Source organism: Azospirillum sp. P4_B5, assembly GCF_056402275.1.
This window is the reverse complement of record NZ_JBFUHT010000054.1, coordinates 1-44,983: the sequence shown is the minus strand read 5'-3', so window position 1 is coordinate 44,983 and position 44,983 is coordinate 1. Positions and strand designations below refer to the sequence as shown.

The following is a 44,983-nucleotide window of genomic DNA, read 5'->3' as shown; positions in this document are numbered from 1 at the left end:
GGCATCCCCGGCGCGGCCCTTTTCATGCCGGCTTCCGGCGGATCAGCCGGCTTCGGCGTTCGACGAGTTCTGCCACAGGTTCAGCCCGCCATCGACGGCGTGCCGGTCGATCTCGGCGAGTTCCTCCGGCGTGAAAGCGGTGTTCTTCAGCGCGTCGAGCGAGTTGTCGAGCTGCTCCACGTTGCGCGCGCCGACCAGGGCGGAGGTCACCCGCGGGTCGCGCAGCACCCAGGCGATGGCCATCTGGGCCAGCGTCTGGCCACGCCGTTGGGCGATGGCGTCCAGGGCGCGCACGCGCTCCAGATTCTCCGGCGACAGGAAATGCGCCTTCAGCGTGCCGCCCTTGGCGGCGCGGGCGTCGGTGGGCTGGCCGTTCAGGTACTTGGTGGTCAGCATGCCCTGGGCCAGCGGCGAGAAGGCGATGCAGCCAATCCCGGTCTCCTCCAGCGCGTCGAGCAGCCCGCCCTCGATCCAGCGGTTCAGCATCGAGTAAGAGGGCTGGTGGATCAGGCAGGGGGTGCCGAGGTCCTTGAGGATCGCCGCCGCCCGCCGGGTCATTTCGGGCGAGTAGGAGGAGATGCCGACATAGAGCGCCTTGCCCTGCCGCACAGCGTGGTCGAGCGCCCCCATCGTCTCCTCCAGCGGGGTGCGCGGATCGACGCGGTGCGAGTAGAAGATGTCCACATAGTCGAGCCCCATGCGCTTGAGGCTCTGGTCCAGGCTGGCCGTCAGATACTTGCGCGAGCCCCAGCTGCCGTAGGGGCCGGGCCACATGTCGTAGCCGGCCTTGGTGGAGACGATCAGCTCGTCGCGGTGGGCCTTGAAGTCGGTCGCCAGGACACGCCCAAAATTCTCCTCCGCCGAGCCCGGCGGCGGGCCGTAGTTGTTGGCGAGGTCGAAATGGGTGACGCCGCGGTCGAAGGCCCGGCGCAGCACGGCGCGCCCGGTCTCGAACACGTCGGTGCCGCCGAAATTCTGCCACAGCCCCAGCGAAATGGCCGGCAGGTCGAGCCCGCTCCGCCCGCTGCGGCGGTAGGTCATGGCGGTGTAGCGGGCCGGATCGGCGCGGTAGAGCGATTGCATCGCGGTCTCCTGGCTGTCTTGCGCGGTGTTGGGAGGAACGTGACTGATATATTAGAAATCAGCCACGGTCCAAAGCCAAGTGCGCAAAACAACCTTCAGACCGGCTCGGCCTCGTCTTCCGAGGGGGCGGTGAAGTAGAGCGGGTTGGCCTTCTGCGCGTCGGCGATCGTGACCTGCAGATAGTCCAGATGCAGGTCGATGGCCTTCGCCGCCGCCTCCGGATCGTTGTTGGCGATGGCCTCGATGATGACCGAATGCTCGGCGATCACGTCCGGCACGCGGCCCAGCACCGGCAGGGTCAGCAGGCGGTAACGGTCCACCTGCACCTTCACCTGCTGCGTCAGGTTCCAGAAGCCGGGATAGCCGGCGGTCTCCGCCAGCAGCGCGTGAAAGGTCTCGTCGGCTTGGTGGAAGCCTTCGAAATTCTGGGCGGCCTCCATCTCGCGCTGGAGTTCCAGGTTGGCGCGCAGCTTGGCGATCTGGCTGCGGGTGGCGCGCTTGGCGGCGTAGCGGACGGTCGCCTCCTCCAGCGCCTTGCGGATGGCGATGGCTTCCGGCAGGGCGCCCAGCGGGATGCGGGAGACGAAGGTGCCCGATTGCGGGAAGATCTCGATCAGCCCCTCGTCGGCCAGACGCAGCACGGCCTCGCGCACCGGGGTGCGGCTGACGCCGTAATCCTGGGCGATCACCTTCTCGGCGACCGGCTCGCCCGGCTTGCGGCGGAGCGAGACGATCTCGTTGCGCAGGTCGCGGTAGATCGTCGCGGCCACGGTGGTGCCGCGCTGGGCCGGACGGGCGACCGCCGCCGCCGTGCGGCGCCGGGTCCGTGTCTTGACGCCCTCCGCCTGTTCGGAATCCACCGCCGATGTCTGCGCCGCCTTTTTCAACACCCGCTCCTGCCAGGAAAAGTCAGGGCGCCGGATCTCCGGACATCAGCGTCGAACCCATTGTTTCACGCCGCGGACGGTCCGCCCTTCATCGCAATATACTAATACCCGGCGGGGTGGGTCAAACGCCTTGGCCCCGCGCGGCACCCCGACTCCGCGCCAGTTTGTCCCACCGGGAAGCGCGTTGCGTCGCTCGTCAGTATACTAGTATATTCGAGAAAGCTCCACCGCGGAGCGCACAGCCTCAAGGACCGTCACCGTGGACCGCAAACGCATCGCCCTCGTCGCCCACGACGCCCGCAAGCCCGACCTGATCGGCTGGCTCGGCGCCAACATCCGCGCGCTGGAGGGCAATGTCTTCTGGTCCACCGGCACCACCGGCCGATTGGTCCGGGAAGCCCATCCCCAGCTGGACATCACCTCGCTGAAGAGCGGACCGCTGGGCGGCGACCAGCAGATCGGCGCGATGATCGCGGAGGGCCGGATCGACCTTCTCGTCTTCTTCGTCGACCCGATGACCGCCCAGCCCCATGACGTGGACGTGAAGGCGCTGACCCGCCTCGCCACGCTCTACAACATCCCGATGGCCTGCAACGAGGCGACCGCCGACATGGTGATCTCCTCCCCCCTCTTCACCAGCGGCTACCGCCCGCGGGCCGTCGACTTCGCCGCCCACGATTCGCGCCGCCTCTGACGAGCCTCCTCTTGAATTGGGCCCTCTTGAATTGGGCGTCGCGCAGACAGAATTGTGGGCGGGACGCACAAAGCCCTTGCATCGGGAACTGATATATTAATATATTCCGACATGCGGGGGCACGACCGGCGCCGCGCCGCACCCGAACCACCCACCGAATTGGGCACCGGACCCTCGTCCGGCCTCCTTTTTTCCGGAGATGAACGATGCTCCACCCCGACCGCCTCTTCCCCAGCGATCCCACGCAGCGCGACATCGCGCGCCGGCTGTACGCGGAGGTGGGCCACCTGCCGATCATCAGCCCGCACGGCCACACGGACCCGTCCTGGTTCGCGAAGAACGAGGCGTTCCCGAACCCGGCGTCGCTGTTCGTGGTGCCCGACCATTACGCCTTCCGCATGCTCTACAGCCAGGGCGTGACGCTGGAGAGCCTGGGCGTGCCGCGCAGGGACGGCGGGGCGGTGGAGAGCGACCCGCGCAAGATCTGGCGCCAACTGGCGCAGAACTGGCACCTGTTCCGCGGCACCCCGACGCGCATGTGGCTGGACCATGCCTTCGAGACGGTGTTCGGCGTGACGGAGCGGCTGAGCGGGGCCAGCGCCGACCGCATCTTCGACCAGATCGACGCCTGCCTGCAGAAGCCGGACTTCCTGCCGCGCGCCTTGTTCGAGCGCTTCAACATTGAGCTGCTGGCGACCACCGAGTCCCCGCTCGACACGCTGGAGCATCACCGCGCCATCCGCGAGAGCGGCTGGAAGGGCCGCGTCATCACCGCCTTCCGCCCCGACCCGGTCGTCGATCCGGAGTTCGAGGGCTTCCAGGCCAATGTGGAGACGCTGGGCGCGCTGTCCGGTGAGAACACCGGGACCTGGGCCGGCTACCTCGCCGCCCTGCGCAACCGCCGCCAGTATTTCAAAGAGGTCGGCGGCGCCACCTCGACCGACCACGGCCACGCCACGGCGACCACCGCCGACCTGTCCGACACCGACGCCGAGCGGCTGTTCGAGAAGGCGCTGCGCGGCACCATCACGGCGGCCGAGGCGGAGATCTTCCGCGGCCAGATGCTGACCGAGATGGCCAAGATGAGCCTGGACGACGGGCTGGTCATGCAGATCCACCCCGGCAGCTTCCGCAACCACAACCCGGGCCTCTTCGAGCGCTTCGGCCGCGACAAGGGCGCCGACATCCCCACCGGCACCGAGTATGTGCGGGCGCTGAAGCCGCTGCTCGACCGCGTCGGCAACGAGCGCGACCTGACCATCATCCTGTTCACGCTGGACGAGACCAGCTACGCCCGCGAGCTGGCGCCGCTGGCCGGCCATTACCCGGCGCTGCGCGTCGGCCCGGCCTGGTGGTTCCACGACAGCCCCGAGGGCATGCGCCGCTACCGCGAGATGATCACCGAGACGGCCGGCTTCTACAACACGGTCGGCTTCAACGACGACACGCGCGCCTTCTGCTCCATCCCGGCCCGCCACGACGTGGCCCGCCGCGTCGACTGCGCCTTCCTGGCCCGGCTCGTCGCGGAGCACCGGCTGGAGGAGGACGAGGCCGCAGAGGTGGCGGTGGATCTCGCCTACACCCTCGCCAAGAAGGCCTACAAGCTCTGACGTGAAAGCCCTCTCCCGCCCCGGGAGAGGGTGCCCGCGAAGCGGGCTCTCGCGCTGGCTGAAAGCCAGCGCTGACGCGGCAGGCGGACCTTCGGTCCGCCGAGAGCGGGTGAGGGTCGTCCAAGGATCATGGCTTCCATCCTTGCCGGCACCCTCACCCTCCCACCGCTTTTGCGGCGGGTCCCTCCCTCTCCCGGGGCGGGAGAGGGAACTTCAGGAAAAGGACCACCACCATGGCATCGCTGACCATCCGCCTGCATCCCGCGGACAACGTCGTCGTTGCCGGCGCCGACCTGCCGGAGGGCACCCCCCTGCCCGACACCGGCGTCGTCGCCCGGACCGCGATCCCCTCCGGCCACAAGGTCGCGGTGCAGGCGATCGCGGTCGGCGGGCCGGTGCGCAAGTACAACCAAGTCATCGGCTTCGCGACCGCCCCCATCGCGCCGGGCGACCATGTCCATGTCCACAACATCGGCGTGGGCGACAGCTTCGAGCGCGATTACGCCTTCGGCGCCGACGTTCACCCCACCGACCTCGTTCCGGAGGCCGAACGCGCCACCTTCCAGGGCATCGTCCGTCCGGACGGACGCGTGGCGACCCGCAATTACATCGGCATCCTGACCACGGTGAACTGCTCGGCCACCGCCGCGCGGATGATCGCCGACCAGTTCCGCGGCGACGCGCTGGCCTCCTACCCCAACATCGACGGGGTGGTCGCGCTGACCCACGCCTACGGCTGCGGCATGGGCTCCCAGGGCGACGCCATCGACGCGCTGCGCCGGACCATCGCCGGCTACGCCCGCCACCCGAACTTCGCCGCCGTGCTCGTGCTCGGCCTCGGCTGCGAGGTGAACCAGATCGACAAGCTGGTCGAGGTCGAGGGGTTGACCGTCGGCGACACCCTGCAGACGCTGGCGATCCAGGACAGCGGCGGCACCGCCGCCACCGTGCGGGCGAGCGTGGAGCGCATCCGCGCGCTGCTGCCCCGCGTCAACGACGTGAAGCGCGAGACGGTGCCGGCCAGCCACCTGATCCTGGCGCTGCAATGCGGCGGGTCGGACGGCTATTCGGGCATCACCGCCAACCCGGCGCTGGGCCACGCCGTCGATCTGCTGATCCGCAACGGCGGCTCCGCGGTGCTGAGCGAGACGCCGGAGGTTTACGGCGCCGAGCATCTGCTGACCCGCCGCGCCGTCAGCCCGGCGGTCGGCGGGACGCTGGTCGAGCGCATCCGCTGGTGGGAGGACTACACCAGCCGCACCGGCGGCGAGATGAACAACAACCCGTCCCCCGGCAACAAGAAGGGCGGCCTGACCACCATCCTGGAAAAGTCGCTGGGCGCGGTCGCCAAGGCCGGCACGACCAACCTCGTCGAGGTGGTGCGCTACGCCGAGCCGATCACCGGGCCGGGCCTCGTCTTCATGGACACGCCGGGCTACGACCCGGTGTCGGCCACCGGGCAGGTGGCGGGCGGCGCCAACGTGCTGTGCTTCACCACGGGCCGCGGTTCCGTCTTCGGCTGCAAGCCGACGCCCTCGCTGAAGCTCGCCACCAACACGGCGCTTTTCCGGAAAATGCCCGACGACATGGACATCGACTGCGGCCCCATCGCCACCGGCGACGCCACCATCGAGGAAGTCGGGCGGGCGATCTTCCAGCTCATCCTCGACACCGCGTCGGGCAGGAAGACCAAGAGCGAGGAGCTGGGCTTCGGCTCCGACGAGTTCACACCCTGGCAGATGGGCGCCGTCATGTGAGCGAAAGCGCTTGCGCTTTGAGTAATATACTAGTATAAGTGTTTTCGTTCGGTTATCCTTTGAAACCCAATCGGCAGGCCGCGCCGCGCGCGTGGTCCCGCCGAGTGACGTTTCTCCAAAGTGCGACTTCAGACCGCCGGGGCACGCTCCGGCGGTCTTTTCTTTTCGGGGTGCGGCGATCCGACGGCGGCGCGCAGCCAGTCCCGGAAAACGGTGAAGCCCGGCTCCCGGTGCCGCGCCGGCCGCGAGACCAGGTACCAAGCCCGCCCCATCGGCACCGCCAGCGTGAAGGGCGTGACCAGCCGGCCCGCCGCCAAATCGTCGGCGATGTAGAGCTGCGCCCCCAGCGCCACCCCCACCCCGTCCGCCGCCGCCTGCAAGGCCATGGCGTAGCTGCCGAAGGACAGCCCCTTCACGGCCGGCGGCGCCAGCCCGGCCGAGGCGAACCAGTGCGGCCAGTCGTCCGCCCAGTGCGACACCGAGAGCAGCGTCGCCGACAGCAGATCCTCCGGACGGCGCAGGGTCCGCGCCAGGGCGGGCGCGCAGACCGGCAGCATGTCGGCGGTGAACAGCTCCTCCACCTCGTAGCCCGGCCAATGCCCGTCGCCCAGCAGCAGGGCGCAGGTCCAGTCCTCGCGGATCGGCGCGCCGGCGCCGCCGGTGGCGATGCGCACCTCCACGTCCGGGTGACTCTCGTGGAAGGCCGACAGGCGCGGGATCAGCCAGCGCACCGCGAAGGTGGCGCCCACCCCCAGGGTCAGCACCGGGCCGTCACGCATGGCGGCGACCCGCTCGACGCTGTCCGCGATCGCGTCGAAGGCACCGGTCAGGCCGGGTTGCAGCGCCCGCCCGCGGTCGGTCAGCTCCAGCGCGTTGGCCCGCCGCTCGAACAGCGGGAAGCCCATCCGCTCCTCCAGCAGGCGCACCATGCGGCTCACCGCGGCCTGCGAGACGTTCAGCTCGCCCGCCGCCCCGGTGAAGCTGCCGTGCCGGGCCGCGGCCTCGAACGCCCGTAAGGCGTTCAGCGATGGCAGGCGCCGCATCCGATCCCCTCCCCATGCACCCCAACATTTCCTGGGGGTAAGCATCAGACAATCCCGTTTGCGGCGCAAGCGCGCCAGGGGCATGATGCCGTCCACAGCCAAAGAAAACTTTCGGATGAGCGGGATGCTGACGGTTCCCCTGACACTCGGACTCGGCCTTGCGGCGCTGGTGACCTCGTTCCTGTCGGGTCTGTTCGGCATGGCCGGCGGCATGGTGCTGATGGGGCTGCTGCTGGTGCTGCTGCCGGTGTCCTCCGCCATGCTGTTGCACGGGATCACGCAGATGACCGCCAACGGCTGGCGGGCGTGGCTGTGGCGGCGGCACGTGCAATGGGGCATCGTCGCCCGGTTCCTGTTGGGCGGGGCGGTGGCGGTCGCCGTCTTTACCCTGATCCGCTATGTGCCCGGCAAGGCGGAGGCGCTGATCGTGCTGGGGCTGTCGCCCTTCATGGCGATGGCGGTTCCGTCGCACTGGTCGCCGAACGTGTCGCGGCGCGGCCACAGCACATTGGCCGGCGTCCTGTGCATGGGCGTGCAGTTGATCGCCGGCATCTCGGGGCCGCTGCTCGACGTGTTCTTCGTGAAGTCCAGCCTGTCGCGGCAGAGCGTCGTCGCGACCAAGGCGACGATGCAGGTCTTCGGCCACCTGTTCAAGACGGTCTATTTCGGTTCCCTCGTCGCGGCGTCGGAGACGGAGGCGCTGGACATCACGGTGACGCTCGTCTGCATCGGCATGGCCGTTCTGGGGACGAACCTCTCGCGCCGCGTGCTGGACGCCATGAGCGACGCCCAGTTCCGCAGCTGGAGCCAGCGTCTGGTCGCCCTGACCGGCACCGTCTATCTCGGCCAGGGGTTGTTCCTGCTGGTGGTGGGGTAGGTTCGGGGGGTTATTGCCCCCACCCCGGCCCTCCCCCGCTTTGCAGGGGAGGGAGATTTTGTCCCCTCCCCTGCGATAGCGGGGGAGGGTTAGGGAGGGGGCAAAGTGCTCCTCCCCATCACCCCGGCGGGGGGAAAACCGCCACGAACCGGTCTCCGCCTCTTCCGGGTGGAGCGCCGAAATTTTGCATGGCCGGCTGGTGGCTGACAGGTTCATGACAGGTTCGCCTGCTAAACAGTTGGAACAACCAACCACCGTTCCCGGAACCTCCACCATGGCGACCGAATCCGCAGCCCGAAAGCCGGCGGAACCCACGGCGAAGACCGCATCGGCGGACCAGCGCACCCCGCTCTTCTACGGCGCCGCCTGCGGCGCGGGGGCCGGCGGCTCCGTCCTCCTCTACGAGGCGCGCCCGCAGAGTTCCACCGCCAAGGCACCGTAAGGCGCGCCAAGCGCCATCCAAAAAGCAAAAAGTTCACTCGGAGGAAACACCATGAGCCTCGGCAACCCCGCCAAGGGGATGCTGGCGGCGGCCGTGCTGGTCGCTGCCGCCCTGTTCGCCGCTCCCGCGTCGGCGGAGATCAAGAACTTGGAGATCATCGCCCCCGCCAACGCCGGCGGCGGCTATGACCAGCATGCGCGCGCCATGCAGCAGGTCCTGCAGGACCACAAGCTGGCCTCCAGCGTCCAGGTCGTCAACATTCCGGGAGCCGGCGGCACCATCGGCCTCAGCCAGTTCGTCACCGCCAAGAAGCGCAACCCCGGCCTGATGATCTCCGGCCTCGGCATGATCGGGGCGATCCTGATCAACAAGTCGCCGGTGTCGCTCGATCAGGTGACCCCGCTGGCCCGCCTGACCGGCGAGTACCAGCCCATCGTCGTGGCCGCGGATTCGCCGCTGAAGACGCTCGACGACCTCGTCAGGAAGTTCAAGGCCGATCCCGGCTCCGTCTCCTGGGGCGGCTTCGCCGTCGGCAGCCCCGACCACATTCTCTACGGCCTGCTGGTCAAGGCGATCGGCGGCGACGTGTCCAAGATGAACTACATCGCCGCTGGAGCGGGCGGCGAGATGATGGCCTCGGTGCTCGGCGGCCACATCACCGTGGCGACCGGCGGCTACAACGAGATGGCCTCGCAACTCCAGGCCGGAAAGCTGCGCGCGCTGGCGATCTCCGCCCCGCAGCGCATCCCCGGCATCGACGTCCCGACCTTCAAGGAGCAGGGCGTGGATGTCGAGCTGGTGAACTGGCGCGCTGTGATGGCGCCGGGCAACCTGAAGGCGTCGGAGAAGCAGGTCCTGGACGACGCGGTCGGCGCCATGGTCCGCACCGACGACTGGAAGCGCATCGCCGAAGAGCGCGGCTGGATCGACCTTTACCTGCCGCCCGACCAGTTCGCCGCCTTCGTGAAGGACGAGCGGACCCGGATCGAAGGCGTGCTGACGGAACTCGGCCTCGTCAAGTGACCGGACCCCGGCGGCGGGCCGCCGGGTTTCAAGACAAAACACCCCCCAAAACAAAACACAGCCATGGAGCGAAGCGTCATGACCATCCGCATGCCGGGCGCCGTGAAGGGCGTCCTGACCGCCGCCGTTCTCGCCACGGCCTCCCTCGCCGCCACCCCGTCGCTAGCCGAGATCAAGGGGCTGGAGATCATCGCCCCGGCGAGCCCCGGCGGCGGCTGGGACCAGCACGCCCGCACCCTCCAGCAGGTTCTCCAGGACCAGAAGCTGGCGTCGAACATTCAGGTCGTGAACATCCCCGGCGCCGGCGGCACGGTCGGCCTCGCCCAGTTCGTCACCGCCAAGAAGCGCACGCCGGCGGTGCTGGTCGGCGGCCAGATCATGCTGGGCGCCATCGTCACCAACAAGTCGGCGGTGACGCTCGATCAGGTGACTCCGCTGGCCCGGCTGACCGGTGAATACACCGCCATCGTCGTTCCCCCGGATTCGCCCATCAAGACCTTCGACGACCTGATCAAGACGTTCAAGGCGAACCCCGGATCGGTGTCCTGGGGCGGCGGCTCGGCGGGCGGCAGCGACCAGATCCTGGCCGGGCTGATCGCCAAGGCGGTCGGCGTCGATCCCAACAAGGTCAACTACGTCGCCACCGCGGGCGGCGGCGAGCTGCTGGCCTCGGCGCTCGGCGGCCACGTCACGCTCGGCATGGGCGGCTACAGCGAGTTCGCCCCGCAGTTCCAGGCGGGCAAGCTGCGCGCCATCGCCGTCTCCGCTCCGCAGCGCCTGCCGGGCTCCGACACGCCGACGCTCAAGGAGCAGGGCGTCGATCTGGAGTTCGTGAACTGGCGCGGCGTCTTCGCCCAGTCCTCCGCCAAGCCGGCCGAGCTGAAGGAACTCCAGGAGGCCGTCGCCAAGGCCGTCGCCAGCGACGAGTGGAAGCAGGCCGTGAAGCAGCGCGGCTGGATCGACCTCTACCAGCCCTCCGCCGAATTCGCCTCCTTCCTGAAGCAGGAGCGCGCGCAGATCGAAGGCACGCTGAAGGACATCGGCCTCGTGAAGTGAGGGCCGAACCTGGTGGGCGCGGTCGCCGCGCCCACCGGTCCGCAACGACAAAAATCTGGGAGGATGAACCGATGACCACCGGTCGGAGCATGCGCGCCGGAGAGGCGGTGCTGGGCGGCGGGCTGATCGCCCTTGGGGGCTTGATCGCGGTCGAAACCATGCTGACCCCGAGCGTCGGCCGGGCGGTGGTCGGCCCCGCCCTGTTCCCCTACCTGATCTCGGGCGGCCTCGTTCTGGTCGGCCTGTCCCTGCTGCGCGAAGCCTTCGCCGGGGCCATCGCCCACGCCGAGGGGCTGGAGCTGGACCTCTGGGCCGTGGCGCTGGTCGCGGCGGGGCTGGCCGTCCAGTTCCTGCTGCTGGACACGCTGGGCTGGATACCCTCCACCACCATCCTGTTCGCCGCGGTCGCCCGCGCCTTCGGTGGCCGGCGGCTGATGGTCAATCTCGCCATCGGGCTGGCGCTCGCCGCCTTCACCTTCGTGGCCTTCAATTACGGGCTCGGCCTGAACCTGCCCGAGGGCAGCATCGTCGAACGGCTCACCTCCCCCGACGCCGAATAAGGACGCCGGACAAGCCCCGCTTCGGGCCCCCGCTTCGGGCCCCCGCTTCGGGAAGGAAACTGCACAATGGAAACCCTTGCCGCCCTGGGCCACGGCTTTCTCGTGGCGCTGACGCCGTACAACCTGCTGTGGTCGGCGATCGGCGTGACGGTGGGCACCGCGGTCGGCGTGCTGCCCGGCATCGGCCCGGCGCTGACCGTGGCCCTGCTGCTGCCGGTCACCTACGGGCTGGAGCCGACCTCCGCCTTCATCATGTTCGCCGGCATCTATTACGGCGCGATGTACGGCGGCTCGACGACCTCGATCCTCCTGAACGCGCCGGGCGAGTCCGGCAGCATCGTCACCGCCATCGACGGCCACGCCATGGCCCGCCAGGGCCGTGGCGCCCAGGCGCTGGCCACCGCCGCCATCGGCTCCTTCATCGCCGGCACCATCGCCACCGCGGCGCTGACCTTCGTCGCCCCGCTGATGGTCAAGCTGGCCCTGCTGTTCGGCCCGGCGGAGTATTTCGCGCTGATGGTCCTGGCGCTGACCACCGTCACCGCGGTGCTGGGAAACTCGCTGGCCCGCGGTCTGGCCAGCCTGTTCCTCGGTCTGGCGCTGGGGCTGGTCGGCATCGACATGCAGACCGGTCAGGCGCGGCTGGCCTTCGGCGTGCCGGAGCTGCTCGACGGCATCGACACGGTGGTCGTCGCGGTCGGCCTGTTTGCGGTTGGCGAGACGCTCTACGTCGCCTCCCGCCACCGCTTCGAGACGGAGGAGATCTACGCGCTCAAGGGCTCCAAATGGATGAGCCGCGAGGACTGGAGCCGCTCGTGGAAGCCGTGGCTGCGCGGCACGCTGCTGGGCTTCCCCATCGGCACCCTGCCGGCGGGCGGCAGCGAGATCCCGACCTTCCTGTCCTATCTGGTCGAGAAGCGTCTGGCGAAGAAGCCGGAGGAGTTCGGCAAGGGCGCGATCGAGGCCGTCGCCGGTCCGGAGGCCGCCAACAACGCGTCGGCCGCCGGCGTGCTGGCGCCGCTGCTGTCGCTCGGCCTGCCGACCTCGGCGACCGCCGCCATCATGCTGGCCGCCTTCCAGCAGTACGGCCTGCAACCCGGCCCGACGCTGTTCGACAACAACCCGGAGCTGGTCTGGGGCATGATCGCCAGCCTCTACATCGGCAACGTGCTTCTGCTGGTGCTGAACCTGCCGCTGGTCGGCTTCTGGGTGAAGCTGCTGCTGATCCCGCGGCCCTGGCTGTACGCCGGCATCCTCGTCTTCTCGTCGCTGGGCGCCTACACGCTGAACAACAACGTCATCGATCTGGTCATCCTGTGGGTGATCGGGCTGGTCGGCTTCGGCATGCGCGTGCTGAACGTGCCGGTGGCGCCCTGCGTGGTCGGGCTGATCCTGGGGCCGCTGGCCGAACAGCAGTTCCGCCGGGCGCTGGCGATCAGCCAGGGCGACCCGTCGGTCTTCCTGACCCACCCGATCTCGGCGGCCCTGCTGATCGTCGCGGCCCTGCTGGTGATCGGCCCGATGGTCCTGCGCTACCGGAGCAACGGGGCGGAAAAGGGCGCGGGCAAGGGCGACAGCGCCTCCCGGTCCGACACCCATCCCGCGACGTAAGACCGCCATTCCTCGAAGGACTTCTCCATGGAAAGCGTCGATCTCTGGTCCCAGCTCGCCGCCTTGGGACAGGTCATCGCCATCGACCTCGTTCTGGCCGGCGACAACGCCATCGTGGTCGGCATGGCCGCCGCCGCGGTGCCGCTGGCGCAGCGCCGCAAGGTGATCGTCTGGGGCATCGGCGCCGCCATTCTGCTGCGCATCTTCTTCGCCCTCATCACCACCCAGCTTCTCGCCATCATCGGCCTGACCCTGGCCGGCGGCATCCTGCTTCTGTGGGTCTGCTGGAAGATGTTCCGCGAGCTGCGCTCCCACGGGGCGGACGAGGTGGCGCCCGACGAGGCGATGGACGCCCCCGACACGCCGGTGGGCGTGTCCGGAAGCGCCGCCGCCGGTGCCGCGGTCGGCGGCGTCACGGTGGGCGCGGCGATCTGGCAGATCGTGGTGGCCGACGTGTCGATGTCGCTCGACAACGTGCTGGCCGTGGCCGGCGCCGCCAAGGATCACCCCACCATCCTGGTCATCGGCCTGCTGCTGTCCGTCATCCTGATGGGGGCGGCGGCCAACATGATCGCGCATGTCCTGCACAAGCATCGCTGGGTCGGCTGGGTCGGTCTCGTCATCATCACCTATGTGGCGCTCGACATGATCTGGCGCGGCAGCAACGAAGTCCTCATGCACACCTCCCGGCTATCGTGACGGAGCGCTTCCGATGATCAAGAAGGTACTGGTTCCCCTGACCGGGCGGCCGTTGGACCGCCGCGCCATCGCCACGGCCTTTCTGCTCGCCACCCGCTTCCGCGCCCATGTGGAAGGGTTGAGCGTCATGCCGCAGGTCGAAATCCGCACCTCCGTGGAAAGCGCCGCGATTCCCAAGGCGCTGGTCGAGCAACTCATCCGCATCGGGCAGGAGGATCAGGCGCGGGTGATCGACTCCGCCCACGACCTGTTCGAGGAATTCCGCAGCCGCTTCGGCGCCGCGGAGGCGGACAGCCTGACCGGCGGCGGCGAGGGCGCGGACGGCCTGTCCGCCTCCTGGCAGCAGGCGACCGGCCCGCTGGCCGAGACCCTGGCGGAGGAGGCGCGGCTCGCCGATCTGGTGGTGATCGCCCAGACCTCCGACAGGACCAACGCCATGGGGCCGGCCATCGAGGCCACCCTGTTCGGCTCGGGCCGCCCCCTGCTGCTGGCCCCGGCGGCCGAACCGGCCTCGGTCGGGTCCGCGGTCGCCGTGGCCTGGGACGGCGGGGCCGCGGCCTCGCGGGCGGTCGCGGCGGCGCTGCCGCTTCTGCAACGGGCCGGCAAGGCGGTCATCCTGTCGGCCGACGTCGCCGATCCCGGACGCACCGCCGACCCCGACCGCCTGTCCGCCTATCTCGCCCTGCATGGTGTCGCGGCGACCATCCGCAAGGTCACGGCGTCGGGTCGCGCGGTCGGGCGGGCCTTGCAGGAGACGGCGGCGGAGGCCGGCTGCGACCTGCTGGTGATGGGCGCCTACGGCCACAGCCGTGTGCGCGAGCGGGTATGGGGCGGCGTGACGCTCGACGTGCTGCGCGAGCCGCCGGCCATTCCCATCTTCATGGCGCACTGATTTGTGCATTACGGTGCCACGGCACCGGGAGACGGACCATGCGCATACTCGTCGTCGAGGACACCGAGGATCTGGCCGACGCCATCGTCCACCGGCTGCGCAAGCTGGGCTACGCCGTCGACTGGGCGCCGACCGGGGACGAGGCGGAGGAGCTGCTGCGCCAGGAGGCGTACCAGCTCGTCCTGCTCGACATCATGCTGCCGGGGGTGGACGGACAGACTCTGCTGAACCGCCTGCGCCAGCGCCGCGACGCCACGCCGGTGCTGGTGATGACCGCCCGCTCCCAGGTGAACGTGCGGGTCGACCTGCTCGACCTGGGCGCCGACGACTTCATCGTGAAGCCCTTCGACCTGCGGGAGCTGGAGGCCCGCTGCCGCGCCCTGCTGCGCCGCTCGCACGGCCTCGCCTCCTCGCGGACGCAGTTCGGCAATCTGGTCTTCGACGCCGCCGCCAAGAAGGTGCTGGTCGACGGCCGGCCCGTCGATCTCGGCGGCCGCGAATTCCGCCTTTTGGAGCTGTTCCTCAGCAACCTGAACACCGTCCTGTCCAAGGAGGACCTGATGGACCGGCTGTTCAGCCTGGACCAGCCCACCGCGCTGAACGCCATCGAGTTGTATGTCTCCCGCCTCCGGCGCAAGCTGGAGGGCGCGTCGGTGGAGATCCGGACGGTTCGGGGGCTGGGGTATGTGGCGGAAGTGTGTGCCGAAGGCTGAAGGATTCTCGCTGCGGCGGCGGCTGTTCATCCGGCTGCTCGGCGTGCTGGCCGTCCTGACCGCCGGCCTGTTCCTGTTCGTCAGCGCCTACGCCCAGCGCGCCGCCGACGCCGCCTTCGACCGGCTGCTGATGGCGTCCGCCCTGTCGATCTCCGACACGGTGCGGGTGGAGGACGGGCGCTTTTCCGTCGACCTGCCCTACTCCTCGCTGGGCATCCTGGCCCAGGCGCGGCGCGACCGGGTGTTCTACCGGATCACCGCCCCGGACGGCGAGCTGGTCACCGGCTACCACGACCTGCCCATGGCGCCCGCCAAGGCCGGAGTCGCCGGCGCGGCCGGCAGCGATTCCGCCACTCGGTTCGAGAACGCCACCTTCCGCGGCATGCCGGTGCGCGTCGCCGTCCTGAAGCGCTTCGCCGCGCAGCCGGAGCTTGGCGGCTGGGTCACCATCGCCGTCGCCCAGACGCGGGAGGAGCGCGGGGCGCTGGCCCGCGACATCCTGGCGAACGCCTTCCTGCCCATCGCCTTCACCGTGGTGGCGGCGGGCGGGCTGATCTGGTTCGGCGTGCGGCAGGCGCTGGCCCCGCTGGGCTCGTTGGAGCGGATGATCCGCGAACGGCAGCCCCATGACTTCTCCCCCATCGCCATGCCGCCGCCGCAGGAGGTCTCCCAACTCGTCCAGGCGATCAACCAGCTGATGGCGCGGCTCAAATCCAACCTCGACACCATGCAGACCTTCCTCGCCGACGCCGCCCACCAGATCCGCACGCCGCTGGCCAGCCTGCGCCTGCAGGCCGAACTCGCCATCGACGAGGACGATCCCGACGCCCTGCACCGCATCGCCCAGCGCGTGCACCGCAACGCGGTTGAGGCCAGCCAGCTCACCAGCCAGCTCCTCAACCACGCCATGGTGATCCACCGCAGCGAGGCGCTGAAGCCGGAGGACGTCGATCTCGGCGCCCTCCTGGAGCAGGTGTTCCAGCGCGCCCGCGCGGTGGCCGGCGACACGGCGATCCGCCTGGACATCGACCGCGCGGCGGAGCCCGCCACCGTCCCCGGCGACGCCATCAGCCTGCGCGAGGCGCTGACCAACCTGCTCGACAACGCGGTGAAATACGCCGGCCCGTCCGGCCCCATCGACCTGACGCTGACCCCCCGGCCAAACGGGCGCGGCCTGCGCGTGGAGATCGCCGACCGCGGCCCCGGCGTGCCGGACGACGAGAAGCGCCGCGTGCTGGAGCGGTTCGGGCGCGGCAGCTCCGCCGCCGGGGTGGCGGGCAGCGGCCTGGGCCTCGCCATCGTCACCTCGGTGGTGGAGGCGCACGGAGCGGATTTGTCCCTGCTCGACCGCCCCGGTGGCGGGCTGGTCGCGCGCATCGATTTCCCGGAGGCGGGCGGCGCCGCCCCGKCGGGAGGAGGGGCCGCGCGGGCCCTGCTGCCCCTGCTGGTCCTCGTCGCCCTGCTCTGGGCGCCCTGGGCGCAGGCGGCGCAGCTGTTCACCTACCCCGCCCCCGGCGGCGAGCGGGAGCGGTTGCGCATCCATTCGGCCACCGATCGGCAGGCCATCGAGCCGCTGGTCCTCGATTTCCAGCAGCTCCACCCCGACGTCACCGTCGAGTACAAGGACATGGACACCGCCGACCTCTACGCCGAGGCGGTGGCCGTGCCGGCCAAGGGGGCGCCAGCCAAGGGGTCGGCAGAAACGCCCGACCTGCTCATCAGCTCCGCCTCCGACCTGCAGGTGAAGCTGGTCAACGACGGCCACACCCAGCCCCACCGCTCCGCCCTGACCGACGCTCTGCCGGACTGGGCGAACTGGCGGGACGAGGCGTTCGGCTTCACCTTCGAGCCGGCGGTGATCGCCTACAACCGCGACCTTTTGCCGGACGCCCAGGTGCCGCGCACGCGTCCGGCGCTGATCCGGCTGCTGCGGGACGACCCGGCGCGCTTCGGCCGGCGCGTCGCCACCTACGACACGGCCACCAGCGGCATCGGTTATCTGCTGGCCTCCCACGACGCCCTGCTGTTCGGCCAATATTGGCAGCTCGTCGCGATGATGGGCAACGCCCAGGCGCGGCTGGCCTGCTGCTCCGGCGACATCCTCGACATGGTGGAGCGGGGGGAGGTGCTGATCGCCTACAACGTCCTCGGCTCCTACGCACGGGCGCGGGCGGCGGCGGGGGCGCCCATCGGCATCGTGGTGCCGGAGGACTACACGCTGGTCATCTCCCGCGTCGCGGTGATCCCCCGGACGGCGCCCCGGCCGCAGCTCGCCGGCCGGTTCATCGACTATCTTCTGTCGCCGCGCGGGCAGGAGGTGGTGGCCGACCGCTCCGCCCTCTACGCCATCTCCTCCGGCATCAAGCGGGAGGCATCGGCGTCGGGCCTGCGCTCCAGCACGGCGGCGCCGCTGCACCCCATTGCCCTCAGCCCGGCCCTGCTGGTGTTCCTCGACCGGCTGAAGCGGGAGCGGTTCCTGCAGCAATGGCAGTCGGCGATTTTGCTACCCTGAGCCGGTGACCACCCGCAAACCGCTGCGCCGCGCGACGCTTATCCGTTCCAGCCCCCCGGCGGCACCGACGACCGCAGGGCCATGCCCATGCCGTGCAGACGCGTCCGGCGCTTCTCCACCGGCAGGGCCGCCAGCCCGAGCAGCACGGTGGTCGCGGAATCCAGGCCGTCCGACGGTGCGAGCGCCCCGGCACCAAGCGCTTCGGCGCCAAGCGCTTCGGCGATCGCATCCGACCGCCCGGCGTCCGGGCTTTCGGCGGCGAACAGCAAGCGCTCCGCGGCGGCACCGCGGTCCGGCAGAGTCGCGCGCGCGCCCGCCCTCTTAAAAAGGGCCTTCACCCGCTGCCGATCGTTGCGGTCCTGGAAATGGCCGTGCCGCTGCATCAGCCGCACCGCCTCCACCATGTAATCGGCGAAGCTCCGCAACTCCCGGCCCACCCGATGCGGAGGCTGTTCCTGCGCCGTCGCCACCGCCTGGCGCAACCAGCCGCTGGCCCGTGTGGCCAGGGCGACCGCATCGACGGGGGGTGGCGCAACGGTGGCGAAAAGTTCCGCAAGGATCAGCGCTTCCTCGGCTCCATCGAGAGCCGGACGCCGCAAAGCTTCTGCGAGCAGTCCGTTGAGCCATGGCGAAGAAAAAGGACGTGCCCGCCGGTCCCGCATCCGCAACCCCATGACGCTGAGATGAACTGCAACCTTTTGCCGAAGATACCAACTCTTCCGTGGATATCAATGGAAACGATCCAATCAAGTGAGATATTTCACACGAGCCGACCATGACTTTTACGAAACAGACTGCGTATGTATGCCATCTCGGAGAATTGATGGTTCGGATTCAATACAAATCCGCGATATGCTCTTGAGCGCTTGCACAACCGATACTATGATACACTCGGGTATGCAGGAGGGGCGCATGGCGGGCCTGTTGCGAGAGCTAACGGGGCGCGCCACGCGCATGAACGCAGCCTTGGCGGCTTGTCCCCGGCGGCAGCCGGACCATGCCGACCGGTGCCATGCACAGGCGCCGGCCGGCGGGACACCGCCAATCAGGCCCCCTCTCGCTTGAACCGGCCCGGGCATGCCGGCGGCCACCATTCTGCCGCAGGGCACAGGCCGGCGTCATCGGGCGGAGGCACTTGGGGACCGAAGTGAACCTCATTCCCTTTTGAAAGGAACATCGAGAATGAACGACAACAGCGAACGCGTCTCGTCCGTGCAGCCGGCGAACCTCGACCTCTCCTTCATCAACAAGCGGCTCGAGATGGCCGGATACACGCCGGCTCAGGCCTCGGCGTCGGTCGAGGCCTACCGCCAGTTCCTCGTCGTGGTGGCGGCGAAGCCGAACCTGATCCTGGTTCCGACGAAGGCGGCGGACGCGGCGTGGCACGAGCACATCCTGTTCATGGACCGCTACGAGGCGGACATGATGCGGCTGGTCGGCGCCCGGGTCCATCATCACCCGGACGCTCCCGACGCCGCCGCGTGGCAGAAGGCCGTCGCCAACACCCAGGACGCCTTCCGGGCGACGCTCGGCGTGGAACTGCCGACGGAGGAACTCGCCGGCTGCTTCCTCACGGTCGAGGCGGCCTGAGCGTCATACGATCGTATTGATCGTTGCATGACACGGTGCGTTTGCTGCTAAATTCGCTCGAATGGCAGCGCGTTTCGTGGATGCCCCTCTGAGCGGCGGTCCAGGCCGCGTTCAGGGGGGTGTCCGTCACCCCCGGCAGCGAGAGGAAGGAGGGATTCATGTCTGATCTGGTCCACGATCTTTCCGGCCGCGCCAGGGACATGAACGCCGGGCTTGCCATCTTCGACAAAAGCGACACGCTTCTGGCGACCAACGACAAGCAGAAGACAATCTATCCCTTCATCGACTATTCGCGCTCGGTCACGTTCCGCGACATCGTGTGGGAATGCGTAAGGCACAAGAAGTTCAGTTCGGACACCATTTATTCCGACCCGGACCGGTGGATCGGCTACGCCGAGAACCTTCGCCGGTTCAACCGGTTCTGGCAGTCCTTCACACTCCATTCCGACGGGCGGGTCATCCAGATCACCTACGAGCGGTTGGATGACACGGACGGCTGGTGGTACCAGATCCGGCGCGACGTCACCAGCAACGTCCTGGAGAATTTCCGGAGCGGCTTCGACAGCCTGATTTCCCTCAACGATGGCGGGGCCCTGCCGCAACCGGCCCAACCCTCCTTCGTCGTCCGGCTTCTCGACGCCCTGCCCTACCCGGCGGCGTTGCTGACGACGCGCTGCCAAGTCATCGACGGCAACCAGTCCTTCGCCTCCATTCTGTCGCGGGGGGACGGGCTGTCCATGGTCGGTGGCCGGCTGTGCATTCCCGATGCCCCGACCGAACAGGCGGAGCTGACCAAGCGGGCCGCCGGCTTCTTCCGCCGCCGCACCCGCACGCCGATCACGCTGCGCGTGTCGCGCCTGGACCAGCCTTCGCCCTATTTCGCCACCCTGTCGGAGCCGCCGGCCCAGAGCGTCGGGAACGGCGGCCCGATGACCGGCATCCTCCTCCTTACCCTCGTCGATCCGGACGTGCTGCCCGCCGTGTCGGCGCGCGCCGTCGCCGAGCTTCTCCAGATCACCGGATCGGAAGCCGAGATCGCGCTGGCGCTGTGCTCCGGACGGAGCGTCGACGAGATCGCCGAGGACCGCGGGGTGGAGCGGCGCACGGTCTACAATCAGGTTTCGTCCATCCTGGGCAAGACGGGGCTGCGCAACCAGGCGGGAATCGTGCGGCAGGTGACGACGATCTGCTGGCATTTCGGGTCGCGCGCCTGATCGAATCCGGGTATGGTGCCTGACGCATCGCCGACGGCGCGAATGCCTGGATATGGACGCACTCTTGTGCATACATATGGCGGACGTCCGGCACGGTTCCGGCTTCGCTCTGGCCGGAGGCTGAGAAGAAGGCAGGGGCGTCTGGTTTTCCCATCCCCCGGCCATTGCCTTGCAACGTCCCGCACCATGCCTCTGCCCGCCGTCCTCCGCCTGCTTCTGACCGTTCTGGCCATCGCGGCCGGCGTTGCCGGCGCCGCGTTTCCGGCAACGGCGGGAACCTTGCGGGCCAGTCTGTCCGACGATCTGACGACCATCGACCCGTTCGTCTTTCCCGGCCTGGTCTCCTCCGGGGTTCTGCGGCAGGTCTATGAGGGCTTCACCGCGATCGACGATGCCGGCAACGCCGTTCCGGCGCTGGCCACTCGTTGGGAATCGCCGGATGGCGGGCGGACGTGGCGCTTCACCCTACGCCCGGACGTGCGTTTCCATTCCGGACGCCCATTCACCGCCGCCGACGTCCTGTGGACCTGGGAACATCATCTGACGCGCAAGCCGCAGCCCGGCTACAGCACCTTCTACCTGCGCGGCGTCGAGGGGGCCGCGGCGCTGCAGCAGGGAACCGCCGCGTCGCTGGCCGGCGTCGAGATTCCCGACCCATATACGCTCGTCGTGCGGCTGACCGAACCCGACGCGCTGTTCCCGCTCTACCCGTTCCTGTTCGTCGACCGCGGGATGGAGGCCGAGTTCGGACCGGCGTGGCATGAGCGGGCGTCCGGCGGCACCGGGCCGTTCCGCCTCGTGTCCTGGCAGCACGGCGAGTCCGTGCGTTTGGAGGCCCACGCCGGCTATTGGGGCGGCGCCCCTGCCGTGGAGGCGGTGTCCCTGACGGTGCTGCCCGACACCAACACGCTGCTGGCGCGCTACGACGCCGGAGAGCTGGATGTCGCGCCGCTTCCCGACAACGCCGTGCGCACGGTGGTCCGCCAGCCGCGCTACGACGGGCAGATCGCGGCCTTTGCCCGCGCGCAGGTGCGCTATCTCGCCCTGAACCAGGATTTGTATCCGCCCTTCCGCGACCGGCGCGTGCGCGAGGCGGTCGGCCTCGCGCTGGACCGCGTCGCCACGGTCAATGGCCTCCATGCCGGGCGGGCGTTGCTGACGAACGGCTTCGTCACCCCCGGCCTGGGCGGCTACCGGCCCGATGCGGTGCCGCTGCCCCCGACCGATCCGAAGCGGGCCAAGGCGCTGCTGGCGGAGGCCGGCCACCCCGGCGGGCGCGGGCTGCCGCCGCTTCAGATCGCCGGCGGCCCCAACGTGCGCGACGAGGCCACCTATTTCGCCGCCCAGCTCACGGCGGTCTTGGGGATTCCGGTCGGCGTGCGCATCCTGGAGCGGGCGGCTTTCGTGGCGGCGATCAACGAGGGGCACGAGGCGCTGTTCATCAACGGCTGGACGGCGGATTTCCCCGACCCCATGGACCAGCTCGCCACCCAATGGCACAGCGCCAGCCCGACCAACCGCATCCACTGGCACAACCCGGATTTCGATCGGCTCATGGAGCGGGCGCGCGGCCTCGCCGACCCCGACGCCCGCAACGCGCTCTACCGGGACGCCGAAACCCTGCTCCGGGAACAGGCCGTGGCGGTGCCCCTGCCGACGCCGCAGTTCGTGGCTCTCGTGCGGCCGGGCGTGACCGGGGTGGTCATCCGGCCCGACGGCACGACGGACTACCACTCCGCCCGGCTGCCATGACGGGGCGCCGGCTCGGCCCCCGCCTTATGTCCTGGCGATTGGCCCGGCGCCTGCCGGGGCTGCTGCTTCTGGCCGGGGCCGCCATACTGGCCAGCTTTCTGGCCTCCCACGCGCTTCCCGGCGACCCGGTCATGCTCATGGTCGACGGGCGGGCCGCCGACCCGGAGATGATCCGGCGCCTGAGGGAAGACGCCGGGTTGGACCAGCCGCTGGCGATCCAATTCCTGTCCTACGCCCTGGCCCTGCTGCGTGGCGACCTCGGCCAATCGCTGCGCTACGGCGGCGTTCCGGTGACGGCGCTGCTGGGCGACGCCCTGCCGGTGACGCTGGGGCTGATGGCGGGTGCGGCGGCGCTTGCCCTGCCCCTCGGCCTCGCGCTGGGCCTAGCCGCCGCTGACGTCCGGCAGGCATGGCCGGGCACGGCACTGACCATCGGGTCGGTGTTGGCCTTGTCCGTACCGCCGTTGGCGCTGGCGACGTGGCTGATGCTGGCGGGGTCCGGTACGGCGCCCTGGGCCGTGGCAGCGCTGGCCCTGCCGGCGGCGGCGATGATCGCCCGCCTGACGCGGATCCAGGTGTTGGAGGTTCTGGGACGCGACTTCATCCGCACCGCAAGGGCCAAGGGGCTGGGCCGGATCGCCGTTCTCCTGCGCCATGCCCTGCCGAACGCCCTGGTGCCGCTGGCGGCGGCGGTCGGATCGGTGGCCGGAACGATCCTCACAACCACGGCGGCGGTGGAGACCGTCTTCGCCCTGCCGGGGATCGGGCGGCTGACCGTCCAGGCGGTTCTAGCCCGCGACCACACGGTCGCCGGAGCCGCCGTTTTGGTCTTCGTCCTGATGCAAGTTTCCATCAGCCTGACCGCCGAGTTGCTGATCGGCCTCGCCGACCCGAGGCTGCGCGACGATGCGGAGGCGCCGTGATCGTCGCGCGCTCCCTCACCGGACGGGCCGGGCTGCTGCTCGCGGCGGCGCTGGCGGTGCCGCTGGCCCTGGCCGCCCTTCTGCTGCCGCTCGATCCGTCCGCCATGGATCTCGGGCAGGCCTGGGCTGGTCCGTCCGCCGCCCACCCGCTGGGCTGCGATGGGCTGGGCCGCGACGCCGCCGCCCGGCTGATCGCCGGAACGGGGACCTCCTTCGCCATCGCCGGGCTGGCGCTCACCCTGGCCGTGGGGTTGGGCGTCGTGTCGGGCGGGGTGGCGGGCTGGATCGGCGGACGCACGGACGCCGTGGTCCTGCGGCTGGCCGACCTGCTGCACGGCTTTCCCGAACTGTCGCTGGCCATCGTCGCCGCCGCCCTGCTGGGGCCGGGCACGGAGGCCATGGTGCTGACGCTCGCCCTGGCGGCGTGGCCCTCGCAGGTTCGCTGGTGCCGGGCGCTGGCCCTGTCCAACCGGACCGCCGAGCATGTGAGGGCCTCCGCCGCCCTCGGCGCGGGACCGCTGCACACGGTCCGCCGCCATCTGTTGCCGGCGGTCGCCGGGCCGGTCGCCATCCGCGCCGCCCTGTCCATCGGTCCGGTCATGGTGGCGGAGGCGACACTGAGCGGTCTCGGTCTGGGCATCCAGGAACCGGCGGTGTCGCTGGGCACGCTGATCCGCGACGGGCTGGCCGACCTGCGCGACGCCCCCCACCTGATCGCCGCGACGACGGTCACCGTCGCCGCCATCGCGCTCGCCGTCAACCTGCTGGCCGAAGGGCTGCGCGAGGGCCTCGACCCGCGAGGAACGCCGTTCTGCCGGCCGTGATGGCTGCCGCCTCTCAGCGCCGCTGCAACGACATGGTGTAGCGGAAACCGGCGCCCGGATGGGTATTGACGGCGATCTCAACCAAGCGCCCGTCGTCGGTGAAATAGCGCCGGGTGATGACGAGGATCGGCGACTGCGGCGGGACATGCAGGCGCGAGGCAACGTTCAGGCTGGCCGGAGCCGCCTCGATGTCCTGCATCACCTCGGCGATGCGCACACCGTAGCGCTGCTCCAGAACCGTGTAGATGGCGTACTGCACCACCTCCAGGTTGCGCACCACGTCGGAGAAGGCAGCGTCGATGTAGACCTCGACGTAGGAGAAGGGTTCCGACGTCTCGCGGGTGCGGCGCAGCGCGCTGACGCGGAACCACTGCGTCTCGGGGCGGCAGCCCAGCCGGCCAGCCAGTTCCTCCTCCACGATGATGCGGTCCACCGAGAGGATTTCCAGCCGGGTCGAGGTGGCGTACTGCACCAGCTCGTCCAGGGAACTGATCGAATTGACGAAGCGCCCGTCGGCGCGCCGCGCCGCCAGGACCGAACCCGATCCCTGGCGGCGCAGGATGTAGCCCATCTCCTGAAGCCGGCGCAGCGCCTCGCGCACTGTGTGGCGGCTGACGGCGAAGCGGCTGCACAGCTCCTGTTCGGTCGGCAGGCGGTCGCCAACGGCGTAGACGCCGGCGTCGATCTCCTCCAGCAAGGTGCGGACGATCTCCTGGTAGAGCGGGGTCTCCCCCCGCTCCGCCGCGCCGTCCGTCCCGCTGTTTTCCTTCAGGCTGTCCGCTTCGTCCGACATCGCATCCCTCATGATGCCGGAAGATGGACGAGCCGGGGCGCCGATGCAACCGGCGTACGATGCCTCCCGCGCGGGGCCGTCCGCTTACGTCAGCAGGACCAGCGACAGGGCCGGGAAGGCGTTGATGGCGACCAGCGCCACCAGCCGCATCCCGTAGAAGGGCAGCACGCCCTTCACCAGGGAATGGAGCGGCATCTTGGTGATGCGGCTCATCACGAACAGGTTCAGGCCGACCGGCGGGGTCAGGGTCGCCACCTCCACCAGCGCGGTCATGATGACGGCGAAATGGATCGGGTTCACCCCCACCGCCTGCGCCATCGGGAACAGGATCGGCGACAGCAGCACGATCATCGACACGCCGTCCAGGAACATGCCGATGACGAGCAGCAGCAGATTGACGGCCAGCAGGAACTCGAAGGGGGAGACCTGAGCCTCCTGAAGCATCGCGGTCAGCTCGGCGGACAGGCCGAGGCGGGTCAGCACCGCGGTCAGCAGGCCGGAGCCGAGCAGCACGCCGTAGATCATCACGGTCTGGAGCACCGATTCCCGCGCCGTCTCCCACACCGCGACGAGGTTGGCCGTGCGGTAGACCACCGTCACCAGAACCACCGCATAGATGGCGGCCAGCGCCGACACCTCGGTCGGGGTGAACCAGCCCATGTAGATCGTGCCGATGATGAGCACCGGCATCATCAGCGCCCCGGCGGCACCCGGAAGGCGCTGGCCGAAGCCCTTCCAGTCCGGACGCTCGCCGACATGGCCGTAGCCCTTGAGCCGGCTGACGATCAGCGTGGTGAGACCGAGCAGGAACGCCTCGAACAGGCCGGGCACGATGCCGGCGATGAACAAATCGGTGATCGGCAGACCGACGATGGAGCCGATCAGGATGAAGGTCAGCGACGGCGGGATCATCAGACCCAGAGTGCCGCAGACCGCCACCAGCGAGGCGGCGAAGCGGGGCGGATAGCCCTCCTTCGGCATCAGCTTCACCGCCGCCGGGCCGAGCGCCACGGCGCAGGCCACCGACGAGCCGTTGACCGCCGCGAAGAACACGCTGGACATGGCCAGCGCCAGCGCGATGCCGCCGCGGAAGTAGCGGATGATCGTCCCGACCAGCTCCAGGATGACCAGCGCGAGGTTGCCGCGCGACATCAGGTTGCCGGCGAAGATGAAGAACGGGATGCAGACCAGCGCGTATTTGTCCACGGAGTCCCAGGCCATCTGCGCGACCAGGACGACCGGAATGTTGAAGTTGAAGGTCAGCAGGCCGACCGCGATGACGCCCAGCGCCAGGGCGATGTGCACGCCCGCCGCCACGAAGAACAGCAGGCTGACGACGGCAACGATGGTGGTCATGGTCTTTCCTCCCCTTTTTCAGCCGTCGTTCAGAGATTCTCGCCCTCGACGGGCGGATCGGGATCGTGGCCGCGCAGCAGCAGGATGATGTTGCCGACGAAGGCGAAGCCGTAGAGCACCCCGCCCAGCGGCAGCACCAGCCGGACCGTCCACAGCGGCAGGTCGAGGTTGGATTCGGTGAACATGCCGATGGCCTGGAGATGCGCGACCTCCTGGACGCCGGCGATCACCAGCAGCACGCTGAAGGCCAGCCCGATCAGGCTGTTCAGCCAGGCGAAGGCCAGCCGCACCCGGTGCGGCATCATGTTCAGCAGCAGGTCCATGCGGATGTAGTGGCCGTGCCGCGTGCCGACGCCCAGCGAGAGGAGGACGCTCCACACCACCAGGAAGCGGACCAGCTCCTCCGCCCACCAGTGGCTCTCCGACAGGAGGGAGCGGCTGGACGCCTCGTAGAACATGAAGCCGATGGCCGCCATCATCAGGATCGTGGCGACGTTCAGGAGGATGCGGTCCTCGATGAAGCTCCACCAGCCCGGAAGGCCGCGGCCCGGCGACGCGGCGGCGTCTTCCGCCTGGGTGTGCGGGGTCGCGGAGGTCGCCGCGGAGGTCGCCGCGGAGGTCGCCGCGGAGGTCAAGGTATCGGTTCCCGGCATGGGTGGAACTCCCTTCACGAGAAGACCTGTGTCTGGGGGACGCGGCTCAGCCAGCCGGTGGCGCGCTCGTAGGCGTCGGCGATGCGCAGCAGCGTGGCCTCCGCCTGCGGGCGGCCGATGAGCTGCATCGCAATGGGCATCCCGTTCGGATCGAAGCCGGCGGGCGTGACAAGCGCCGGCAGGCCGAGGTAGGAGACCGGACGGGTCAGCGCCGCCACCCCGGCGACCACCGCGGCCATCGCCGGCCCGGCACCCACGTCGGTCTGCGCGGCGGTCGGCACGCGGCTGCGCAGGGCGGGAACGAACAGCACGTCGCATTCGGCGAAGGGGCCGTCGATCATCGCCCGGAGATGAAGCGCGCGAAGCTGCTTCGCCTGGAGGTAGGAGGCTGCCGGCACCATCAGCCCTTGCAGAAGCCGCGCGCGGACCTGCGGGCCGTAGTCCTGCGGACGCTCGCGCAGCCAGGGCGCATGGACGGCCGCCGCCTCCGGCGTGAAGACGAGGTTGGCGAGGTCGCCGTAGGGCTCGTGGTCGGGAATGTCCACGTCGACGACGCGGGCGCCGGCGCGCTCCAGCACCGCCCGTGCCTGCTCCAGCGCGGCGGCCACGGCGGGGTCCAGGCCGTCGTAGTAAAACTGGCGCGGGATGCCCAGCCGCAGCCCCTCGACCCCCTGGCCGATGGCGTTTGCGGCGTCCGTCCGCCCGGTGATGACCGAGAACAGCGTCGCCGCATCCTCCGCGCTGCGCGCCAGCGGACCGACGCAGTCCAGGCTCTCCGACAGCGGCATCACGCCGTCCATCGGCGTCGCCCCCTGCGTCGGCTTCAGCCCGACCACGCCGCACAGCGCCGCCGGAAGCCGCACCGACCCGCCGGTGTCCGACCCCAGCGACCCGAAGGCCAGCCGTGCCGCCACCGCAGCACCGGAGCCGGAGGAGGAGCCGCCGGTGATGCGGTCGGGGTCCCAGGGGTTGCGGCAGCGCCCGAGATGGGCGTTGTGCCCGGTCGGCCCCATGGCGAATTCCGCCATGTGCAGCGTGCCCAGCGTCACCGCCCCCGCCGCGTCCAGCCGTTCCAGCACCGTGGCCGTCCGCTCCGGGCGGAAGTCGCCGCGGATCGTCGGGGAGCCGCAAGTGCAGCGCTTGTCGGCGCGATAAAACATGTCCTTGTGGGCCAGCGGCACGCCGTGCAGCGGCCCGCGCAGCCGCCCGGCCCGCGCCTCCGCGTCGGCGGCGCGGGCGGCGGACAGCGCCTCCTCCGGCTCGACCGACAGGAAGGCGTTGAGCGTCGGATTCAGCCGGTCGATGCGGTCCAGGCAGGCGTCGACCAGGGCTTCCGCCCGCAGCGCGCCGTCGCGGACCGCCCTCGCCGCCTCCGTCAGGGTCAGCGAAGTGGGATCGGTCATGCCCGCTCCCCGGTAATGAGCGCGGCATGGGCGCCCAGCGGCACGTCGAACAGCGAGCCGCCGGGATGCGCCGCGGCCAGCAGACCCGGCACGGCGGCCAGCAGACGCCCGCACAGGGCGGCGTCGGCATCGTCCAGGGTCACTCCCTGAATCCTGGCCAGGGTCCGCGCGCAAGCCGCGGCGTCCCCGATGAGGTTTTCCGTCATTCCTTCCCTCCCGTCCGGTGCTGTCCCCGCGCGGCTCTTCCGGCCGTTCGCTGCGGGCAGGGCCTTAATGGCCCCCTTACCCGGATCGTTGCAGCGTCATTTCATAGCGGTATCGTCCGGCCGCGTGGCTGCTGACCGCCACCTCCAGCGCGTTTCCTTCGGCGTCCAGATAATGGCGGATCACCACCAGGATCGGTGTGCCGACCTCCACCGACAGGCGGGATGCCAAGTTGGCGTCCGCCGAGGTGGCCTCGATCGACTGCACGACCTCCTCGATGCGCAGGCCGTAGCGGCTTTCCAGCACCGCGTAGACGGCGACCGGAAAGGTGCCGATGGCCTGGGCCACGTCGTCGAAGGCGGCGGGCAGGAACACCTCGGTGTAGCAGAGCGGCGTCCGCTCCCCCGGCTGGCGGCGCAGCGCCACCACCCGGACCCACGGCGTGTCCGGCTGCGAGCGCAGAAGCTCCGCCGTCCGTCCCTCCACCAGGATCTTCTCCACCGCCAGCACCTCCAGCCGGGTGGAGGAGGCGTACTGCCCGATCTCCGCGAGACTGGACAGCGTGTTGTGGAACCGCCCGTCGGGGCGGGCGGCGGTCACCACCGACCCCGAGCCCTGGCGGCGCGCGATCAGGCCGAGATCCTGGAGCCGGCGCAGCGCCTCCCGCACGGTGTAGCGGCTGGCGGAGAAACGCAGGCACAGCTCCTGCTCGGTCGGCAGCCGTTCGCCGACCCCGACCCGCCCGTCCGCGATGTCGGCGCGCAGCGCGTCCAGTATCTCCTGGAAGCGCGGCCCCTCCGCGGCGGACGGGGGGCGGACGGAGGTCGGGCGAACGGCGGCTTTCACAATGCCCCCTGCTCGCGCAGGGCGGCGATCCGCTCCGGCCCGATGCCGATGCGGCCCAGCACGTCCTCGGTGTCGGCGCCCAGCGCCGGGGCGGTGCGGGTGGGTAGCGTCTCGCCGCCGATACGCACCGGCCCGGTCAGCATCCGCACGCCGCTCGACCCGTCCGGATAGACGAAGTCGGCCACCCGGTCGCTGTCGCGGACGAAGGGATTCTCCAGCGATTGCGCGATGTCGAGGACCGGGGCGGCGGGAACCGCGCCGCCGAGGATCTCCACCCAGTCCGCCGTGTCGCGCTGGCCGAGCACCTCGTCCAGCAGGACGGTGAGCAGTTCACGGTTGGCGAGCCGGTCCTTGAAGCTGCGGAAGCGCGGGTCATCCCCCCATTCCGGCTTGCCGATCTTGTCGCAGAAGACCGGCCAGAACTTCTCCTTGTTGCACATGACGAACAGCCAGCCGTCGCGCGTCCGGTAGAGCTGCGACGGGGTCAGGGAGGGATGCGCGGAGCGCGGCTCCCGCCCCTGGTTGTGGCCGCCGTTGAGGTACCAGGTGGCGAGGTAGGTCATGTTGTGCAGCGCCGTGTCGAACAGGCTGACGTCGACGTCCGTGCCCTTGCCGCTGGCCCGTGCCCCGACCACGCCGGAGACGAGGCCGAAGGCGGTCATCAGGCCGGTCATCATGTCGACCACCGACATGCCGAAGCGGGCGGGCGGGCCGTCCGGCTCGCCGGTCACCGACAGGTAGCCGGCCTCCGCCTGCATCAGATAGTCATAGCCCGGCCAGGCCCGCCGCGGCCCCGTGCGCCCGTAGGCGGAGAGGTGGGCGCAGACGATCTTCGGGTTGACCGCCTTCAGATGCTCGTAGGTCAGCCCCAGCTTGTCCGGCAGGTCGCCGCGCAGGTTGTCCAGCACGGCGTCGGCGTGGCGCACCAGTTCGTGCAGCACCGCCATGCCCTCGGGGTGCTTCAGGTTGAGGGTGATGCTGCGCTTGTTGCGGTTGAAGGACTGGTAGAAATGGCTGTTGCCGGGGCCGAAGAAATGGGGGCCGACATGCCGGCCGACCTCGCCGCCTTCGGCGGGATTCTCGACCTTGATGACTTCGGCCCCGAGATCGGCCAGCAGCATGGTGCCGAACGGGCCGGCGCCGTATTGCTCCACGGCGATGACGGTGACGCCTTCGAGGTCGCAGGGGAGGGCTTTTCTCCTCCCCCTGCGAAGCGGGGGGAGGCCGGGAGGGGGGCCCGTCGCGACCACCCGCCCTCACACCGGATTCTGCTCGATCAGCCGCTTGGCGATGATGAGGCGCTGGATCTCGTTGGTGCCCTCGCCGATGCACAGCAGGGGGGCGTCGCGGTAGAGCCGCTCCACCACGAACTCCTTGGAATAGCCGTAGCCGCCGTGGATGCGCATGGCGTCCAGGGAATTCTCCACCGCCGCTTCGGAGGCGAAGAGCTTGGCCATGCCGGCCTCGTAGTCGCAGCGTTCGCCGCGGTCGAGCGCCTTGGCCGCCTGCTGGACGAGGAGCCGCGCCGCCGACACGCGGGTCGCCATGTCGGCCAGCTTCATCGCCACGGCCTGATGCTCGTGGATCGGCTTGCCGAAGGTCTTGCGCTGCTGGCTGTACTTGACGGATTCGTCCAGCGCCGCCTGGGCGACGCCGACGCCGCGCGACGCCACGTTGACGCGGCCCAGCTCCAGGCCGGAGATGGCGCAGGCCATGCCGCGGCCCTCGACCCCGCCGATCAGCCGGTCGGCCGGGACGCGGTAGTCCTCGAAGACCAGCTCGGCGGAATCGATGCCCTTGTAGCCCAGCTTCTCCAGCTTGCGGCTGACCTTGAAGCCCGGCCCCTTCTCGGCCAGGAACATCGTCATGCCCTTGTGGCGGGGCTGCGCCGTCGGGTCGGTCTTGACCAGCAGGGCGAAGCAGCTTCCCTGGATGCCGTTGGTGATCCAGGTCTTCGAGCCGTTGATGACGTAATCGTCGCCGTCGCGCTTGGCCACCGTGCGGATGGCCTGGAGGTCGGTGCCGCAGTCCGGCTCGGTCAAAGCGAGGCCGCCGCGCAGCTCGCCGGTGGCGAAGCGCGGCAGGAAGGCGGCCTTCTGCTCCTCCGTCCCCGTCTTGGTGACGATGAAGGCCATGATGAGGTGCGAGTTGATGATGCCGGACAGCGACATCCACACCGACGAGATGCGCTCGATCATCTTGGCGTAGGTGGAGGGACGCAGGCCCAGCCCGCCGTATTCCTCGGGGATCGTCGCCCCGAAGAGGCCCAGCTCCTTCATCCGCTCGACGATCTCGTCGGGGTAGGTGTCGTCATGCTCCAGCTTCAGGGCGACCGGCCGGACATGGCGGTCGAGGAAGCGGTCCACGCTGTCGAGGATCAGGCGGTCCTGCTCGTCGCGTTCCGCGTCGGTCATGCTGGTGTTGGTGTCGCTCATGGCGTGTTCCCCGGATTGGATGGTCAGCGGACGGACGGCGACAGCACGGACAGCGAGTCCGCGGCGCGCGGGCTGGCGTCGAGGCCGAGGACGGCGTCGGCGATGCGCGCCGCGGCAGTCTCGTTCACGGCCATGGCGGCGTTGCCGCGGTACTTGTCCACGATCTCGGCGTTGGACAGCGGGCGGTCGGCGGCGCCGCGGTTGATATGCTCGCGGTGGCGCAGCTCCCGCCCGTCGTCGAGCGTGATGACCAGCTCGCCCGAATAGGCCTTCGGGAAGGGCGAGTCCGGGTCGGGGCGGTAGGACACCTTCGACGCGATGTCGAGGATCGCCGCGTCGCCCAGCGCGTCGTTCTCCAGCTCCGCCAGGGTCAGGCGCCCGCGCACCAGGGCGGCGGCGACCAGGAAGGGCACGCTGAACTGCGCGTCGTAGGAGTTGGAGGGGCGCTTCTTGTTGGCCTCCGGCTCGCAGACGGTCTTGACCACCTGCTCGGGCACCAGCGCCTCGATGCGGCGGATGCGCGCGAGGTCGAGGCCGTCGCGGCGCAGCTCCAGGGCGGCGTCCACGCAGGCGTGGGTGAAGTGGCAGGCCGGATAGGGCTTGATCGCCGTCGCCATCAACTCCCACGTCTCGCCGAGGCCGGCGGTGGCGATGCCCAGCTCGGCGCGCCCGGCCTCCTTGCCGAGATAGGCGTTGAACAGGCCGAAGCGGCCTTCATAGGGGCGGGTGACGCCGTTGAAGCCTTCGCGGGCCAGCGCCGCCGCGGTGATGCCCGCCGCCGCCGCCCAGCCGGGATGCAGGCGCTTGTTCCAGGCGCCGTCCTCAAGGAACTCCAGGCTGCCGCTCGCCATCGACAGGGCGATGCCCTGGGCGGCGGCGAGCTGCGCGCGGGTCAGGCCGAGCAGACGGCCGGCGGCCAGCGCGCAGCCGAACACGCCGATCATGCCCGTCGGGTGGAAGCCCACCTGATGGAAGCCGCCGCGCGCCACCGCGCCGAGCCGGGCCGCCACCTCGACGCCCAGCACGTAGGCGCTGACCACGGAACGGCCGTCCGCCCCGGTCATCGCCGCCGCCGACAAAACGGCAGGCAGCACGCTGGCGGTCGGGTGGATGACGCCGCCGATGTGGGTGTCGTCGTAGTCGAGACCGTGGCAGAGCAGCCCGTTGACCGTCGCCGCGTCGCGGGCGGGCAGCGAGGCGGGCATGCCGATCACCGGCACCGGCCCCTCCCCCGCCAGACCGCGCAGGGCGGTCAGCGTCTTGTGGGCGAAGTCGTAGCGCGTCGAGGCGAGCGCGATGCCCACGGCGTCCAGCATGTGGTGCGGCGCGCGGGTGCGGACCTCCGCCGGGATGGCGTCGTCGGGGGTGTCGGCGACGAAGGCCGCCAGCGTAGTAGCGATGGAGTTGGTGGCGGGATCGGTGGCGGGCATGGTTCCTCCCTCTTGTTCTTCTCGGGCCATCAGTGGTTTCGGACAGGTCCTTTCAGATTGTCCGGATCAGTCGCCGATGCCGTGACCCCGCTTGGGGACGAGGCTGGCCCGTTCGAAGGTCACGAAGACCGTGCCGTCGGCCTTGTAGCCCTCGGTGTAGGTGGTCACGATGCCCTGGGTCGGGCGCTTCTTGGATTCGCGGACGTCCAGCACCTTGGAGCGCGCGTAGATCGTGTCGCCGGGGAAGACCGGGGCGACCAGCTTGATCTCCTTCCAGCCAAGATTGGCGACCGACTTGTAGGAGACGTCGTCCACCGTCATGCCCAGCACCATGGCCAGCGTCAGGCCGCTGTTGACCAGCGGCTTGCCGAACTCCGACTTCTCGGCGAAGGCGTGGTCGCAGTGCATGGGGTGGCGGTTCATCGTCAGCAGGCTGAACTGGATGTTGTCCGCTTCGGTGATGGTCCGGCCGGGGCGGTGCTCGTAGACATCGCCGACGGTGAAATCCTCGAGGTAGCGGCCAAGGTCGGCGACGATGGTCCGCGGTTCCTGAACATCGGGCATGGGCGGGCGTCTCTTGTCTGCGGATCGGAGGGGTGAGTGCGGGGCGCCGATCATTTCAAGGTGACATGTTCAGCGCGTGTGATAGCATGTTGTACGTACAAATAACACGCCCCCTCACCCTTGGAAAGCGTTTTCATGCCCAACAATCCGCAGAACGCAGCAACGTCACCGGAATCGCCGGTCCGCCGCTCCTACCTGTTCGTTCCCGGCGCCCGCCCGGACCGTTTCGCCAAAGCCCTGGGGGCCGGCGCCGACGCGGTCATCATCGATCTTGAGGACGCGGTGGCCCCCGGCGACAAGGACAGCGCCCGCGCCGCCGTCTGCTCCTTCCTGCGGGAACATGACGGCGCGGGCGGGCCGGCGGTTTTCGTTCGAACCAATTCGGTACGGAGCCGCACCGGCCTGCTCGACATCCTCGCCCTGACGGATTTGCCGGACGGCACGGCGCCGCGCTGGGCGGGCATCCTGCTGCCGAAGGTGGACGGGGCCGAGGACGTCCGGCTGGCCGCCGGGCTTCTCGACGAGCGCAATCTGCCCGGCGCGCTCGGCGCGCTGATCGAGAGCGCCGATGGGCTGGAGAACGTCATGGCGATCGCCGCGGCCTCACCGCGCCTGTCCTTTCTGATGTTCGGCGGGGCCGACCTGTCGGCGGAACTGCGCGTGCCGCTGACCTGGGAGCCGCTGGTCCAGGCCCGCACCCGGATCGTGCACGCCGCCGCCCGCTTCGGGCTGGACGCGCTGGACATGCCGTGGATCGCGCTGGATGACGAGGAAGGCTACCGCCAGGAGCTGGCGCGCAGCGTCCTGCACGGCTTCACCGCACGCTCGGCCATCCATCCCAAGCAGATCACCGCCATCCACGACGCCTACACCCCGTCGCCGGAGGCGGTGCTCCGCGCCGGTCGGGTCCTGGCCGCCTTCGAAGCCGCGGGCGGCGGAGTCTGCGTGCTCGACGGCAAGCTGGTCGAGCGGCCTTTGGTGCTGGGGTCCCATCGAATCCTGGCATTGGCCCGCCGGGCCGGAATGCTGTAGCCAGGGATTGCCCGTTCATGCGCACCGCGCCACCGCCACTTGTACGGACCCCCATGACCACGCAAGAAACCCCGCCCGCCCCCTTTCCCCTGCTGCTGGCGGAGGTGACCAGCGTCCAGACCGTCGCCACCCTGTCGGTCCTGACCCTGGCGACGGTCGCCCCGCTGGCCGCCGCCTCGCTGGGGGTGGGGTCGGAGGCGGTCGGCTACCAGATCAGCGTCATCTACAGCGCCGCCGCCCTGGTGTCGGCCTTCGCCGGGCTGGTGGTCCGCCGCTGGGGCGCCGGGACGGTGGGCGTCCTGGCCTTGGCGCTGGGGCTGGTCGGTTGCCTGGGCATCGCCACCGGCTATTTGTGGGTCGCGGCGCTGGCGTCGGTGCTGCTCGGCATCGGCTACGGGCTGGTGAACCCGTCCTCCTCCCACTTGTTGAACCGCTTCACCCCGCCGGCCCGACGCAACCTTGTCTTCTCACTGAAGCAGACCGGCGTGCCGCTGGCCGGCGTGCTGGCCGGGCTGACTCTGCCGGGAATCGGCGAGATCGCCGGCTGGCGCGGGGCGGCGCTGGCGGTGGCCGGCATGTTCGCGCTGCTGCTGGCTCTCTTCGCGCCGGGCCGCCGGGTGTGGGACGACGACCGCAGCCCCGGCCTGCCGATCCGCGGCAATTTGATGGAAGGGCCGCGGCTGGTCTGGCGGGTTCCGGCGCTGCGCGGCTTCGCGCTGATGGGCTTCTTCTTCTCGGCGATCCAGCTGTCGCTGATGGCCTTCACGGTGAACATGCTGGTGCACGACCTGCATTGGTCCATCGTGTCCGCCGGGCTGGCCGTGTCGGTGATGCAGGCGGCGGGGGCGGGGGCGCGCATCGGCTGGGGGCTGCTGGCCGACCGGCTGGGTTCCGGCGTGGCGGTGCTGGGCGGGATCGGCGTGCTGTCCGCCAGCGCCGCATTGGCCACCGCCGGTTTGGGGCCGAGTTGGCCGGTGCCTGCGGTGATCGGCGTGCTGACGGTGTTCGGCATCGCCGCCATCGGCTGGAACGGCGTGTTCCTGGCGGAGGTGGCGCGGGTCGCCCCGAAGGGCACGGCCAGCACGGCGACGGGCGGCGCCCTGATGTTCACCTTCTCCGGCGTGGTCGTCGGGCCGGCGCTGTTCGCCACCCTGTTCAACACGGTCGGCAGCTACGGCGAGACCTTCGCGCTGATGACGGCCTTCCCGCTGGCCGGGGCGGCGGCGGTCCTGTTCTGGTCGCGCCGCAAGACATAAGGGCGGCGTCGATCGGCCCCTCGCGAATAGTTGTCCGTACAATAATGTTGGCATACCGCACAGTTTTCCCCTATGATCGTTCGGACAAGCGGGCCAGAAGCGTCCGAACGCAGCAATGGGAGGGAAGCCAATGTTCAATCCGTCAATGTTCAGGCCATTCTGGGCGAAGACGCTGCTGGTCGGAATGACCGTGGCCGGGCTGGCCGCCGGGACGCCGGGCCAGGCCCGCGCGCAGGCGGCGCCGGTCGAGATGGTGATGACGGACGAGATCGCGACGTCCCACTGGACCGCCAAGATGATGGACGAGTATGCGGCCCTGATCGAGGAGCGCTCGAAGGGCCGCATCAAGCCGAAGGTCTTCCACTCCGGCACGCTCTACAAGGACAAGGACGCCGTCGCCGCCCTCGGGTCGGGCGCCGTGCACATGGTCTGGCCGGTCAGCGTGCAGCTTGAGAGCATCGCCCCGCAGTATGGCGTGGTGAACCTGCCCTTCGCCGTCACCGACGCGGCGATGTCCAAGCCGGAAACCGCGCAGGAGGTCTCCAAGCTGCTGTCCGGGCTGGTGTCCGAGAAGGGCATCCGCGTCATGGGGCTGATGCGCACCGCCGACCTGATCTTCCTGTTCAAGGACAAGGAGGTCGCCTCGGTCGGCGACCTGAAGGGCAGCAAGATCCGCCTGACCGGCGGACGCGTCCTGCAGCTGCTGATGCGCGACTTCGGGGCCAGCCCGGTGTCGATGCCCGCCTCCGAAATGGCGGCGGCGCTGATGCAGGGGGCCATCGACGGAATCTACACCTCCGCCGGCGGCTGGGAGATGGTCGGCACCAACGCCGCCAAGGTCGCCTCGCTGGTGCCGGGCATGAGCCTGCTCACCTACTCCGTCCTGGTCGACGACAAGTGGATGAAGGGCCTGCCCGACGACCTGCGCCAGGTGGTGGAGACGACCACCAACGAGATCATCGCCAAGCAGTGGCAGCGCGCCATCGACTCCGACAAGAAGACCATGGACCAGATGATCGCCCAGGGCGGGCGTTTGGCCGTGGCTCCCGAGGCCGAGCAGGCGAAGTTCCGCGAGATCGCCAACAAGGTCAACCAGGACTATGTCCGGCGCTACCCTGAGATCTGGAAGCAGTATCAGGCCATCGTCGGCAACAAGAGCTGAGGCGATCCCCCTCGCTTCACCTCGCGGTGCGGGCGGCGTTCCGGAAGGGGCGCCACCCGCACCGATTTTTTTTAATGTGTGCTCAGACCGACCGCATGAGGCCGCCGTCCACCCGGATGTTCTGGCCGGTGATGTAGCCGGCCCCATCGGAGGCGAGGAACGCGACGGTCGCCGCGATCTCCTCGCTCTTGCCGTAACGGGCCATCGGCACGCCCTGGCGCCGCTCCTCGGTCGCCGGCAGGCTGTCGATCCAGCCGGGCAGCACGTTGTTCATCCGCACATTGTCGGCGGCATACTGGTCGGCGAACAGCTTGGTGAAGGAGGCCAGCCCGGCCCGAGCGACGGCGGAGGTCGGGAACATCGGGCTCGGCTCGAAGGCCCAGGCGGTCGAGATGTTGATGATCGTCCCGCCCTTCTGCCCGACCATGACCGGGGTCACCAGCCGCACCGCCCGGACGACGTTCAGGAAATAGACCTCGATCCCCTTGTGCCAGTCCTCGTCGGTCAGATCCAGCAGTGCCTTCCGTGGGCCGTGGCCGGCGCTGTTCACCAGCGCGTCGATGCGCCCCCAGCGCTCCATCGTCCGGGTCACCAGACGCTCCAGGTCCTCGGCGGACTGGTTCGAGCCGGTCACGCCGATCCCGCCCAGTTCCTCGGCCAGAGTCTCCCCCTTGCCGGAGGAGGACAGCACCGCGACCTTGAATCCGTCCGCCGCGAGGCGCCGCGCCGCTGCGGCCCCCATGCCGCTGCCGCCCGCGGTGATGATGGCAACCTTATCGCCCATGATTCGTCATCCCTCTCCTGCCGGAACGGTTCGTCCGTTCCTTCTCCTCCTGTATCGCACCGGACGCAGGACGGGGCCAAGGGAAGCGTACGCGTGCCTTCGGGCGCCGATAAGGACAGCGCCGGATTCAGCGCCGGTCAGAGGGCGAGCAGGAAAGCCAGCGAGGCGACCGGGGCCACCGTGACGAAGCCGACGGCGACGAAACGCTCGACCGGGCTCCAGGACGCCCAATCCCGCTGAAGCGAGGACAAGAACGACTTCATGATCCCTCACGGACCGGCTGATGTTGCAATGCATATAAGATACGGTTTCCGAGGGCGTTCGTGCCAGGGGCGTGGCTTCCGTATCGCGAAATATCGGGGGGTGATGCAGCGGTGCCACAGGCCGGAAAGCGGCACTCCGAAAGGGCTTTGCCGGACCGACGGCATCACGGGTTGCCCATCGGCCACACTGACCGATGGGCGGGCGGTTCAGGGCGACGCACCGCCACCCTCGCCGAACAGGGCGAGGATGCGCGCCGCCGCCAAGTCCGGCGGAATCGAGGCGATGCAATGCGCCTCCGCCGCCGTGCAGCTTTCCGGCGGACAGGGCGGAAGCGCCGCCGCGGGCCGCAGCACCAGCGCCCGCGCGCACCAGGGGCGGAAGCGTTCCGGCGCGTGGAAGTGGTTGGCGTTCCCGCCCTCCGGATGGCAGGAGAAGACGGCGACCGGCACGCCCACGGCGGCCCCGAGATGGGCCGGGCCGGAATCCATGGCGATCAGCCCCGCCGTCCGCTCGATCACCGCCGCCGCCTGTCGCAGCCCGGTCTGCCCGGTGAGGTCGGTCACGCGCCCCGGCAGGGCTGCGGCGATCCGCTCCGCCACCGCCCGCTCCCGCTCCGTGCCGAGAACCGCCACCCGCGCGCCGAGCGCGATCGCCACCACGGCCACCACCGCCGCCAGCCGCTCCGGCGGGTATTCGCGGCGCGCGGCGGCGGCCCCCGGCGCCACGGCGACGATCCGCTCCGCCGCCGCATCGGCCAGCAGGCGGGTCGCCTCCGCCCGGTCCTCCGCGGTCAGGTGCAGTTCCACCCCGTCCCCGTCCGGCACGCCGCCGGCGAAGCGCAGCAAAGCGAGGTTCTGCTCCACCTCGTGGCGACCGGGCGGGGGCGCCAGCCGGTGGGTGTAGGCGCGGTCGAAGCCGGCGTTGCCCGATGCCTTCCAGGGCGTGACCGTCTCCGAAAAGCCCAGAACGGCACGGGCGCGGCTGCTCGCGGCGAGCGCCGTGGCGCCGTGGCGGTCGAAATCGTAGCGGGGGACCAGCGTCAGGTCGAAGCCGGCGCGGAACGCCTCCGCGAAGGCCGCCGCACCGCCGGGCGTGACGCCGCGCAGGTCGATGCCGCCGTCCGGCTTCGGATAGGGCGCCACCACCGCGTCGATGTGCGGGCAGGTCTCGGCGAGGTCGGCCACCGCCGGGCGCACCGCCAGCACGATGCGCGCCCGCGGCGCCGAGGCCCGCAGACCGCGCAGGAAGGGCGTGGCGAGCACGAAGTCGCCCGCCTCGTCCAGCTTCACCACCAGGATGCGCCGGGCGGATGCGAGGTTGAAAATGGCGCCCGTCATGCCGCGCTCATGTCGATGCGGGCGGGCGGCAGACCGGCGCACCAGCGCCGCCACGCCATGCGGTAACCGGCCTCGACCGCCCGGACGTACCCCGTCTCGTCCATCAGGGGAGAACACGCCATCCGCTCGCGCAAGCCCGTACGCTGCGCCTCCAGAAAGGCTCGGTCCGTGGCCAGCCGGACGGCGAGCGCCACGTAATCATCCGCGCGCTCCACCACCAGCCCGCCCAGCCCGACGCTGCCGAGCATCGTGGCGCCCCAGCGGGAGATCATCGCCTCCCCCGTGATGGACAGCACGGGAACCCCCATCCACAGCGCGTCGCAGGTCGTCGTCCCGCCGTTGGCGAAGACGGGGTCCAGCGCGCAATCGAGCAGCCGATAATCCTCGTAGGGGTCCGGGGCGGTGCCGCGCAACAGCAGCCGCGACTCCTCAACCCCATGGGCGGCGAAGGCGTCCAGCACCCGCCGCGCCACCCCGCCGCCGGACAGCCCCCGCCATTTCAGCATCAGCCGCGCCTCCGGCACCGCCGCCAGCACCCGCCCCCACAACGCCAGCGTCGAGGCGTTCAGCTTGGTCAGGTTGTTGAAGGAGCCGAAGGTGAACACCCCCGCCGTCTCGACCGGTGGGCGGGCCGGCGGTATCGCGGCGGATTCCACTGGGCGATAACACAGCACGCTTCCCGGCAGGCGGATCAGCTTTTCCGTGTGCAGGGCATCCGCGCTCGCCGCGGCGAAGCGGTGGTCGGAAAACTGGTAGTCCATCGCCGTCAGCCCCGTCGTGTTCGGGTAGAGCGGCAGGCTGACCTGGACCGGCGCCGGGCGGCGGATGAACAGCGGCATGCGGTTGCGCGACATGTGCCCGCCGCAGTCCACCAGCACGTCGATGCCGTCCGTCCGGATCATTCGCTCCAGCTCGCCGTCCGGCATGGCCGCGACGTCGCGCCAACGGTCGGCCAGCGCGGCGAAGCGGGTGGTCGCGGCGTCCTTCGGAAGGTCGGCGTAGTAGCAGGTCACCTCCACCGCCGACCGGTCGTGGCGCTCGATCAACGGCAGCAGGAAGTGATAGCCCGGCCCTGGGTAGCGCTGGAAATCCGGCGACAGGTAACCGACGCGCAGGCGTCGCTCCGGGTCGCGGTTCACCGCGTCGAAGCGCGGGACAGCGGGCAGCGGCGGCGTCACGGCGCGCTCGAACCGCCTGTGCTCCTCGAACACCGCGCCGAGGTCCGCCTCCTCGGCGAAGCACAGGCAGAACAGCAGATTGGAACGCACCTCCGCATCCCCCGGCGCGCGGTCCAGGGCGGCGCGCAGGGCGGCCACCGCCTCGCCATGGCGGCCCAGCGCCATCAGCGCGACGCCCAGGTTGGAGCTGGCCAGCGCCTCCCGCTCCGCCGTGCGCAGGACCAGCGCCCGCCGCAGCAGGGTCAGCGCGTCGTCGAAGGCGCCCGCGTCGATGGCGTGGGAGCCGAGGTTGGTCCAGCCGGCGGCGCCAGCGGGCTGCAAGGCCACCGCGCGGCGGAACCACGCCCGCGCCTCCTCGGGGCGCTTGGCCCGGTGCCGGACGGCCCCGGCGTTAAGGGCGTGGCCGGCCTCCTCCGGATCGGCGCGGACGGCGCGGCGGGCAGCGGTCGCGGCCTCCTCCACCCGTCCCAAGGCCGACAGCGCCATGCCGAGCCCGGTCAGCGCCGTCGCGGAGTCCGGGGCCAGCGCCAGGGCGCGCCGGTAGCAACGTGGCGACGCCGCGGGATGTCCCTGCTCCTGCCACAGATTGCCGAGCACCAGCAGGGGGTCGGGGGCCGGGACCAGCACCGCCGCCCGCTCCAGCCACGCCGCCCCCTCGCGCCAGGGTTCCGCTGCGGCCAGCGCCGCTCCCAGGACTTTCGCGCCTTCACCGTGGCCCGGCTCCAGCGCCATCAGCCGCCGCCCGGCCTGCGCCGCGCCCGACCTATCGCCCAGCGCGTGGCACAGGCCGGTCACCTGCTCCTGCGCCTGGACCAGCAGCGGCGCCAGAGCGGCGGCGCGACGGAAGGCGGCGAGCGCGTCGCGCGGGCGCCCGGCGTCGCGCAGCGCCGCCCCCTGGTTGTAGGCGGCCAGAACCTCACCGGGGGCGAGCGCCGACGCCCGCCCGTACCAGTCCGCCGCCGGGCCGGGCCGCCCCAGATCGTACAGCGCGTCGGCCAGCGCGTTGGCGGCCTCCCCATCGTCCGGCGCCAACGCCAGCAGACGGCGGAACGCCCGCGCCGCGGCCTCCGCCCGGCCCAGCTTGGCATGGGCGGCGGCCTCCAGCCGGTGATGATCCGGGGTCAGCGGGTCGAGGCGGGCGGCGTGGCCATAGGCGTCCGCAGCCTCCGCCCAGCGCCCCGCCGCCTCCAGCACGCGGCCCAGGTTGAGGCGGAAGACCGGCTGGCCGCCATCCTTCGCCACGGCCTTGCGGATCAGCGCGATCCCGGATTCCGGATCGCCGCTCTGTGCCGTCAGCAGCCCCAGCAGATGCAGCGCGTCGCTCTGGTCCGGCGCGTGGCGCAGCACCCGCTCGTAGAGGGGGCGCGCCTCCGCCAGCCGTCCGTTCTGGTGATGGACGACGGCCTGCGCCAGCGTCTCCTGGAGCGTGGCAGGGGAAGAATTGCGGCTGGCGCTCATGACGGTCCGTTCGGCTGGCCCATGGACAGGGCATCGAGGGGCGCAGTGTAGCGCGCCCACGCGACCGCGGGTACGAATGCGTCATTGCTTCCGGGACAGACCGGGTTTGCCCCGCGGGCGACCGGTTCAGACGGCTTCCCCACCGGGCGCCAGCCGGGCGGCGGCGTTCGCGGCGCCCATGGCGAGCGCCGCCTCGCGGGCGGTCAGGCCGCGGGCGTCCCGCGCGTCGGGGTCGGCGCCGCGGGCCAGCAGAATGTCCACCATCGCGACGCGGTCGAACATGGCGGCGGTCATCAGCGCGGTCCGCCCGTCCGGCCCGCAGCCGTCGACCGCAGCGCCCTCCTCCAGCAGAACGCGCAGCACCGCCTCATCCCCCTTGAAGGCGGCGGCGGCCAGCGGCGTCTGCCCGCGGTCGTTCGCCAGCTCCGGATCGGCGCCGTGGCGCATCAGGTTTCGAGCCAGTTCGGCATGGCCGTGATAGCTGGCCAGCATCAGCAGGCTGTCACCCTTGTCGTTGCGCAGGTTGGCCGGCAGGCCCATCTCCAGCAGTTCCGTCAGTTCGGCGGTGCAGCCGGACCGCGCCCAATGGAACAGCTTGCCGGCGAAAGCGATGGTGTCCTCATCGAGTTCCCTGCTCGGCTCCCCCTGCGCTCCCATGGCGGCGCTCCCCCCGGTCGAGATTTCGGCTCAAACCGGGGAAACAGCCGCCGTCGCGCTTTGTTGCGCCGTCTCGTCGCGCGCCTCCTCCAGCAGCCAGCCGCGGAAGGCGGCGACGGCGGGGCGGTCCTGCATGCCCTCCGGACAGACGAACCAGTAGCTGCCGGAGGACGCCTCGATCTCCGGAAAGGGCAGGACGAGCCTGCCCGCCGCCACATCCTCGGCGCACAGCATGCGGTCGGCGACGGTGGCGCCCATGCCGGCGGCGGCGGCCTGCATCGCCGGATCCATGGCGTCGAACACCGCGCCCTGCCGCAGCGCCTCGAAGAAGGGCAGCCCCGCCGCGCCCAGCCAGACCCGCCAGTCCTGCCCCTCCGCACAGCCGTGCAGCAGCGGGATGGCGCCGAGATCCATCGGAACCCGCAGCCGCCCCGCCAGGGCCGGCGGGCAGACGACGGTCAGCCGCTCCGGCAGCACCTCCACGGCGGAGAAGCCGGGCGGAACCTCCCGGCAATAGGCGATGGCGGCGTCGAACGCCTGCGGATCGAACTCCAGCCCGCTGCTCCAGGCGACGGTCACCCGCACCTGCACGTCGGGGTGCCGCGCCTGGAAGCGGACCAGCCGCGGCATCAGCCAGCGGATGCCGAAGGAGAAGGCCACCTTGATCCGCAAATCCCGCCCCCGCGCCGCCAGCCGCGCCGCCGTACCGGCGATGCGGTCGAAGGACTCCGACAGCACCGGCAGCAGGGCACGCCCATCATCCGTCAGTTCGACCCGGCGGGTCAGCCGCCGGAACAGCGGCACGCCCAACCACTCCTCCAGCCCCATGATCTGCCGGCTGACCGCGCCCTGCGTCACGCACAGCTCGTCCGCCGCCTTTGAGAAGCTTTCGTGACGGGCCGCCGCCTCGAAGGCGCGCAGGGCGTGAAGGGGCGGCAGGGCACGCCGCATCGGATGCTCCATGGATGACTCTCGCTCATCCATCTTATGAGAAAGCATGGTTTGTCGTCCACGCAGCAACGCGCGATTTTCCGGCTTCGAGGAAGGAACGACCGGCGGGAGGGCCGCATGACGAGCATGAGCGGAACGCACGACAAGCGGAGCAGCGGGACGACCGCCGGCCCCACCGCCGGCTCCTGGCTCGCCCGCTTGAACGGCTGGCGGGAGCGGCGGGCGCTGCGCCGCGCCCTGGCCCGCATGGACGCGCATCTCTGGGCCGACCTCGGCTTCGACGAGGCGGCGGCGCGCGAGGAGATGGACAAGCCGTTCTGGAAAGGATGAGCGGACCGACGGATCAGGGCGGCCGGTAGGCGCTGCCGTCCTCGGCGCGGGCGGGCGCGTCGACGTAGGTCCCGTGGTCCGGCACGGCGATCCGGTCGAAATCGCGGGCAAGCTCATGGAGCGCCGCCCGCATGCCGCTGCCACGCATGGCGGGACCGTGGCCGGTGACGACAAGTTCGGGCTCCAACCCCGCCAGCAGAACCACCGAGTCCCGCGCCTTCTGCCAATCCGTCGTGTAGTACATGGGTGGTCCGTGCATCTCCGGGTCCTGCACGGCCACGGCGTAGGCGGATTCCTGGCGCGTCGTGATGAAGGCGTCGCCCGCAATGAGACTGTGGTCCGCCGCGCGCCAGAAGGAGACGTGCCCAGGGCTGTGCCCCGGCGTCGCCAGCCAGCGCCATCCCGGCATGCCCGGCACGCTGCCATCCTCCGGCAGAGGGCGCAGCCAGCGGCCCACATTCACCGGCCCGCGGGGGTAGAGCGGCGCCATCAGCGACATCAGGCCGCCGCCGACCGACGGGTCAGGCGGCGGGTAGGACGCGCTGCCGTCGAGATAGGGATGCTCCAGCCCATGGGCGTAGACCGGCGCGTCCCAGCGCTCGGCCAGCTCCTCAAGGGCGCCGACATGGTCGAAATGACCGTGGGTCATCACGATGGCCGCGGGCCGCGAGTCCGGCCCGAACCGCTCTTCCGCCGCCTTGGCGATAAGGCCCGCCGTGCCCATCACACCGGCGTCGATCAGCACCCATTGTCGGTCGCTGCTGGGCCGATCGCCGGCCCCCGGCGCGCCGACGAAGACGACATTGACGATGGCGAGCCGCCGGTAGGCCAGATCGGGGGCGATCTCGTGCGTGCCGTCGTCGCGCGCCCGGTCCCGCTCCGGATCGTCGGCCCGCCCCGCGGAATCGAGAGGGATCTGCCGCGCCATGCGCCGTCCTCCTTGCTGCGATGGGTGAGGGTCGGCAGCACTCACCGTTCGTAGGCAAACTGAAGGTGCCGGCGATGGTTCCCCGACGCAGGGTGGTGGCGGCTACTCCATCGGCTGGTCGAGCGGGCGTCCCATCGCCCCACCCGCCGCAGCCCCCAGGGCGCAACCCAGCGCCGCGGCCGGACCGGTCGCCGGCAGGG

The 44,983-nt window shown here is 70.3% G+C and carries 43 protein-coding genes; 22 read left to right on the top strand and 21 right to left on the bottom strand.

Translation table 11 applies throughout. The annotated features are described in order from the left end of the window. Positions 1-42: 42 nt before the first annotated feature. A complete protein-coding gene (gene mgrA / locus AC1DVI_RS28160) occupies positions 43-1,083 on the bottom strand; it encodes an L-glyceraldehyde 3-phosphate reductase (RefSeq protein WP_237908057.1) in 1,041 nt (346 codons plus the stop codon). Between the two features lie 95 nt (positions 1,084-1,178). Then, on the bottom strand, positions 1,179-1,970 hold the full coding sequence (locus tag AC1DVI_RS28155; protein ID WP_094306111.1) for a GntR family transcriptional regulator: 792 nt from the start codon (positions 1,968-1,970) through the stop codon (positions 1,179-1,181). A 259-nt stretch (positions 1,971-2,229) separates the two neighbouring features. Here AC1DVI_RS28155 and AC1DVI_RS28150 point away from each other — a divergent pair, with 259 nt between their 5' ends. The 3 genes from AC1DVI_RS28150 to AC1DVI_RS28140 all read left to right on the top strand — a co-directional run bounded on the left by AC1DVI_RS28150 (position 2,230) and on the right by AC1DVI_RS28140 (position 6,031). Next, positions 2,230-2,664, top strand: a complete 435-nt coding sequence (locus tag AC1DVI_RS28150; protein WP_145687336.1) for a methylglyoxal synthase — start codon at positions 2,230-2,232, stop codon at positions 2,662-2,664. A gap of 206 nt (positions 2,665-2,870) precedes the next feature. Further along, complete coding sequence (gene uxaC / locus AC1DVI_RS28145) at positions 2,871-4,274, top strand: glucuronate isomerase (RefSeq protein ID WP_476960783.1); 1,404 nt, start codon at positions 2,871-2,873, stop codon at positions 4,272-4,274. A 233-nt stretch (positions 4,275-4,507) separates the two neighbouring features. Then, positions 4,508-6,031, top strand: a complete 1,524-nt coding sequence (locus AC1DVI_RS28140) for a UxaA family hydrolase (RefSeq protein WP_476960782.1) — start codon at positions 4,508-4,510, stop codon at positions 6,029-6,031. Positions 6,032-6,159: 128 nt separating this feature from the next. Here AC1DVI_RS28140 and gcvA (AC1DVI_RS28135) read toward each other — a convergent pair whose 3' ends face one another. Then, positions 6,160-7,074, bottom strand: a complete 915-nt coding sequence (gene gcvA / locus AC1DVI_RS28135) for a transcriptional regulator GcvA (RefSeq protein WP_476960781.1) — start codon at positions 7,072-7,074, stop codon at positions 6,160-6,162. Positions 7,075-7,198: 124 nt separating this feature from the next. Between gcvA (AC1DVI_RS28135) and AC1DVI_RS28130 the strand changes: the two genes are divergently transcribed. The 10 genes from AC1DVI_RS28130 (at position 7,199) to AC1DVI_RS28085 (ending at position 17,459) form a co-directional block, all read left to right on the top strand. Next, positions 7,199-7,951: a TSUP family transporter gene (locus AC1DVI_RS28130; protein WP_476960780.1), complete on the top strand. Its 753-nt coding sequence runs from the start codon at positions 7,199-7,201 to the stop codon at positions 7,949-7,951. 274 nt (positions 7,952-8,225) lie between these two features. After that, entirely contained in the window at positions 8,226-8,393 is a 168-nt protein-coding gene (locus tag AC1DVI_RS28125; protein WP_476960779.1) for a hypothetical protein, read from the top strand. Between the two features lie 51 nt (positions 8,394-8,444). Further along, entirely contained in the window at positions 8,445-9,416 is a 972-nt protein-coding gene (locus tag AC1DVI_RS28120) for a Bug family tripartite tricarboxylate transporter substrate binding protein (RefSeq protein ID WP_476960778.1), read from the top strand. Positions 9,417-9,494: 78 nt separating this feature from the next. Next, positions 9,495-10,472: a Bug family tripartite tricarboxylate transporter substrate binding protein gene (locus AC1DVI_RS28115; RefSeq protein ID WP_476960777.1), complete on the top strand. Its 978-nt coding sequence runs from the start codon at positions 9,495-9,497 to the stop codon at positions 10,470-10,472. A 71-nt stretch (positions 10,473-10,543) separates the two neighbouring features. Beyond that, a complete protein-coding gene (locus AC1DVI_RS28110; protein ID WP_145627711.1) occupies positions 10,544-11,032 on the top strand; it encodes a tripartite tricarboxylate transporter TctB family protein in 489 nt (162 codons plus the stop codon). A gap of 66 nt (positions 11,033-11,098) precedes the next feature. Continuing rightward, positions 11,099-12,643 (top strand): tripartite tricarboxylate transporter permease, encoded by a 1,545-nt coding sequence (locus tag AC1DVI_RS28105; RefSeq protein WP_476960776.1) that lies wholly within the window; start codon positions 11,099-11,101, stop codon positions 12,641-12,643. A 27-nt stretch (positions 12,644-12,670) separates the two neighbouring features. Continuing rightward, positions 12,671-13,342, top strand: coding sequence for a TerC family protein (locus tag AC1DVI_RS28100; protein WP_476960775.1), 672 nt, complete (start codon positions 12,671-12,673; stop codon positions 13,340-13,342). Between the two features lie 13 nt (positions 13,343-13,355). Then, positions 13,356-14,234, top strand: coding sequence for a universal stress protein (locus tag AC1DVI_RS28095; protein ID WP_476960774.1), 879 nt, complete (start codon positions 13,356-13,358; stop codon positions 14,232-14,234). Positions 14,235-14,272: 38 nt separating this feature from the next. Further along, positions 14,273-14,947, top strand: a complete 675-nt coding sequence (locus AC1DVI_RS28090) for a response regulator transcription factor (RefSeq protein ID WP_014200002.1) — start codon at positions 14,273-14,275, stop codon at positions 14,945-14,947. Next, positions 14,934-17,459: a sensor histidine kinase gene (locus AC1DVI_RS28085; RefSeq protein ID WP_476960773.1), complete on the top strand. Its 2,526-nt coding sequence runs from the start codon at positions 14,934-14,936 to the stop codon at positions 17,457-17,459. Before AC1DVI_RS28090 ends, AC1DVI_RS28085 begins: the two co-directional genes overlap by 14 nt. A gap of 38 nt (positions 17,460-17,497) precedes the next feature. On the opposite strand, the gene AC1DVI_RS28080 is transcribed toward AC1DVI_RS28085, so the two are convergent. Then, entirely contained in the window at positions 17,498-18,058 is a 561-nt protein-coding gene (locus AC1DVI_RS28080; RefSeq protein ID WP_476960772.1) for a hypothetical protein, read from the bottom strand. A gap of 583 nt (positions 18,059-18,641) precedes the next feature. On the opposite strand from AC1DVI_RS28080, the gene AC1DVI_RS28075 reads away from it, so the two are divergent. The 5 genes from AC1DVI_RS28075 (at position 18,642) to AC1DVI_RS28055 (ending at position 23,762) form a co-directional block, all read left to right on the top strand. After that, the gene (locus AC1DVI_RS28075) at positions 18,642-19,049 is read left to right on the top strand and encodes a glycine-rich domain-containing protein (protein ID WP_476960771.1); all 408 of its coding nucleotides are present in this window, start codon (positions 18,642-18,644) and stop codon (positions 19,047-19,049) included. Between the two features lie 158 nt (positions 19,050-19,207). Continuing rightward, complete coding sequence (locus AC1DVI_RS28070; protein WP_476960770.1) at positions 19,208-20,263, top strand: helix-turn-helix transcriptional regulator; 1,056 nt, start codon at positions 19,208-19,210, stop codon at positions 20,261-20,263. 186 nt (positions 20,264-20,449) lie between these two features. Then, positions 20,450-22,015, top strand: a complete 1,566-nt coding sequence (locus tag AC1DVI_RS28065; protein ID WP_476960769.1) for an ABC transporter substrate-binding protein — start codon at positions 20,450-20,452, stop codon at positions 22,013-22,015. Positions 22,016-22,041: 26 nt separating this feature from the next. Further along, a complete protein-coding gene (locus tag AC1DVI_RS28060) occupies positions 22,042-22,938 on the top strand; it encodes an ABC transporter permease (RefSeq protein WP_476960768.1) in 897 nt (298 codons plus the stop codon). Then, positions 22,935-23,762 (top strand): ABC transporter permease, encoded by an 828-nt coding sequence (locus AC1DVI_RS28055; RefSeq protein WP_476960767.1) that lies wholly within the window; start codon positions 22,935-22,937, stop codon positions 23,760-23,762. Before AC1DVI_RS28060 ends, AC1DVI_RS28055 begins: the two co-directional genes overlap by 4 nt. A 13-nt stretch (positions 23,763-23,775) precedes the next feature. Here the strand turns inward: AC1DVI_RS28055 and AC1DVI_RS28050 are convergent, their stop codons facing one another. The 10 genes from AC1DVI_RS28050 to AC1DVI_RS28005 form a co-directional block, all read right to left on the bottom strand. Further along, positions 23,776-24,555 (bottom strand): GntR family transcriptional regulator, encoded by a 780-nt coding sequence (locus tag AC1DVI_RS28050; protein ID WP_476960766.1) that lies wholly within the window; start codon positions 24,553-24,555, stop codon positions 23,776-23,778. Positions 24,556-24,639: 84 nt separating this feature from the next. Then, entirely contained in the window at positions 24,640-25,911 is a 1,272-nt protein-coding gene (locus AC1DVI_RS28045) for a TRAP transporter large permease (protein ID WP_476960765.1), read from the bottom strand. 29 nt (positions 25,912-25,940) lie between these two features. Continuing rightward, positions 25,941-26,564: a TRAP transporter small permease gene (locus tag AC1DVI_RS28040; protein WP_476960764.1), complete on the bottom strand. Its 624-nt coding sequence runs from the start codon at positions 26,562-26,564 to the stop codon at positions 25,941-25,943. Between the two features lie 14 nt (positions 26,565-26,578). Beyond that, positions 26,579-27,967: an amidase gene (locus AC1DVI_RS28035; protein ID WP_476960763.1), complete on the bottom strand. Its 1,389-nt coding sequence runs from the start codon at positions 27,965-27,967 to the stop codon at positions 26,579-26,581. After that, positions 27,964-28,173, bottom strand: a complete 210-nt coding sequence (locus AC1DVI_RS28030; protein WP_476960762.1) for a hypothetical protein — start codon at positions 28,171-28,173, stop codon at positions 27,964-27,966. The genes AC1DVI_RS28035 and AC1DVI_RS28030 overlap by 4 nt, the downstream gene beginning before the upstream one ends. A gap of 76 nt (positions 28,174-28,249) precedes the next feature. Further along, on the bottom strand, positions 28,250-29,017 hold the full coding sequence (locus AC1DVI_RS28025) for a GntR family transcriptional regulator (protein WP_476960761.1): 768 nt from the start codon (positions 29,015-29,017) through the stop codon (positions 28,250-28,252). Continuing rightward, positions 29,014-30,267, bottom strand: a complete 1,254-nt coding sequence (locus AC1DVI_RS28020) for a CaiB/BaiF CoA transferase family protein (RefSeq protein ID WP_476960760.1) — start codon at positions 30,265-30,267, stop codon at positions 29,014-29,016. Before AC1DVI_RS28020 ends, AC1DVI_RS28025 begins: the two co-directional genes overlap by 4 nt. A 6-nt stretch (positions 30,268-30,273) precedes the next feature. Continuing rightward, positions 30,274-31,452: an acyl-CoA dehydrogenase family protein gene (locus AC1DVI_RS28015; protein ID WP_476960759.1), complete on the bottom strand. Its 1,179-nt coding sequence runs from the start codon at positions 31,450-31,452 to the stop codon at positions 30,274-30,276. 23 nt (positions 31,453-31,475) lie between these two features. Further along, positions 31,476-32,882, bottom strand: coding sequence for an MmgE/PrpD family protein (locus AC1DVI_RS28010; protein WP_476960758.1), 1,407 nt, complete (start codon positions 32,880-32,882; stop codon positions 31,476-31,478). A gap of 66 nt (positions 32,883-32,948) precedes the next feature. Further along, on the bottom strand, positions 32,949-33,446 hold the full coding sequence (locus AC1DVI_RS28005) for a MaoC family dehydratase (protein WP_094306085.1): 498 nt from the start codon (positions 33,444-33,446) through the stop codon (positions 32,949-32,951). Between the two features lie 135 nt (positions 33,447-33,581). Between AC1DVI_RS28005 and AC1DVI_RS28000 the strand changes: the two genes are divergently transcribed. The 3 genes from AC1DVI_RS28000 (at position 33,582) to dctP (ending at position 36,896) form a co-directional block, all read left to right on the top strand. After that, positions 33,582-34,478 carry an HpcH/HpaI aldolase/citrate lyase family protein gene (locus AC1DVI_RS28000; RefSeq protein ID WP_476960757.1) on the top strand — a complete coding sequence of 299 codons (897 nt, stop codon included), beginning with the start codon at positions 33,582-33,584 and terminating at the stop codon, positions 34,476-34,478. Between the two features lie 53 nt (positions 34,479-34,531). After that, positions 34,532-35,734: an MFS transporter gene (locus tag AC1DVI_RS27995; protein ID WP_476960756.1), complete on the top strand. Its 1,203-nt coding sequence runs from the start codon at positions 34,532-34,534 to the stop codon at positions 35,732-35,734. Positions 35,735-35,864: 130 nt separating this feature from the next. Next, on the top strand, positions 35,865-36,896 hold the full coding sequence (dctP, locus tag AC1DVI_RS27990; RefSeq protein ID WP_476960755.1) for a TRAP transporter substrate-binding protein DctP: 1,032 nt from the start codon (positions 35,865-35,867) through the stop codon (positions 36,894-36,896). Positions 36,897-36,978: 82 nt separating this feature from the next. On the opposite strand, the gene AC1DVI_RS27985 is transcribed toward dctP, so the two are convergent. The 6 genes from AC1DVI_RS27985 to gcvA (AC1DVI_RS27960) all read right to left on the bottom strand — a co-directional run bounded on the left by AC1DVI_RS27985 (position 36,979) and on the right by gcvA (AC1DVI_RS27960) (position 43,537). After that, entirely contained in the window at positions 36,979-37,680 is a 702-nt protein-coding gene (locus AC1DVI_RS27985; RefSeq protein WP_476960754.1) for an SDR family oxidoreductase, read from the bottom strand. 137 nt (positions 37,681-37,817) lie between these two features. Further along, entirely contained in the window at positions 37,818-37,943 is a 126-nt protein-coding gene (locus tag AC1DVI_RS27980; protein ID WP_281427603.1) for a hypothetical protein, read from the bottom strand. Positions 37,944-38,150: 207 nt separating this feature from the next. Next, positions 38,151-39,281 carry a glycosyltransferase family 9 protein gene (locus AC1DVI_RS27975; protein ID WP_476960753.1) on the bottom strand — a complete coding sequence of 377 codons (1,131 nt, stop codon included), beginning with the start codon at positions 39,279-39,281 and terminating at the stop codon, positions 38,151-38,153. Next, complete coding sequence (locus tag AC1DVI_RS27970; protein WP_476960752.1) at positions 39,278-41,917, bottom strand: tetratricopeptide repeat protein; 2,640 nt, start codon at positions 41,915-41,917, stop codon at positions 39,278-39,280. Before AC1DVI_RS27970 ends, AC1DVI_RS27975 begins: the two co-directional genes overlap by 4 nt. Positions 41,918-42,043: 126 nt before the next feature. Beyond that, positions 42,044-42,574: an ankyrin repeat domain-containing protein gene (locus AC1DVI_RS27965; protein WP_476960751.1), complete on the bottom strand. Its 531-nt coding sequence runs from the start codon at positions 42,572-42,574 to the stop codon at positions 42,044-42,046. Between the two features lie 30 nt (positions 42,575-42,604). After that, positions 42,605-43,537, bottom strand: coding sequence for a transcriptional regulator GcvA (gene gcvA, locus AC1DVI_RS27960; RefSeq protein WP_476960750.1), 933 nt, complete (start codon positions 43,535-43,537; stop codon positions 42,605-42,607). Between the two features lie 105 nt (positions 43,538-43,642). Between gcvA (AC1DVI_RS27960) and AC1DVI_RS27955 the strand changes: the two genes are divergently transcribed. Further along, complete coding sequence (locus tag AC1DVI_RS27955) at positions 43,643-43,855, top strand: YjiS-like domain-containing protein (RefSeq protein WP_476960749.1); 213 nt, start codon at positions 43,643-43,645, stop codon at positions 43,853-43,855. Positions 43,856-43,868: 13 nt separating this feature from the next. Here the strand turns inward: AC1DVI_RS27955 and AC1DVI_RS27950 are convergent, their stop codons facing one another. Next, positions 43,869-44,783: an MBL fold metallo-hydrolase gene (locus tag AC1DVI_RS27950; RefSeq protein WP_476960748.1), complete on the bottom strand. Its 915-nt coding sequence runs from the start codon at positions 44,781-44,783 to the stop codon at positions 43,869-43,871. Positions 44,784-44,983 lie beyond the last annotated feature (200 nt).

Bases quoted from the DNA above. Each gene is read 5' to 3' on its own strand.
- mgrA (WP_237908057.1), bottom strand. From the start codon at position 1,083: ATGCAATCGCTCTACCGCGCCGATCCGGCCCGCTACACCGCCATGACC.
- uxaC (WP_476960783.1), top strand. From the start codon at position 2,871: ATGCTCCACCCCGACCGCCTCTTCCCCAGCGATCCCACGCAGCGCGAC.
- AC1DVI_RS28140 (WP_476960782.1), top strand. From the start codon at position 4,508: ATGGCATCGCTGACCATCCGCCTGCATCCCGCGGACAACGTCGTCGTT.
- gcvA (WP_476960781.1), bottom strand. From the start codon at position 7,074: ATGCGGCGCCTGCCATCGCTGAACGCCTTACGGGCGTTCGAGGCCGCG.
- AC1DVI_RS28130 (WP_476960780.1), top strand. From the start codon at position 7,199: ATGCTGACGGTTCCCCTGACACTCGGACTCGGCCTTGCGGCGCTGGTG.
- AC1DVI_RS28125 (WP_476960779.1), top strand. From the start codon at position 8,226: ATGGCGACCGAATCCGCAGCCCGAAAGCCGGCGGAACCCACGGCGAAG.
- AC1DVI_RS28120 (WP_476960778.1), top strand. From the start codon at position 8,445: ATGAGCCTCGGCAACCCCGCCAAGGGGATGCTGGCGGCGGCCGTGCTG.
- AC1DVI_RS28115 (WP_476960777.1), top strand. From the start codon at position 9,495: ATGACCATCCGCATGCCGGGCGCCGTGAAGGGCGTCCTGACCGCCGCC.
- AC1DVI_RS28110 (WP_145627711.1), top strand. From the start codon at position 10,544: ATGACCACCGGTCGGAGCATGCGCGCCGGAGAGGCGGTGCTGGGCGGC.
- AC1DVI_RS28105 (WP_476960776.1), top strand. From the start codon at position 11,099: ATGGAAACCCTTGCCGCCCTGGGCCACGGCTTTCTCGTGGCGCTGACG.
- AC1DVI_RS28100 (WP_476960775.1), top strand. From the start codon at position 12,671: ATGGAAAGCGTCGATCTCTGGTCCCAGCTCGCCGCCTTGGGACAGGTC.
- AC1DVI_RS28095 (WP_476960774.1), top strand. From the start codon at position 13,356: ATGATCAAGAAGGTACTGGTTCCCCTGACCGGGCGGCCGTTGGACCGC.
- AC1DVI_RS28090 (WP_014200002.1), top strand. From the start codon at position 14,273: ATGCGCATACTCGTCGTCGAGGACACCGAGGATCTGGCCGACGCCATC.
- AC1DVI_RS28075 (WP_476960771.1), top strand. From the start codon at position 18,642: ATGAACGACAACAGCGAACGCGTCTCGTCCGTGCAGCCGGCGAACCTC.
- AC1DVI_RS28070 (WP_476960770.1), top strand. From the start codon at position 19,208: ATGTCTGATCTGGTCCACGATCTTTCCGGCCGCGCCAGGGACATGAAC.
- AC1DVI_RS28065 (WP_476960769.1), top strand. From the start codon at position 20,450: ATGCCTCTGCCCGCCGTCCTCCGCCTGCTTCTGACCGTTCTGGCCATC.
- AC1DVI_RS28060 (WP_476960768.1), top strand. From the start codon at position 22,042: ATGTCCTGGCGATTGGCCCGGCGCCTGCCGGGGCTGCTGCTTCTGGCC.
- AC1DVI_RS28050 (WP_476960766.1), bottom strand. From the start codon at position 24,555: ATGTCGGACGAAGCGGACAGCCTGAAGGAAAACAGCGGGACGGACGGC.
- AC1DVI_RS28045 (WP_476960765.1), bottom strand. From the start codon at position 25,911: ATGACCACCATCGTTGCCGTCGTCAGCCTGCTGTTCTTCGTGGCGGCG.
- AC1DVI_RS28040 (WP_476960764.1), bottom strand. From the start codon at position 26,564: ATGCCGGGAACCGATACCTTGACCTCCGCGGCGACCTCCGCGGCGACC.
- AC1DVI_RS28035 (WP_476960763.1), bottom strand. From the start codon at position 27,967: ATGACCGATCCCACTTCGCTGACCCTGACGGAGGCGGCGAGGGCGGTC.
- AC1DVI_RS28030 (WP_476960762.1), bottom strand. From the start codon at position 28,173: ATGACGGAAAACCTCATCGGGGACGCCGCGGCTTGCGCGCGGACCCTG.
- AC1DVI_RS28015 (WP_476960759.1), bottom strand. From the start codon at position 31,452: ATGAGCGACACCAACACCAGCATGACCGACGCGGAACGCGACGAGCAG.
- AC1DVI_RS28010 (WP_476960758.1), bottom strand. From the start codon at position 32,882: ATGCCCGCCACCGATCCCGCCACCAACTCCATCGCTACTACGCTGGCG.
- AC1DVI_RS28005 (WP_094306085.1), bottom strand. From the start codon at position 33,446: ATGCCCGATGTTCAGGAACCGCGGACCATCGTCGCCGACCTTGGCCGC.
- AC1DVI_RS28000 (WP_476960757.1), top strand. From the start codon at position 33,582: ATGCCCAACAATCCGCAGAACGCAGCAACGTCACCGGAATCGCCGGTC.
- AC1DVI_RS27995 (WP_476960756.1), top strand. From the start codon at position 34,532: ATGACCACGCAAGAAACCCCGCCCGCCCCCTTTCCCCTGCTGCTGGCG.
- dctP (WP_476960755.1), top strand. From the start codon at position 35,865: ATGTTCAATCCGTCAATGTTCAGGCCATTCTGGGCGAAGACGCTGCTG.
- AC1DVI_RS27985 (WP_476960754.1), bottom strand. From the start codon at position 37,680: ATGGGCGATAAGGTTGCCATCATCACCGCGGGCGGCAGCGGCATGGGG.
- AC1DVI_RS27980 (WP_281427603.1), bottom strand. From the start codon at position 37,943: ATGAAGTCGTTCTTGTCCTCGCTTCAGCGGGATTGGGCGTCCTGGAGC.
- AC1DVI_RS27975 (WP_476960753.1), bottom strand. From the start codon at position 39,281: ATGACGGGCGCCATTTTCAACCTCGCATCCGCCCGGCGCATCCTGGTG.
- AC1DVI_RS27970 (WP_476960752.1), bottom strand. From the start codon at position 41,917: ATGAGCGCCAGCCGCAATTCTTCCCCTGCCACGCTCCAGGAGACGCTG.
- AC1DVI_RS27965 (WP_476960751.1), bottom strand. From the start codon at position 42,574: ATGGGAGCGCAGGGGGAGCCGAGCAGGGAACTCGATGAGGACACCATC.
- gcvA (WP_476960750.1), bottom strand. From the start codon at position 43,537: ATGGAGCATCCGATGCGGCGTGCCCTGCCGCCCCTTCACGCCCTGCGC.
- AC1DVI_RS27955 (WP_476960749.1), top strand. From the start codon at position 43,643: ATGACGAGCATGAGCGGAACGCACGACAAGCGGAGCAGCGGGACGACC.
- AC1DVI_RS27950 (WP_476960748.1), bottom strand. From the start codon at position 44,783: ATGGCGCGGCAGATCCCTCTCGATTCCGCGGGGCGGGCCGACGATCCG.